The organism is Bacillus sp. S71 (genome assembly GCF_016625265.1).
Taxonomy (GTDB): domain Bacteria; phylum Bacillota; class Bacilli; order Bacillales; family Bacillaceae_G; genus Bacillus_A; species Bacillus_A cereus.
In genome coordinates this window covers 1-55,572 of the sequence record NZ_JACVUW010000018.1, presented here as the reverse complement: position 1 = coordinate 55,572, position 55,572 = coordinate 1, and the positions used below count along the sequence as shown (strand labels likewise).

The window sequence follows — 55,572 nt, the reverse complement described above, 5'->3', positions numbered from 1 at the left end:
TTGGGCGTGGAACAGAAGCTTCTCAAACTGTACATTATACACCTCGTGCTAAAAAGGTTATTGAATTATCTATGGATGAAGCGCGTAAGCTAGGCCATTCTTACGTTGGAACAGAACACATTTTACTCGGTTTAATCCGTGAAGGTGAAGGTGTAGCCGCACGTGTTTTAAATAATTTAGGTGTAAGTCTAAATAAAGCAAGACAACAAGTTTTACAACTTCTTGGAAGTAATGAAGCTAGTTCAGGTCATCAAGGTGGTTCAGCATCAAATGCAAATACACCGACACTTGACAGTTTAGCAAGGGACTTAACAGTTGTTGCGCGTGAAAATCGCTTAGACCCTGTTATTGGACGTGGTAAAGAAATTCAACGTGTAATTGAGGTATTAAGCCGTAGAACGAAAAACAACCCAGTATTAATTGGTGAGCCTGGTGTAGGTAAAACGGCAATTGCAGAAGGATTAGCACAGCAAATTGTAAATAATGAAGTTCCTGAAACTTTAAGAGATAAGCGTGTTATGACACTAGATATGGGTACAGTGGTAGCTGGAACGAAATATCGCGGTGAATTTGAAGATCGTTTAAAGAAAGTGATGGATGAAATTCGCCAAGCAGGCAATATTATTCTATTTATTGATGAGCTTCATACATTAATTGGTGCAGGTGGAGCAGAAGGTGCAATCGATGCATCGAATATTTTAAAACCATCTTTAGCACGAGGAGAGTTACAATGTATTGGGGCAACAACTTTAGATGAGTATCGTAAATATATTGAAAAAGACGCGGCTTTAGAAAGACGTTTTCAACCAATTCATGTTGATGAGCCAAGTTTAGAAGAATCGATTCAAATCTTGAAAGGTTTACGTGATCGTTATGAGGCGCATCACCGTGTATCTATTACAGATGACGCTATTGATGCAGCTGTAAAACTTTCAGATCGTTATATTACAGATCGCTTTTTACCAGATAAAGCAATTGATTTAATTGATGAAGCTGCTTCAAAAGTTCGCTTACGTTCTTATACAACACCACCAAACTTAAAAGAGCTTGAAGTGAAGCTTGAGGAGATTCGAAAAGAAAAAGATGCAGCTGTACAAAGTCAAGAATTTGAAAAGGCTGCATCCTTACGTGATATGGAGCAACGCTTACGTGAGAAGTTAGAAGATACAAAACGTCAATGGAAAGAGCAACAAGGAAAAGAAAATTCAGAGGTTACGGTAGAAGATATTGCAAATGTCGTTTCTACATGGACGCGTATCCCAGTTTCTAAACTTGCACAAACAGAGACTGATAAATTATTAAATTTAGAATCCATTCTCCATGATCGTTTGATTGGTCAAGATGAAGCAGTAGTAGCTGTAGCAAAAGCTGTTCGTCGTGCAAGAGCAGGATTAAAAGATCCGAAGCGCCCAATTGGTTCATTTATTTTCTTAGGGCCAACAGGTGTAGGTAAAACAGAACTTGCAAGAGCACTAGCAGAATCTATGTTCGGTGATGAAGATGCAATGATTCGCATCGATATGTCAGAATACATGGAGAAGCATTCTACTTCCCGTTTAGTTGGTTCTCCTCCAGGATATGTTGGATATGAAGAAGGTGGACAATTAACAGAGAAAGTTCGTCGCAAGCCATATTCAGTTGTCTTATTAGATGAGGTAGAGAAAGCTCATCCGGATGTGTTTAATATTTTACTACAAGTATTAGAAGATGGTCGTTTAACAGATTCTAAAGGACGTACAGTTGATTTCCGTAATACGATTGTTATTATGACGTCTAACGTTGGTGCCGAGGCGTTAAAACGTAACAAACATCTTGGATTTAATGTACAAGATGAAAGCCGTGATTATTCGGATATGAAAGGTAAAGTAATGGATGAGCTGAAAAAGGCATTTCGTCCAGAATTCTTAAACCGTATTGATGAAATTATCGTATTCCATATGCTTGAGAAAAAACATATTCAAGAGATTGTAACTCTTATGGTAAATCAGTTAGTTAATCGCTTAAAAGAACAAGAAATCGAATTGCACTTAACGGAAGGGGCAATTTCAGCTATTGCAGATAAAGGATTTGATCGTGAGTATGGCGCTCGTCCACTTCGCAGAGCAATTCAGAAACATGTAGAAGATAGACTATCAGAAGAACTTTTAAAAGGTGCTATTGAGAAAGGACAAAAAGTTATCTTTGATGTAGAAGGAGAATCATTTGTCATTCATAGTGCGGAAAAGGTAAAATAAGTATAGACAAACAAAGAGGGCTACGCGATAGCCCTCTTTCTTGTACGAGAAGGATAAACGTTTATAGACGAAAGTGAAGTGAACTATAAAAAGGTATGGCTAAAAAGAAAACGAAATTTATATGTCAAGAATGTGGTTATCAGTCACCAAAATATATGGGTAAATGTCCTGGATGTGGTCAATGGAATACACTTGTTGAAGAAATGGAGCCAGTTGTATCATCTAGGCGCCTTAATTACGCGAATGCAATTCAAACGGAAGTAACAAAACCAAGACGTCTTACCGAAGTAGAAACAAAGTCTGAGGCACGTATTGAAACGGAATTTCAAGAGTTTAATCGTGTGCTTGGTGGTGGAATTGTAGATGGGTCCTTAGTGCTTATTGGTGGAGACCCTGGGATTGGAAAATCAACATTACTATTACAGATTTCATCACAATTAGCAGATTCTTCATATGATGTATTATACATATCGGGTGAGGAGTCGGCAAAGCAGATTAAACTTCGTGCAGATCGTTTGCATGTAAAGGGTAGCAATCTATTTGTTGTAGCAGAGACAGACCTGCAGCGTATTGCAGCACATATTGAAGAGATGAATCCAGCTTTTGTTGTTATTGATTCTATTCAAACGATACATTTACCTGAAGTGACGTCAGCACCAGGAAGTGTGGCACAAGTACGTGAATGTACAGCGGAATTAATGAAACTTGCAAAAACAAAAGGAATCCCTATTTTCATTGTCGGGCATGTGACAAAAGAAGGAGCAATTGCAGGACCTCGTATGTTAGAACATATGGTCGATGCAGTTCTTTACTTTGAAGGAGATCGACACCATACGTATCGTATTTTACGGGCTGTGAAGAACCGTTTTGGTTCCACGAATGAAATGGGTATCTTTGAAATGAAAGAGCTTGGTCTTGCGGAAGTTTTAAATCCTTCTGAAATCTTCCTTGAGGAAAGGCCGGTTGGTGTTGCAGGATCAACAGTAGTTGCTTCAATGGAAGGAACAAGACCGGTTTTAGTAGAAATACAAGCATTAATCTCCCCTACTAGTTTTGGAAATCCTCGAAGAATGGCGACGGGAATTGATCATAACCGTGTTTCGCTTATTATGGCAGTATTAGAAAAAAGAACAGGTTTACTATTGCAAAATCAAGATGCATATTTAAAAGTAGCTGGTGGTTTGAAATTAGACGAACCGGCAATTGATTTAGCAGTGGCTTTAAGTATAGCCTCAAGTTTTAGGGATAAATCTACGGCACCAACTGATGCAGTAATAGGAGAAGTAGGATTAACTGGAGAAATAAGAAGAGTATCAAGAATCGAACAACGTGTACAAGAAGCGGCTAAATTAGGATTTCAACGTGTTATTATTCCTAGAAAAAACTTAGGAGGATGGACAATTCCGGATGGGATTGAGGTTGTAGGTGTTTCTAATTTAGGAGAAGCGCTTCGTTTGACATTAGGAGGCTAGGCTATGGAAGAAAATAAGCAACGTGTCAAAAGTATGATTAATATTTTACAGCTCGTGGCCCCAGGAACACCACTGCGTGAAGGGATAGATAATGTACTTCGCGCACAAACAGGGGGGCTAATTGTTCTTGGATATAATGAGCAGATTAAAAGTATTGTGGATGGTGGTTTTCACATTAATTGTGCATTCTCTCCTGCTAGTTTATATGAATTAGCAAAAATGGACGGGGCACTTATTTTAAATGAAACGGGAAGTAAAATTTTAATAGCGAATGCACAGTTAGTTCCAGAGGCATCTATTGATTCTATTGAAACCGGTATGCGTCACCGAACAGCAGAACGTGTAGCGAAGCAGACGGGCAGCCTTGTTGTGGCCATTTCACAAAGACGTAACGTAATTACGCTATATCAAGGGAACTTACGTTATACACTAAAAGATATAGGGGTTATTTTAACAAAGGCAAACCAAGCTATTCAAACGTTAGAAAAATATAAGGCTGTATGGAATGATGGTATTACGAATTTGGGCATTCTAGAATTTGAAGAGGTCGTTACAATGTCTGAGGTAGTTCACGTTTTACATAGTGTTGAAATGGTACTGCGTATTAAAAATGAAATATTGAGCTATATTCATGAGCTAGGAACAGAAGGTAGGTTAATTCGTTTACAGCTTACAGAATTACTAGCTGATTTAGAAGCAGAGGCAGCATTGTTAATTAAAGATTACCATCAGGAGAAAACACAAGACCATCATCAAATTTTGAAAAAGTTACAGGACCTTGCAAATACACAACTTTTAGAGGATAGTGATTTAGTTAAATTACTTGGTTACCCAGGGCAAACCAGTTTAGAAGAAAGTGTGACGCCAAGGGGATATCGAATTACAAGCAAAATCTCTCGTGTTCCGCCACTTATCATTGAAAATTTAATTAATCGATTCAAAACGTTGCAAGGAGTTTGTCGCGCGACTATTCATGAATTGGATGATGTGGAAGGAATTGGGGAAGTAAGGGCGAAGAAAATACGAGAAGGCCTAAAAAGAATTCAAGAGCATCTATATATGAGTAGACACAATTAAGAATATTACATTGATTCCATAATATAACGACACTAGAACATTTTTGGTATATGATATGATATATTGGTAAATAAAACTATTTATAAAAAAACACGTCCGCTTTTGCATTCGGCGTTTTGATTAGCGAAACAATGGTTAATAATGAGTAGGAGGTGGTTGGATGTTAAAACGGATCGTACAGCTCTTCTTTCTAGTGATCGGGGGAGCGTTAGGGATTTACTTAATCCCAAAAGTTATTAATGTATTAGACATCGGTGCTGTTCCTTTATTGGAAGGATCGTATGTTCGTGCGATTATTGGTGCAATTATTTTATTTTTAACAACATTTTGGCTTGTAGATTATATTGTTCAACTTATTAAGCATATTGAAGAGGCTCTTGTAAAGGCGCCTGTAGCAGATGTTTTATTTGGTACATTAGGATTGATCTCTGGTCTTATTGTTGCATATTTAATTTTAATACCGATTCGTGAATTTACAATTCCGGTTATTAGTACGGTATTGCAAGTGTTCTTCACTCTTTTACTTGGATATTTAGGATTCCAAGTAGGATTTAAAAAGAGGAATGAATTGCTAGGATTATTTACATTACCCCAACGCGGAGGTAAGAAGAAAAATAATAGCGAGAACGAAGAGGCAGAAGCAGAAAAATCTACGACTCATTGGAAAATTCTCGATACGAGTGTAATTATCGATGGACGTATTGCTGACATTTGCCAAACGAAGTTTTTGGAAGGAACAATTGTGATTCCACAATTCGTATTAGAAGAGCTTCAGCATATTGCCGATTCTTCCGATGCTTTAAAGCGTAATCGTGGTCGCAGAGGACTAGACATTTTAAATCGTATTCAAAAAGAGATGCCGATTCCGGTAGAAATTTATGAAGGCGATTTCGAGGATATCCAAGAGGTGGATAGCAAACTTGTAAAGTTAGCAAAAATCACCGGTGGAACTGTAGTAACGAATGATTTTAACTTAAATAAAGTTTCTGAATTACAAGGAGTAACAGTGTTAAACATTAATGATTTAGCTAATGCAATTAAACCAGTTGTACTCCCTGGCGAAGAATTAAATGTTTATGTTGTGAAAGATGGTAAAGAGCAAAACCAAGGTGTTGCGTACTTAGATGATGGTACGATGATTGTAGTAGAAGATGGTAGAGAGTATGTAGGTTCGCAACTTAATGTACTGGTTACTAGCGTATTACAAACATCAGCTGGTCGTATGATTTTCGCAAAACGTAAATTATTAGAAAAAGCATTATAGGTAGAGGATTATTAATATGTATACATTAATTATTCCGGCAGCCGGCCAAGGAAAGCGGATGGGTGCTGGCAAAAATAAGTTGTTCTTACTTATAAATGAAGTACCGATTATCGTTCATACATTACGTGCTTTTGAAAGAGATAAAGCGTGCAAAAGTATTGTTATGGCAATTAACGAAGAGGAACGCCCGTATTTTGAAGAATTAATGCAGAAGTATCCGATTGAAAAACAGGTACAATTTATTCAGGGTGGAGCCGAAAGACAAGATAGTGTATATAACGCGATTCAGCATGCGAGTGGTGTTGAATACGTTCTTGTACATGACGGAGCGCGCCCATTCGTAACGAATAAAGTGATTCAAGATGTATTAACAGCAGCAGAAAAATATGGAGCTTCCATTTGTGCAGTGCCAGTAAAGGATACAGTTAAGAAGGTAGAGCAAGGTGTTGTTGTCGAAACGGTAGAACGATCTCAGCTTAAGGCTGTACAAACACCGCAAGGGTTCTCTGTTTCTCTTTTGCTAGAAGCTCATAGAAGTGCAAAACAGAGCTGTTTTCTTGGTACAGATGATGCAAGTCTCGTGGAACGTATTGGAAAGCAAGTAGGTGTAGTAGAAGGGAGTTACTATAATATTAAAGTGACGACTCCAGAGGATTTACTAATTGCTGAAAGTTTCCTTCATGTTCTGAAAAAATAGCCGTGATGGTGTATAACAAAGGAAAGCTCGGCAATGGCCGGGCTTTTCTTTGTAAGGATATCGATATAATATAGAGTCATAAAGCTCAGTGGTTTAGCTCAAGGAGGATGTAAAGAATGTTTCGAATTGGACAAGGTTTTGACGTGCATGAATTTGCAGAAGGTAGACCGTTAATTATTGGCGGAATTACAATTCCACACGAGAAAGGATTAATCGGCCATTCAGATGCAGATGTATTGTTACATACGATTGCTGATGCATGTTTAGGTGCCATTGCAGCAGGAGATATCGGAAAGCATTTTCCTGATACAGACCCAGCTTTTAAAGATGCAGATTCAGCTGTATTGTTGCAAAAAGTTTGGGAATTTGTGCGTGAACAAGGTTACGAGTTAGGGAATTTAGATTGTACAATTATTGCTCAAAAGCCAAAAATGGCACCGCATATTGAAAGTATGCGTAAACGTATTGGTGAACTGTTAGAAACGTCTATAGATAACATTAATGTAAAGGCAACTACAACAGAAAAATTAGGATTTACAGGTAGGGAAGAAGGAATTGCTTCTCAAGCAGTGGTATTATTACAGAAAAAATAATGGTTTTTAATTCGTAAGATGGATAATCACATTTTTTTGTTGTACAATTATAGAATGTGTAGACATTAAGAATGGAAGGTGTACCAATTATGGAAAAGCAAGTGAGAGTGCGCTATGCGCCAAGTCCAACAGGACACTTACATATCGGAAATGCGCGTACGGCATTATTTAATTATTTATTTGCTCGTCATTTAGATGGCAAGTTTATTATTCGTATTGAAGATACTGATGTAAAACGTAACGTGGCTGGTGGAGAAGAAAGCCAATTAAAATACTTAAAATGGCTCGGTATGGACTGGGATGAAGGTGTTGATGTTGGCGGTGAATTTGGACCATATCGTCAAACAGAGCGTTTAGATATTTATAAAAAATTATATCTAGATTTATTAGAGCGTGGTTTAGCTTACAAATGTTATATGACAGAAGAAGAGCTAGAAGCAGAGCGTGAAGGACAAATTTCTCGTGGTGAAACACCTCGTTATGCAGGTAACCACCGTGATTTAACTGAAGAACAAATGAAAGAATTTGAAGCTGAGGGACGTATTCCGAGTATTCGTTTCCGTGTACCAGCTAATCGTGATTACACATTCAAAGACATCGTAAAAGACGAAGTTGCATTCCATTCAAATGATTTTGGTGATTTTGTTATCGTGAAAAAAGATGGAATCCCAACTTATAACTTTGCGGTAGCAGTAGATGATCACTTAATGGAAATTACACATGTACTTCGTGGTGATGATCATATTTCAAACACGCCAAAACAAATGATGATTTATGAAGCTTTCGGTTGGGATATCCCACAATTCGGTCATATGACTTTAATTGTAAATGAAAGTCGTAAAAAATTAAGCAAGCGTGATGAATCTATTATTCAATTTATTGAGCAATATAAAGAGCTTGGATATCTTCCAGAAGCAATCTTTAACTTTATTGCGCTATTAGGTTGGTCACCAGTAGGTGAAGAAGAAATCTTCTCTAAAGATGAGTTTATCAAAATGTTTGATGCAGCTCGTTTATCAAAATCACCTGCATTATTTGATTCTCAAAAACTAAAATGGATGAACAACCAGTATATGAAAAAGCAAGATTTAGATACGGTTGTAGAGTTAAGTTTACCGCATTTAGTGAAAGCTGGACGTGTGGGAGAAACTTTAAGTGAACAAGACCAAGATTGGATCCGTGGTGTAATTGCTTTATACCATGAACAAATGAGTTTTGGAGCTGAAATTGTAGAGCTTTCTGAAATGTTCTTCAAAGATCATGTTGATTATGAAGAAGAAGGACAAGAAGTATTAAAAGGTGAACAAGTACCAGAAGTACTTCGTGCATTTGCTGGTCAAGTAGAAGCACTAGAAGCGATGGAACCAGCAGCAATTAAGGCGGCTATTAAAGCAGTTCAAAAGGAAACAGGTCATAAAGGTAAAAACTTATTTATGCCAATCCGTGTTGCAACTACTGGTCAAACACATGGTCCAGAGCTTCCGAATGCTATTGCACTTCTTGGAAAAGAAAAAGTTTTAAATCGTCTTCAAAAAGTAATTGGTTAACATTTTCTAGGTTTAGAAATATAATAAGTATACTTAAAACCTAATAAGGAAAAGCGACGAGAAGGAGAAGTAGAAAATCAGGCTTTTTACAGAGAGAACCACCTTTAGGCTGGAAGTGGTTTATAAGCGGATTTTTGAAATGCCCCTTCGAGTCTTCTGCTGAACAGTAAATTGTTTTGCGAAACGTCTTAGGGCGTAAAGTAAGCAGAAGCGGTGTACACCGTTATCAGAGATGAGTTTGAGGCTTTTTTAGCCTAAACAGAGTGGAACCGCGCTTATAAGGCGTCTCTGTCAATATGACAGAGGCGTCTTTTTTTATACCGTAAAACTGGGTATGAGTATAAATTTTATCTACGTGTATAAAGATTTAGGGAGATAAGTAGGGAGTTAGTTCATTCGAAAAAGCAGCCCATAAAGGGGAGGGAACGTCGATGTTTAAGAGGCTTCGGGAAGATATTGAAGTCGTTTTTGAACAGGATCCAGCGGCAAGAAGTTATTTCGAAGTCATTTTGACTTACTCTGGATTACATGCAGTTTGGGCCCATCGAATTGCACATGCTTTTTATAAAAAAAATTTCTTCTTTATTGCACGTTGGATCTCACAAGTTAGTCGTTTCTTTACTGGCATTGAGATTCATCCAGGAGCAACAATTGGTCGTCGTTTTTTCATAGACCATGGAATGGGGGTTGTAATTGGAGAAACGTGCGAAATTGGTGATAATGTAACGATCTATCAAGGGGTTACATTAGGTGGTACGGGTAAAGAAAAGGGAAAGAGGCACCCTACAATTCAGGATAATGTATTAATTGCAACAGGTGCTAAAGTACTAGGTTCTATTACAGTTGGAGAGAATTCTAAAATTGGAGCAGGTTCTGTCGTATTAAAAGAAGTCCCTGCACATTCTACAGTTGTAGGTATACCTGGCCGAGTCGTTATTCAAAATGGAGTAAAAATCGGTCAAGAATTAAATCATTCTGACCTTCCAGACCCAATTTTTGATAAGTTAAAGGTCATGGAAGTAGAACTTGATAAATTGAAAAAACAACTTGAAGTAAAGGTAGAAAGGAAGGATAAAAATGACTATTCACATTTATAATACGTTAACACGTCAAAAGGAAGAGTTTACTCCATTAGAAGAAAATAAGGTAAAGATGTATGTGTGTGGACCTACAGTTTATAACTATATTCACATTGGGAATGCAAGACCACCTATGGTATTTGATACGGTACGCCGTTATTTAGAATATAAAGGGTATGATGTGCAGTATGTGTCCAACTTTACTGACGTAGATGATAAATTAATTAAAGCAGCAAATGAATTAGGTGAAGATGTGCCGACAATTGCTGACCGTTTCGTTGAAGCGTACTTTGAGGATGTAACGGCACTAGGTTGCAAACACGCAACAGTTCATCCGCGTGTAACGGAAAATATGGATATCATTATTGAATTTATTCAAGAACTTGTGAATAAAGGATATGCATATGAATCAGAAGGTGATGTGTACTTTAGAACGAAGGAATTCGAAGGATACGGTAAATTATCGCATCAACCAATCGCAGACTTACGTCACGGTGCGCGTATTGAAGTAGGAGAAAAGAAACAAGACCCTCTTGATTTTGCTTTATGGAAAGATGCTAAAGAAGGAGAAATCTTCTGGGAAAGCCCTTGGGGGAAAGGTCGTCCAGGCTGGCATATTGAATGCTCGGCAATGGCACGTAAATACTTAGGAGATACAATCGATATTCATGCTGGTGGTCAAGACTTAGCATTTCCTCATCATGAGAATGAAATTGCGCAGTCTGAGGCGTTAACTGGAAAAACATTTGCACGTTACTGGATGCACAATGGATATATTAATATTAATAATGAGAAGATGTCTAAGTCATTGGGGAACTTTATTTTAGTTCACGATATCATTCAGCAATATAATCCGCAGTTAATTAGATTCTTTATGCTATCGGTACATTACCGTCATCCAATTAATTTCAGTGAAGAGTTATTACAAAGCACAAATAACGGACTGGAAAGAATTAAGACGGCTTACGGTAACTTAAAACACCGTATGGAAAGTAGTACTGATTTAACAGACCATAATGAGAAATGGTTAGCGGAACTGGAAAAATTCCAGACTGCATTTGAAGAAGCGATGAATGATGACTTCAACACTGCTAATGCAATCACTGAGTTATATAATGTGGCAAATCATGCGAATCAATATTTACTGGAAGAACATACGTCTACAGTGGTAATTGAAGCATACGTAAAACAACTTGAAACATTATTTGATATTTTAGGGTTAGAATTAGCGCAAGAAGAGTTGCTTGATGAAGAAATTGAGGCACTTATTCAAAAACGCATTGAAGCTCGTAAAAATCGTGATTTTGCATTATCAGATCAAATTCGCGATGACTTAAAAGACCGTAATATTATTTTAGAAGATACCGCTCAAGGTACAAGATGGAAAAGAGGATAAGAATGATTGATGCAAAGCAATTAAACAGCTTAGCGTTAGCATACATGGGTGATGCGGTATATGAACAATATATCCGCTATCACCTACTTCAAAAAGGGAAAGTTCGCCCTAATCAATTACATCGATTAGGGACGAGCTTTGTTTCAGCAAAAGCACAGGCGAAAGTTGTTTATCATTTATTAGAGACGACGTTTTTGACAGAGGAAGAAGAGGCGGTATTAAGAAGAGGACGTAATGCAAATTCAGGTACAGTTCCAAAAAATACGGATGTACAAACATATCGCCATAGTACAGCCTTTGAAGCGCTAATTGGTTATCATCATTTATTAAATAACCGTGAAAGATTAGACGAAATTGTATATAAGGCAATTGCAGTTTTAGAAGAAAAGGAAGGGGGCACATCATCATGAGTAGTGAATATATTATCGGACGTAACCCTGTAATTGAGGCGTTACGATCAGGGAGAGATATAAATAAAATTTGGATCGCAGAAGGTGCTGCCAAAGGACAAGTACAGATTGTACTAGCGTTAGCGAAAGAAAATAAGGTTATTTTACAACATGCACCAAAGAAAAAGTTAGATCAATTAGTTGAGGGTAATCATCAAGGTGTAATTGCTCAAGTAGCTGCATATCAGTATGCGGAGTTAGAAGAGTTATTCAAAGTGGCAGAAAAACGTAATGAAGATCCATTCTTCTTAATTTTAGATGAGATTGAAGATCCGCATAACCTAGGTTCTATTATGCGTACTGCTGATGCGACAGGAGCTCATGGAATTATTATTCCAAAGAGAAGGGCTGTGGGGCTTACAGCGTCAGTTGCGAAAGCATCAACAGGAGCGATTGAATACATTCCTGTTGCGCGCGTAACGAACTTATCCCGTACAATTGATGAATTAAAAGAACGTGGACTTTGGATTGCTGGTACAGATGCCAAAGGGAAAACGGATTACCGTAATTTAGATGGTAAAATGCCAATTGGGTTAGTAATTGGTAGTGAAGGAAAAGGTATGAGTCGTATTATTGGTGAAAAGTGTGATTTCCTAATCACTCTACCGATGGTTGGTAAAGTTACATCCTTAAATGCTTCCGTAGCCGCAAGTTTGTTAATGTATGAGGTATATCGTAAACGTCACGAAATTGGTAAATAAAAGATGAACGATATTTTAATCGTTGACGGTTACAACATTATCGGAGCTTGGGGAGATTTGAAGAAACTGCGGGATGTAGATCTACAATCATCAAGAGATGCACTTATTGATAAGATGGCGGATTATCAAGGTTATACAGGTACAAAAGTGATGATAGTCTTTGATGCCTATACAGTACATGGTATTGAAAAAAAGATGAAACAATCTCGTGTGGAAGTAATATTCACACGAAAGAATCAAACTGCAGACGAAAAGATAGAGCAACTTGCGATAGAGCTTAGAAATATAAATACACGAATATATGTTGCGACTTCTGATTACACGGAACAATGGGTTATATTTGCGCAAGGTGCCCTTCGGAAATCTGCGCGTGAATTAGAGTTGGAAGTACAGGCAATGGAGCAACAAGTAAGAAGGCGTACAAAAGACACGAAAGAACAGCAACCCGCCATGCGAAAGATATTTAGTAAAGATATTACAGAAAAATTAGAAAAATTAAGAAGAGGAGAGCGTTGAAGCATTGACGCTCTTTGTCTTTTTACTGTATAATATTGCTAAATAAATAGCGGTCGGAGGGATCAAGGTGGAAGCAGGCTTCGTAAGTGTAGGCGACGTTACATTTCGTGATTTAGAGGATGAGGCAATCGTTGAGTTAGTTCGAAAAGGTAATACTGACGCTCTAGAATATTTAATTCACAAATATAAGAACTTTGTTCGCGCGAAATCAAGATCTTACTTTTTAGTGGGTGCCGATCGAGAAGATATTGTTCAAGAAGGTATGATAGGATTGTTTAAAGCAATTCGTGATTATAAAGAGGACAAGCTGTCTTCATTCAAAGCATTTGCTGAACTGTGTATCACTCGACAAATTATTACCGCTATTAAAACGGCAACAAGGCAAAAACATATTCCCTTAAATTCGTATGTGTCTTTAGATAAGCCGATTTACGATGAGGAATCTGATCGAACATTATTGGATGTTATTTCTGAAGCGAAGGTAACTGATCCTGAAGAGATGATTATTAGCCAAGAAGAATATACAGACATAGAATCAAAAATATCAGAATTATTAAGCGATTTAGAAAGAAAAGTACTTTCTTTATATCTAGATGGGCGTTCTTATCAAGAGATTTCAGAACAGTTAAACAGACATGTGAAATCTATTGATAACGCTTTACAGCGGGTGAAGAGGAAATTGGAACGATATATGGAAATGCGAGAAAGTACAACTTTAAATTCATAACAAATAACAAGTGCAACAGGTGTAAAATAAATCACCTGTTTTCTTTTGTAGACAGTACAAAATGCATGTCATTGACATTGTCTTTTATTGTATGATACATTTTTAGGGACATAATGTTACAAGGTTGGTGTAACTAATGAGGAAAAAAGTTGTACTCTCATGTGAAGAGTGTAAAAATCGAAACTACTCTACTATGAAAGATACGAGCTCAATAGAGCGACTTGAAATAAAAAAGTTTTGTAAAACATGCAATCAGCATACAGTTCACAAGGAAACAAAATAAATAATTGAAATAATACACTGGAGGTCCCGCAGATGCGTTTAACGAACTTTTTCGGCGATGTAGGTCGCGAAATGAAAAAAGTAAGTTGGCCTAAAAAAGATGAATTACTCCGCTCAACAGCGACTGTTGTTGCTACAGTTGTGTTCTTTGCGATTTTCTTCGCAGTAGTTGATATGGGCATTTCTTCTTTAATTCGGTTAATTCTTGGTTAATTCTTGAATAAGAAGCACTTATCCATGATATAATGTTATTTATAAGAACTGTGTAAAAGCCCGGTGAACGGGTTTTTTCATTTGCGCAAAAAAATGTACGTCAGGGAGGGAAGGACGCTCGTCCTAAATGAATGGAAAAAAGTTGGTATGTTGTCCATACTTATTCTGGATATGAAAATAAAGTAAAAGCAAACCTAGAGAAGCGTGTAGAATCAATGGGTATGCAAGATAAAATTTTCCGTGTTGTTGTCCCGGAAGAAGTAGAAGTAGAAATGAAAAACGGAAAAGAAAAATTAATGAAAAGAAAAGTGTTCCCAGGTTATGTATTAGTAGAATTAATCATGACTGATGATTCTTGGTATGTTGTACGTAACACGCCGGGTGTAACTGGGTTCGTTGGTTCTTCTGGTTCTGGATCTAAACCATCACCTCTATTAGAAGAGGAAGTTGTTACCATTATGAAACATATGGGAATGGACAACGAAGTGGTTGATTTCGACTTTGAACTTCATGAGACAGTACGTGTAAATGAGGGGCCATTCGCAGATTATACAGGTGCTATTGAAGAAATTGATGTGGAGAAGAAAAAGGTTAGCGTACTTGTGGACATGTTTGGTCGCGAGACTCCAGTTGAACTTGACTTCCATCAAATTGAAAAATTATAAAATGAAACTTGAAATGAATTGTAAAAAGTGATAATATCTTTTAAGTCAGTACGTCTTCGTTATCGGAGACGTTTTTTGAAAGATTTTATCCTTACAGATAAAATATGACGTGGGAGGGCAAATCACTGTCCAATTGACCACATCACGGACTTAAGGAGGTGTGTCTCGTGGCTAAAAAGGTAATTAAAATGGTAAAGCTTCAAATTCCTGCAGGTAAAGCTAACCCAGCTCCACCAGTTGGTCCAGCATTAGGACAAGCAGGTGTTAACATCATGGGCTTCTGTAAAGAGTTTAACGCTCGTACAGCAGATCAAGCTGGTCTTATCATCCCTGTTGAAATTACGGTATTTGAGGACCGTTCATTCACTTTCATTACTAAAACTCCTCCTGCTGCTGTTCTTCTTAAGAAAGTAGCTGGTATTGAGTCTGGTTCTGGTGAACCAAACCGTAATAAAGTGGCAACTGTTAAGCGTGATAAAGTACGCGAAATCGCTGAAACTAAAATGCCTGACCTAAACGCTGCTAGCGTAGAAGCTGCAATGCGTATGGTTGAAGGTACTGCACGCAGTATGGGCATCGTTATCGAAGACTAATTCGATTTGTTTTTAAAAAAGGTTGCGGGTCTGGAATTCCAATTCGCAACCTTTATTATCGTAAATGATTATTGTTTTTAAATAAATGGATGGCGCTCATCCTCAGGTTATACCTGAAAACAGGCGTAAACGTGGGAGGTTATTCCGCTAAAACCACATTCGAGGAGGAAATAAAAATGGCTAAAAGAGGTAAAAAGTACGTAGAAGCTGCAAAGCTTGTTGATCGTGCATCTGCTTACTCTGCAACAGAAGCAGTAGAATTAGTAAAGAAAACAAACACAGCTAAATTTGATGCAACTGTAGAAGCTGCATTCCGTTTAGGTGTTGACCCTAAGAAAGCTGACCAACAAATCCGTGGTGCAGTTGTTCTTCCACACGGTACTGGTAAAGTACAACGTGTATTAGTGTTCGCTAAAGGTGAAAAAGCTAAAGAAGCTGAAGCTGCTGGCGCTGACTTCGTAGGCGATACTGATTACATCGGTAAAATCCAACAAGGTTGGTTCGATTTCGATGTAGTAGTAGCAACTCCTGACATGATGGGTGAAGTTGGTAAACTTGGTCGCGTATTAGGACCTAAAGGTTTAATGCCAAACCCTAAAACTGGAACAGTTACTTTCGATGTAACTAAAGCTGTTAACGAAATCAAAGCTGGTAAAGTTGAATACCGCGTTGATAAAGCTGGTAACATCCACGTTCCAATCGGTAAAGTATCTTTCGAAGATGCTAAATTAGTAGAAAACTTCAAAACAATCGCTGACACTTTATTAAAAGTTAAGCCATCTGCTGCAAAAGGTACTTACATGAAGAACGTAACAGTTGCTTCTACAATGGGACCTGGCGTACGCGTAGACGTTTCTACATTAGCGTAAAAATTGGAAGTTGACTTCATAAAGAAGATTTAATATAATCATTTATGTTGTGAATTTAAATAGTGTACCGTAGACAGTAGGTGTCAATAGACTTAATTTCCTACCTAGGTGTTAATATACGAAACGGAATTTTTTTCTGTGACTATATGCCTCCATGTCTACAAGTTGGGCATGGAGGTTTTTAGTGCACTTTCGGTACATCTTCTATATAATCTACAGGAGGTGTAATAACATGAGCAAAGTAATCGAAACTAAACAACAAGTTGTAACTGAAATCGCGGACAAACTTCGTGCTAGTAAATCTACAATTGTTGTTGACTACCGTGGTTTAACAGTTTCTGAAGCAACAGAATTACGTAAGCAATTACGTGAAGCTGGCGTTGAGTTCAAAGTTTACAAAAACTCTCTAACTCGTCGTGCTGCAGAATCTGCTGAAATGGCTGAGTTAAACGAATTCTTAACAGGACCAAACGCAATCGCGTTCAGTAACGAGGATGTAGTTGCTCCTGCGAAAGTATTAAACGACTTCGCTACAAAACATGAAGCTTTAGAAATTAAAGCGGGCGTAATCGAAGGTAAACTTGTAACACTTGATGAGGTTAAAGCAATCGCTACTCTTCCATCACGTGAAGGCTTACTTTCTATGCTTCTTAGCGTTCTTCAAGCTCCAATCCGTAACCTTGCACTTGCTACTAAAGCAGTTGCAGAACAAAAGGAAGAGCAAGGCGCTTAATTTTTTAAAAGATAATTACTTGTTATCTATAAAACAATACAAACCTATTTAAGGGAGGATATTTACAATGACTAAAGAACAAATCATTGAAGCAGTTAAATCTATGACTGTATTAGAACTTAACGACTTAGTAAAAGCTATCGAGGAAGAATTCGGCGTAACTGCTGCTGCTCCTGTAGCTGTAGCTGGTGGCGCTGGTGAAGCTGCTGCTGAAAAAACTGAGTTTGACGTAGTACTTGCAAGTGCTGGCGCTCAAAAAATCAAAGTTATCAAAGCTGTACGTGAAATCACTGGTCTTGGCTTAAAAGAAGCTAAAGAATTAGTTGACAACACTCCAAAAGCAATCAAAGAAGGCGTTTCTAAAGAGGAAGCTGAAGAAATGAAAGCTAAACTTGAAGAAGTTGGCGCTGCTGTAGAAGTTAAGTAATTAACTTTTGATGCTTTAAAAAAAGCTCGCTCTCATGCGAGCTTTTTTTTTAACTGTAAAGAAAAGAGGTGGCCATATGGCAGACCATTATTTTTCTAACGACCCTTCTAGTAAAAGTGATCGTAAACGATGGGAATTTCCACTTCGTGGATCTCAATTTACTTTTTTATCTGACCATGGGGTGTTTTCGAAAAACGAGGTGGACTTTGGTTCTCGTCTTTTAATTGAAGCGTTTCAAATGCCGGATATTAAAGGTGATATATTAGACGTAGGTTGTGGATACGGTCCTATTGGTTTGTCGTTAGCGAAAGAGTTTCAAGGTTGTGAAGTTCACATGGTGGATGTGAATGAAAGGGCGCTTGGGCTTGCGAAAGAAAATGCCGCTAATAACAGAATCGAGAATATACGTATTTTTCAAAGTAGCGTCTATGAAAATGTAGATGGCGAGTATGCTGCTATTCTATCTAACCCTCCAATTCGTGCGGGTAAAGATATCGTACATGAGATTTTAGAAAAAGCTGTGGATTATTTAGTTCCAGGTGGAGAACTTTGGATTGTTATTCAAAAGAAGCAAGGTGCACCATCTGCGCTGAAAAAACTAGAAGAAGTATTTTCTGAAGTTGAGATTGTAGAAAAGAAAAAAGGATATTATATCATAAAATCAAAAAAACGTTGACGGTTATTTTTGGCTATGTTAACATTATACAATGCCAATATATGATTTTCTGCGTTGAGAAAGATGTATATTTTTGTTTCTCTTGGAAAAGATAGTAAAATCAGCAGATTATGAAACAGAATGATGGTTTTCTTATAGAAGCCATTTTTCTTTTTTGAGCAGGTAGAAAGACTCAACGTATTTATCTTTAAGAGAAAAAGACTACGCTAATAGCAGTAGTTGTATTTATTTGTGATTTTGCACAAATTTTTTTGTGCATTTATAATACTCATGATTTGAGGGGTGAAGCAGTTGACAGGTCAACTAGTTCAATACGGACGCCACCGCCAACGAAGAAGTTATGCCCGTATTAGTGAAGTATTAGAGTTACCAAATCTTATCGAAATTCAAACCTCTTCTTATCAGTGGTTTCTTGATGAGGGTTTGCGAGAAATGTTCCAAGACATTTCTCCGATTGAAGACTTTACGGGAAATCTATCGCTTGAATTTATCGACTACAGCTTAGGTGAACCTAAATACTCTGTAGACGAATGCAAAGAGCGTGATGTGACGTATGCAGCACCACTTCGTGTAAAAGTGCGTCTAATCAACAAGGAAACTGGTGAAGTAAAAGAACAAGATGTGTTCATGGGAGATTTCCCACTCATGACAGAGACTGGAACATTCGTAATTAACGGTGCAGAACGTGTTATCGTTTCCCAGTTAGTTCGCTCTCCAAGCGTATACTATAGTGGCAAAGTGGATAAAAACGGAAAACGTGGTTTTACTGCTACTGTAATTCCAAACCGCGGAGCTTGGTTAGAGTATGAGACAGATGCTAAGGATGTTGTATATGTGCGTATTGACCGTACGCGTAAACTTCCTGTAACTGTTTTGTTACGCGCATTAGGGTTTGGCTCTGATCAAGAAATCACCGAGCTTTTAGGTGATAACGAATACTTAAGCAACACATTAGAAAAAGACAACACAGATAGTACAGAAAAAGCATTGCTTGAAATTTATGAGCGTCTACGTCCTGGTGAACCACCAACAGTAGAAAATGCTAAGAGCTTACTTGTGTCTCGTTTCTTCGATCCAAAGCGCTACGATTTAGCAAATGTAGGTCGCTATAAGATCAACAAGAAGTTACACATTAAAAACAGATTGTTTAATCAACGTTTAGCTGAAACATTAGTGGATCCAGAAACTGGTGAAATTTTAGCGGCGGAAGGAACAATCTTAGATCGTCGTACACTTGATCGCATTTTACCTTACTTAGAGAAAAACATTGGATTCAAAACAGCGAAACCAATGGGTGGAGTGGTAGAAGGCGATGTTGAGCTGCAATCTATTAAGATTTATGCTCCTGAGTCGGAAGGCGAACGTGTAATTAATGTAATTGGCAATGCAAATATTACTCGTGATGTGAAACACATCACACCAGGTGATATCCTTGCTTCTATCAGTTACTTCTTCAACCTACTATACAAAGTAGGGGATACAGATGATATTGACCATTTAGGAAACCGTCGTCTGCGTTCTGTTGGAGAACTATTACAAAATCAATTCCGTATCGGTCTTTCTCGTATGGAACGTGTTGTTCGTGAGAGAATGTCGATCCAAGATACAAATGCAATTACACCACAGGCGCTAATTAATATTCGTCCTGTTATTGCATCTATTAAAGAGTTCTTCGGAAGTTCTCAGTTATCTCAGTTCATGGACCAAACAAATCCATTAGCAGAGTTAACTCACAAACGAAGACTATCTGCATTAGGACCTGGTGGTTTAACGCGTGAGCGCGCAGGCTTTGAAGTACGTGACGTTCATTACTCCCACTACGGTCGTATGTGTCCGATTGAAACACCAGAGGGACCAAACATCGGTTTGATTAACTCATTATCTTCGTTCGCGAAAGTAAATGAGTTTGGTTTCATTGAAACACCATATCGTCGTGTTGACCCAGAAACTGGTCTTGTAACAGGGCATGTTGATTATTTAACAGCAGATGAAGAAGATAACTATGTTGTAGCCCAAGCGAATATGAAATTATCTGATGAAGGTGAATTCCTAAGTGAAGATATCGTAGCTCGTTTCCGTGGTGAAAACATTGTCACAAATAGAGAACGCATCGACTACATGGATGTATCTCCAAAACAAGTAGTGTCGGCAGCGACAGCTTGTATTCCGTTCTTAGAAAACGATGACTCTAACCGCGCACTTATGGGAGCGAACATGCAACGTCAGGCGGTTCCGTTAATGAATCCGGAATCTCCGATTGTAGGTACAGGTATGGAGTACGTATCAGCAAAAGACTCAGGTGCTGCAGTAATCTGTAAACATCCTGGTGTTGTTGAGCGCGTAGAAGCACGTGAAGTTTGGGTACGTCGCTATGTAGAAGTTGACGGTCAAACAGTAAAAGGCGACTTAGATCGCTACAAAATGCAAAAATTCATTCGTTCTAACCAAGGAACTTGTTACAACCAACGTCCAATCGTAAGTGTTGGAAATGAAGTTGTAAAAGGTGAAATCCTTGCGGATGGTCCTTCTATGGAATTAGGTGAACTAGCACTTGGACGTAACGTGCTTGTTGGCTTCATGACTTGGGACGGTTATAACTACGAGGATGCGATCATCATGAGTGAGCGCCTTGTAAAAGATGATGTGTACACTTCTATTCATATTGAAGAATATGAATCAGAAGCTCGTGATACGAAGCTTGGACCAGAAGAAATTACACGTGACATTCCAAACGTTGGGGAAGACGCATTACGTAACCTTGACGAGCGCGGTATCATTCGCGTTGGTGCTGAAGTAAAAGATGGAGATTTACTTGTTGGTAAAGTAACACCTAAAGGTGTAACAGAATTAACAGCTGAAGAACGTCTATTACATGCTATCTTTGGAGAAAAAGCGCGTGAAGTACGTGATACATCACTACGTGTACCACACGGTGGTGGCGGTATTATCTTAGACGTAAAAGTATTCAACCGTGAAGATGGCGATGAATTGCCACCAGGCGTGAATCAACTTGTACGTGCATATATCGTTCAAAAACGTAAAATTTCTGAAGGTGACAAGATGGCCGGACGTCACGGTAACAAAGGTGTTATTTCTCGTATTTTACCAGAAGAAGATATGCCTTACTTACCAGACGGTACGCCAATCGATATCATGTTAAACCCATTAGGGGTACCATCTCGTATGAATATCGGTCAGGTATTAGAGCTTCATCTTGGTATGGCAGCAAGATACCTGGGCATTCACATTGCAACACCAGTATTCGATGGTGCTCGTGAGGAAGATGTTTGGGGCACAATTGAAGAAGCTGGTATGGCAAATGACGCGAAAACAATCCTGTATGACGGACGTACTGGTGAACCATTCGATAACCGCGTATCTGTTGGTGTCATGTATATGATCAAACTTGCGCACATGGTTGACGATAAACTTCATGCTCGTTCTACTGGACCATACTCACTTGTAACGCAGCAACCTCTTGGAGGTAAAGCTCAGTTCGGTGGACAGCGTTTCGGTGAGATGGAGGTTTGGGCACTTGAAGCTTACGGTGCTGCTTATACTCTTCAAGAAATCTTAACAGTGAAGTCTGATGATGTTGTTGGACGTGTTAAGACTTATGAAGCAATTGTTAAAGGCGAAAATGTTCCAGAACCAGGCGTTCCTGAATCATTCAAAGTATTGATTAAAGAGCTGCAAAGTTTAGGTATGGACGTTAAAATGATGTCTAGCGACGATACAGAAATTGAAATGCGTGATACAGAAGATGACGATGATCATCAATCAGCAGATAAATTGAATGTCGAAGTTGAGACAACTAAGGAATAATTGGGATAACCTGTAGACTAAAAGGGAGGTAGGCCCCTTGATAGATGTAAATAACTTTGAATATATGAAGATTGGACTTGCTTCACCTGACAAGATTCGTTCTTGGTCATACGGTGAAGTTAAGAAACCAGAAACTATTAACTATCGTACGTTAAAGCCTGAAAAAGATGGCTTGTTCTGTGAGCGTATTTTCGGACCACAAAAGGACTGGGAATGTCATTGCGGAAAATACAAACGTGTACGTTATAAAGGTGTAGTTTGTGATCGATGTGGCGTTGAAGTAACGCGTGCAAAAGTACGTCGTGAACGTATGGGTCATATTGAATTAGCTGCTCCTGTATCTCATATTTGGTATTTCAAAGGTATCCCGAGCCGCATGGGACTTGTCTTAGACATGTCCCCTCGCGCGCTTGAAGAAGTAATTTATTTCGCTTCTTATGTTGTAACAGAAAGTGGAGATACACCACTTGATAAGAAGCAATTACTTTCTGAAAAAGAATACCGTGCATATCGTGATCGATATGGTAGCACATTCCAAGCTGCTATGGGTGCAGAAGCGATTAAAAAACTACTACAAGACATTGATTTAGATAAAGAAGTAGACTTCTTAAAAGAAGAATTAAAAACAGCACAAGGACAACGCCGTACTCGTGCTATTAAACGTCTAGAAGTATTAGAAGCATTCCGTAACTCTGGAAATGAACCATCTTGGATGATCTTAGATGTTCTACCAGTTATCCCACCAGAACTACGCCCAATGGTACAGTTAGATGGTGGACGTTTTGCTACTTCTGACTTAAACGACTTATATCGTCGTGTAATTAACCGTAACAACCGTTTAAAACGTCTATTGGACCTAGGTGCTCCAAGCATCATCGTTCAAAACGAAAAACGTATGTTACAAGAAGCTGTAGATGCATTAATTGATAATGGTCGTCGTGGCCGTCCAGTAACTGGACCAGGTAACCGTCCATTAAAATCACTATCTCACATGCTTAAAGGTAAACAAGGACGTTTCCGTCAAAACTTATTAGGTAAACGTGTTGACTACTCTGGCCGTTCTGTAATCGTTGTAGGACCGAACTTAAAGATGTACCAATGTGGATTACCGAAAGAAATGGCGCTTGAACTGTTCAAACCTTTTGTTATGAAAGAGTTAGTTGGAAAAGGGTTAGCACACAACATTAAGAGTGCGAAACGTAAAATTGAGCGTGTACACCCTGAAGTTTGGGACGTTTTAGAATCTGTGATTAAAGAACATCCAGTACTTTTAAACCGCGCACCAACACTTCACCGTCTTGGTATCCAGGCGTTTGAACCTACATTAGTAGAAGGTCGCGCAATTCGTCTTCACCCACTTGTATGTACTGCATACAACGCGGACTTTGACGGTGACCAAATGGCGGTTCACGTTCCGTTATCATCAGAGGCACAAGCAGAAGCTCGTATTCTTATGTTAGCGGCACAAAACATCTTGAATCCAAAAGACGGAAAACCAGTTGTTACTCCATCTCAGGATATGGTATTAGGTAACTACTACTTAACACTTGAGCGTGAAGGCGCAATCGGTGAAGGTATGGTCTTCAAAGATGCAAACGAAGCAATACTTGCATATCAAAATGGATATGTACATCTGCACACACGTGTTGCAGTTGCTGCAAGTTCAGTAAATAACGTAACGTTTACTGAAGAGCAAAAAGGTAAGCTTCTATTAACAACAGTTGGTAAATTAATATTTAACGAAATCTTACCAGAGTCGTTCCCTTATATTAATGAACCGACAAACTCAAACCTTGAAAAAGAAACACCAGCGGAATATTTCGTTGAAAAAGGTGCGAACATTAAAGAAATTATTGCTAGTCGCGAAGAAGTGGCGCCATTTAGCAAGAAGATCCTTGGTAACATCATTGCGGAAGTGTTCAAACGTTTCCAAATTACAGAAACGTCTCGCATGCTTGACCGTATGAAAAACTTAGGGTTCAAGTACTCTACAAAAGCTGGTATTACAGTTGGGGTATCTGACATTCTTGTATTAGGCGAAAAAGATGAAATTCTCCACGAAGCACAAGCAAAAGTAGATAATGTAATTAAACAATTCCGTCGCGGTTTAATCACGGAAGAAGAACGTTACGATCGCGTTATCTCTATTTGGAGTAATGCAAAAGATGTTATCCAAGGAAAACTGATGAAATCCTTGAATAAACGCAATCCAATCTTCATGATGAGTGACTCAGGTGCCCGTGGTAACGCATCTAACTTTACTCAGCTTGCTGGTATGCGTGGTCTGATGGCCAATCCATCTGGTCGTATCATCGAACTTCCAATCAAATCGAGTTTCCGTGAAGGTTTAACAGTACTTGAGTACTTCATCTCTACGCATGGTGCGCGTAAAGGTCTTGCCGATACAGCACTTAAAACTGCCGATTCTGGTTACTTAACACGTCGTCTTGTAGACGTTGCACAAGATGTAATTGTCCGTGAAGATGATTGTGGAACAGATCGTGGTCTATTAATTGGTGCGATTAAAGAGGGTAATGAAGTAATTGAGTCATTATATGATCGTCTTGTTGGACGTTTTGCAAGAAAAACTGTAAAACATCCTGAAACAGGTGAAGTATTAGTTAGTGAAAACCAATTAATTACTGAAGATATCGCTCATATCGTTGAAAATTCGGGTGTTGAAACTGTAAATATTCGTTCAGCGTTTACGTGTAACACTCGCCATGGTGTATGTAAGAAGTGTTACGGTCGTAACTTAGCAACTGGTACAGACGTAGAAGTAGGAGAAGCGGTAGGTATTATCGCAGCTCAATCTATCGGTGAGCCAGGTACACAGTTAACGATGCGTACATTCCATACAGGTGGGGTTGCCGGAGATGATATCACTCAAGGTTTACCTCGTATCCAAGAGATCTTCGAAGCTCGTAATCCGAAAGGTCAGGCAGTTATCAGTGAAATCGACGGTGTTATCGCAGCGATCAACGATGTTAAAGATCGCCAAGAAGTAGTTGTACAGGGTGAAGTTGAAGCTCGTACGTATGCTATTCCTTACGGTGCTCGTCTGAAAGTAACTCCAGGACAGCCAATTAGCCACGGTAAAGAGTTAACAGAAGGTTCTATTGATCCGAAAGAATTACTAAAAGTAACGGACATTACAGCAGTTCAAGAATACTTATTACGTGAAGTTCAAAAAGTATACCGTATGCAAGGGGTAGAAATTGGTGACAAACACGTAGAGGTAATGGTACGTCAAATGCTACGTAAAGTTCGTGTAAGTGATGCAGGTGAAACAGACGTATTACCAGGAACATTACTAGATATCCATCAGTTTACTGATGCGAATGCGAAGGTGTTACTGAAAGGTAAACAACCAGCGACAGCTAGACCTGTTCTACTTGGTATTACAAAAGCTTCACTTGAAACTGATTCATTCTTATCTGCAGCATCATTCCAAGAAACAACTCGTGTCTTAACTGATGCAGCAATTAAAGGTAAACGTGATGAGCTTCTAGGATTGAAAGAGAACGTTATTATCGGTAAACTTGTTCCTGCTGGAACAGGTATGAATCGTTATCGCAAAGTGGATCTTGTAAAAACAACACAAGATAACATGAATGTAGAAAACGATGAGATTTATGTGGAACAGTAAAATTTTCCGTCGTAAATTTTGTATAAAAACATCTAATCCTAGTTGACATTGTATGAGTCAAAATGTTACTATAATCAAGGTTGCTCCTGAACGATGCTTTGGAGGATATTTATATGTCTTATCAAAAAGTGTCAAATGCTGAAAATGTAGTCGTTGGTCATAAACGCACATTGGAAGCAATCAAAAATGGTATAGTTAAAGAAGTTGTTATTGCAGAAGATGCTGATGTGCGGTTAACCCATGTTATCATTCGCACTGCTTTGCAACATAACATACCCATAACAAAGGTTGAATCAGTTCGTAAGCTTGGAAAAGTTTCGGGGATTCAAGTGGGAGCTTCAGCAATAGGAATAATAAGTTAAAACTGTTTTTGTGAGGAGAGAGCATTTGCTCTTCCTTGCAAAAACTTTGTTTTCAACTAATAATGAACCACCTGGATATGTGGTCATACAAACATGCGAAGGGAGGATAATCAAATGCCTACTATTAACCAATTAGTGAGAAATGGTCGTACTGATAAAGTATGGAAATCTAAATCACCTGCGTTAAACAAAGGATTTAACTCTTTAAAGAAAAAATCAACTGATATCTCTGCACCTCAAAAACGTGGTGTATGTACTCGTGTTGGTACAATGACTCCAAAGAAACCTAACTCAGCGTTACGTAAATACGCTCGTGTACGTTTAACAAACGGTATTGAAGTTACAGCTTACATCCCAGGTATCGGTCATAACTTACAAGAGCATAGCGTAGTATTAATTCGCGGTGGTCGAGTAAAGGATTTACCAGGGGTACGTTACCACATCGTTCGTGGAGCGCTTGATACAGCTGGTGTTGACAAACGTATGCAAGGACGTTCTAAATATGGTACTAAGCGACCAAAACCTGCTAAAAAATAATAAACTTATAATGAAAGGAGGAACTCAATATGCCTCGTAAAGGACCTGTTGCGAAACGTGACGTGTTACCAGATCCAATGTACAATTCTAAGCTAGTAACACGCCTTATCAACAAAATGATGGTTGACGGTAAAAAAGGTAAATCTCAAACAATTCTTTATAACGCTTTCGATATCGTTCGTGAACGTTCAGATAAAGAACCAATGGAAGTATTCGAGCAAGCTCTTAAGAACATCATGCCTGTTCTTGAAGTACGCGCTCGTCGTGTTGGTGGTGCTAACTACCAAGTTCCAGTTGAGGTTCGTCCAGAACGCCGTACAACTTTAGGTCTTCGCTGGTTAGTAAACTATGCTCGTCTTCGTGGTGAAAAAACTATGGAAGAGCGTCTAGCTTACGAAATCTTAGATGCAGCTAACAACGCTGGTGCATCTGTTAAGAAACGTGAAGACACTCATAAAATGGCAGAAGCTAACAAAGCATTTGCTCATTACCGTTGGTAGGATTCAACGTAAAATAAATGTATGCATAAACCGCTTTATTTGTCGCTTATGGAAGTGTGGAGAGGGAGAATGCCTCTCCCTTTCGTTGGGCGCTCGTTTTACATAATGAGGGTACTGGACACTGGCATATGTAACAATATAAAGTGGCTTTTTTGCTACTTAAAATAAAAAATCCAATCCATATATGGAAGGAGCAAGACACCAAATGACAAGAGAGTTCTCTTTAGAAAACACTCGTAATATTGGTATCATGGCTCACATCGATGCTGGTAAAACAACAGCAACTGAGCGTATTCTGTATTACACAGGACGTATTCATAAAATCGGTGAAACTCATGAAGGTGCATCTCAGATGGACTGGATGGAGCAAGAGCAAGAGCGTGGTATCACAATTACTTCTGCTGCAACTACAGCTCAATGGAAAGGTCACCGTGTAAACATCATTGATACTCCAGGACACGTAGACTTCACAGTAGAAGTAGAACGTTCTTTACGCGTACTTGATGGTGCGGTAGCAGTACTTGATGCACAATCTGGTGTAGAACCACAAACAGAAACTGTTTGGCGTCAGGCTACTACTTACGGTGTACCTCGTATCGTATTCGTTAACAAAATGGATAAGATCGGTGCAGATTTCTTATACTCTGTAGGAACAATCCACGATCGTTTACAAGCAAACGCACATCCAATTCAGTTACCAATCGGTGCTGAAGATGAGTTCAATGGTATCATTGACCTTGTTGAAGAGTGTGCTTACATGTACGGTAACGATTTAGGAACAGACATCGAGCGTGTCGAAATTCCTGAAGAGCACAAAGAACTAGCTGAAGAATACCGTGGAAAGCTTATTGAAGCGGTAGCTGAGCTTGATGAAGAAATGATGATGAAGTACCTAGAAGGTGAAGAAATCACTGTAGAAGAGCTTAAAGCTGGTATCCGTAAGGCTACAACTTCTGTAGAATTCTTCCCAGTAATCTGTGGTTCTGCATTCAAAAACAAAGGTGTTCAAATTCTGTTAGACGCAGTTATCGACTACCTACCATCTCCATTAGATGTACCTGCTATTAAAGGTACTCTTCCGGATACAGATGAAGAAGTAGAACGTAAGTCTAGCGATGAAGAACCATTCGCAGCTTTAGCATTCAAAATCATGACTGACCCTTATGTTGGTAAGTTAACGTTCTTCCGTGTGTACTCTGGTGTGTTAAACTCTGGATCATACGTGAAAAACTCAACTAAAGGTAAGCGTGAGCGTGTAGGACGTATCCTACAAATGCACGCTAACAGCCGTGAAGAGATTTCAACAGTTTACGCTGGGGATATCGCTGCTGCTGTAGGTTTAAAAGATACTACTACTGGTGATACTCTTTGTGACGAGAAGAGCCTTGTTATCCTTGAGTCTATGGAATTCCCAGAGCCAGTTATCTCTGTAGCTATCGAACCAAAATCTAAAGCTGACCAAGATAAAATGGGTACAGCATTATCTAAGCTTTCTGAAGAAGATCCAACATTCCGTGCTCACACTGACCAAGAAACTGGCCAAACTATCATCGCTGGTATGGGTGAACTTCACCTTGATATCATCGTTGACCGTATGCGCCGTGAATTCAAAGTCGAAGCAAACGTTGGTGCTCCTCAGGTAGCATACCGTGAAACTTTCCGCGCTGCTGCGAAAGTTGAAGGTAAGTTTGCTCGTCAATCTGGTGGACGTGGACAATTCGGTCACGTTTGGATTGAGTTTGCACCTAACGAAGAAGGTAAAGGATTTGAATTCGAAAACAAAATCGTCGGCGGTGTAGTTCCACGTGAATACATCCCAGCTGTTGGAGCGGGTCTTGAAGACTCACTTAAAAATGGTGTACTAGCTGGTTACCCACTAGTTGACATTAAAGCAGCATTAGTTGACGGTTCTTACCATGATGTCGATTCATCTGAGATGGCGTTCAAAATCGCTGCATCTATGGCACTTAAAGCTGCGGTTTCTAAATGTAACCCAGTAATTCTTGAGCCAATGATGAAAGTTGAAGTTGTAATTCCTGAAGAGTACATGGGAGACATCATGGGTGACGTAACATCTCGTCGTGGACGTGTAGAAGGTATGGAAGCTCGCGGTAACGCACAAGTTGTTCGCGCTATGGTTCCACTTTCTGAAATGTTCGGTTATGCGACAGCATTACGTTCTAACACTCAAGGACGCGGAACATTCTCAATGACATTTGATCATTATGAAGAAGTACCGAAGTCTGTTTCAGAAGAAATTATTAAAAAAAATAAAGGCGAATAATTGATTTTTATCAATTGTTCGAGTATAACTACTTATGTAAGCTTAGAAAGTGGGACGTAAGTTTCGCTTTCTAGTCTAAATATAAAATAACCTATATAAACTAAGGAGGAATTTAGAATGGCTAAAGCTAAATTCGAACGTTCTAAACCCCATGTTAACATCGGTACAATCGGCCACGTTGACCATGGTAAAACTACATTAACTGCTGCGATCACTACAGTTCTTGCAAAAGCTGGTGGTGCTGAAGCACGCGGATACGATCAAATCGACGCTGCTCCAGAAGAAAGAGAGCGCGGAATCACAATCTCAACTGCACACGTTGAGTACGAAACTGAAACTCGTCACTATGCACACGTTGACTGCCCAGGTCACGCTGACTATGTTAAAAACATGATCACTGGTGCTGCTCAAATGGACGGCGGTATCTTAGTAGTATCTGCTGCTGATGGCCCAATGCCTCAAACACGTGAGCACATCCTTCTTTCTCGTCAAGTAGGTGTTCCTTACATCGTTGTATTCTTAAACAAATGCGACATGGTAGACGACGAAGAATTATTAGAATTAGTAGAAATGGAAGTTCGTGACCTATTATCTGAATACGGATTCCCAGGCGACGACATTCCTGTAATCAAAGGTTCTGCTCTTAAAGCTCTTCAAGGAGAAGCTGATTGGGAAGCAAAAATCATTGAATTAATGACTGAAGTTGATGCTTACATCCCAACTCCAGAACGTGAAACTGACAAACCATTCTTAATGCCTATCGAGGATGTATTCTCTATCACAGGTCGTGGTACAGTTGCAACTGGTCGTGTAGAGCGCGGAATCGTTAAAGTTGGTGACGTAGTAGAAATCATCGGTCTTGCTGAAGAGAATGCTTCTACAACTGTAACTGGTGTAGAAATGTTCCGTAAACTTCTTGACCAAGCTCAAGCTGGAGACAACATCGGTGCTCTTCTTCGTGGGGTTGCTCGTGAAGACATCCAACGTGGACAAGTTCTTGCTAAAACTGGCTCTGTAAAAGCACACGCTAAATTCAAAGCTGAAGTTTTCGTATTATCTAAAGAAGAAGGTGGACGTCACACTCCATTCTTCGCTAACTACCGTCCTCAGTTCTACTTCCGTACAACTGACGTAACTGGTATCATCCAATTACCAGAAGGTACTGAAATGGTAATGCCTGGTGACAACATCGAAATGACTATCGAACTTATCGCTCCAATCGCTATCGAAGAGGGAACTAAATTCTCTATTCGTGAAGGTGGACGTACAGTAGGTTACGGTGTAGTTGCTACTATCGTTGAGTAATCTTAGCTGATATAAAAAAACCTAAGGGATTTTCCCTTAGGTTTTTTGTTTGCGTTTATATAAAGAAGAAGAGTGTGTTTTTTGTTTTGACGAGTTTCTTCTATAGTAATATAAAAACAATAAAAGATAATCCAGAAACTGTAAAACGAATTCTGTTAGATGAAAACTTGAAATTCTTTAAAGTGCCATGTATAATAGCAAAAGTAGAGAAAAGCAGATGCAAACAAAAAGATGCTTGCATCTAGACGAATAACATTGTATAATAGACAATGTTGGTCTTTGACTGCGATGAAGTGGAAGGTTGCTGACACACCCGGCCGCTTTGCCATGGCATGGTGTGGGGAAATTTCCATGGAGAAGGTCTATTTTAGAAATAGGCGAACGAAGGAGGGAAAATAATGGCAAAAGAAAAAATTCGTATCCGTTTAAAAGCTTATGATCACCGTATTCTTGATCAATCAGCTGAGAAAATTGTAGAAACAGCTAAGCGTTCTGGGGCAACAGTTTCTGGTCCGATCCCATTACCAACTGAGAAGACTATTTACACAATTCTTCGTGCTGTTCATAAGTACAAAGATTCTCGTGAGCAATTCGAAATGCGCACACACAAACGTTTAATCGATATCGTGAGTCCTACTCCACAAACAGTAGATTCATTAATGCGTTTAGACTTACCGTCTGGTGTAGATATCGAAATCAAACTATAAATTATATAACTTAAAAATGTAGGAGGTGTAACTCATGACCAAAGGAATCTTAGGAAGAAAGATCGGTATGACTCAAGTATTTGCTGAGAACGGTGAGTTAATCCCAGTAACAGTTATCGCTGCTAATCCAAACGTTGTTCTTCAAAAGAAAACAACTGAAACTGATGGCTACAATGCAATCCAGTTAGGATTTGAAGATAAACGTGAAAAGTTAACTAACAAACCTGAACAAGGCCACACTGCTAAAGCATCTACAACTCCTAAGCGCTTCATTCGCGAAATCCGCGATGCAGACGTGGACGGATTAGAGGTTGGTCAAGAGGTAAAAGTTGAAGTTTTCGCTGCAGGTGAAATCGTTGACGTAACAGGAATTTCTAAAGGTAAAGGTTTCCAAGGTGTTATCAAACGCCACGGACAATCTCGCGGACCTATGTCTCATGGTTCTCGCTATCACCGTCGTCCAGGTTCAATGGGCCCAGTTGCTCCGAACCGTGTATTCAAAGGCAAAAAACTTGCTGGACGTATGGGTGGAGACCAAGTTACTATCCAAAACTTAGAAATCGTTCAAGTTGACACTGAGCGCAACTTATTACTAGTAAAAGGTAACGTTCCAGGTGCTAAGAAATCTCTTGTAGTTGTTCAAGGCGCTGTGAAGGTTAGCAAATAATTCACAATAGGAAGGAGGAATTCCAATGCCAAAAGTTACTGTATATAACCAAACTGGTTCACAGGTTGGTGAAATCGAATTAGCTGAAGCTATTTTCGGTATCGAACCAAATGAAGCTGTACTTTTCGAAGCTGTAATGATGCAACGTGCATCTTTACGTCAAGGTACACACAAAGTAAAAACTCGCTCTGAAGTTCGCGGTGGTGGTCGTAAACCATGGCGTCAAAAAGGAACTGGACGTGCTCGTCAAGGGTCTATCCGCTCTCCTCAATGGCGTGGTGGTGGTACGGTATTCGGACCTACACCAAGAAGCTATGCGTACAAACTTCCTAAGAAAGTTCGTCGTTTAGCAATCAAATCTGCATTAGCTACTAAAGTAGTTGAGAACAACATTGTAGTTCTTGAAGACCTAGTGTTAAATGCACCAAAAACAAAAGACATGCTAGCAGTACTTAAAGGATTAACTGTTGAGAAGAAAGCTCTTATCGTAACTGCTGATGCAAACGAATCTGTAGAGTTATCTGCTCGCAATATCCCTGGAGTAACAGTAATCACTGCTGATGGCGTAAACGTTTTAGACGTGCTTCATCATGATAAGCTAATCATGACAAAAGCGGCAGTGGAAAAAGTAGAGGAGGTGCTTGCATAATGAGAGATCCTCGTGATATCATTAAGCGCCCAGTTATCACTGAACGTTCTATGGAAATGATGGCTGAAAAAAAATACACGTTCGATGTGGACGTTAAATCTAATAAAACAGAAGTTAAAGATGCTCTTGAAGCGATCTTTGGTGTTAAAGTAGAAAAAGTGAACATCATGAACTACAAGCCGAAAGCAAAACGCGTTGGTCGTCACGCTGGTTTTACTAGCCGTCGTCGTAAAGCAATCGTTAAGCTAACTGCTGACAGCAAAGAAATCGAAATCTTCCAAGGCGTTTAATTCTTACTAAAGAAGGAGGGAAATTGAGATGGGAATTAAAAAGTATAATCCAACTACTAACGGTCGTCGTAATATGACTACGAATGATTTCGCTGAAATCACGACTGACAGACCCGAAAAGTCATTACTTGCTCCTTTAAGCAAGAAGGCTGGTCGTAATAACCAAGGTAAAATTACTGTACGTCATCAAGGTGGCGGACATAAGCGTCAATACCGTATCATCGACTTTAAGCGTAACAAAGATGGAATTCCAGGACGCGTTGCTACGATCGAATACGATCCAAACCGCTCTGCGAATATCGCATTAATTAACTACGTTGACGGTGAAAAACGTTACATTCTTGCTCCTAAATCTTTAGAAGTAGGTATGGAAGTTATGTCTGGCCCAGAAGCTGACATCAAAATCGGTAACGCATTACCATTAATCAACATTCCAGTAGGTACTGTTGTTCATAACATCGAGCTTAAGCCTGGTCGTGGCGGACAATTAGTTCGTTCTGCTGGTACATCTGCTCAAGTACTTGGTAAAGAAGGTAAATACGTACTTGTACGTTTAACTTCTGGTGAAGTACGTCTTGTATTATCTGCTTGTCGCGCTTCAATCGGTCAAGTAGGTAACGAACAACACGAACTTATCAAAATCGGTAAAGCAGGTCGCTCTCGCTGGTTAGGTAAACGCCCAACAGTTCGTGGTTCTGTAATGAACCCGGTTGATCACCCACACGGTGGTGGTGAAGGACGTTCTCCAATCGGACGTAAGTCTCCAATGTCTCCATGGGGTAAACCAACTCTTGGATTCAAGACTCGTAAGAAAAACAAAGCGTCTGACAAATTCATCGTTCGTCGTCGTAAAAAATAATGGGATTGTAGTACGGTTCATTTCTAGAACCGTACGCCAATCACGAAGGGAGGCACCAAAATGGCTCGTAGCTTAAAAAAAGGACCATTTGTCGATGATCACTTAATGAGCAAAATGGAAAAATTAGTTGCATCTGAGCAAAAACAAGTTGTTAAAACTTGGTCTCGCCGTTCAACAATCTTCCCTCAGTTCATCGGACACACAATCGCTGTATATGATGGTCGTAAACACGTACCTGTGTACATCACTGAGGATATGGTTGGCCATAAGTTAGGTGAATTCGCACCAACTCGTACGTATAAAGGTCACCTTGCTGACGATAAGAAAACTAGAAGATAATGAGAGGAGGCACTTCAATGCAAGCTAAAGCAGTAGCGAGAACAGTTCGTATTGCTCCTCGTAAAGTTCGTTTAGTAGTAGACTTAATCCGAGGTAAGCAAGTGGGTGAAGCGATTGCTATCCTTAACCACACACCAAAAACTGCTTCTCCAGTTGTAGAAAAAGTTTTAAAATCTGCAATCGCAAATGCAGAGCACAATTATGAGATGGACATTAACAACCTAGTTGTTGAAAAAGTCTTCGTTGACGAAGGTCCAACGTTGAAACGTTTCCGTCCACGTGCAATGGGTCGTGCAAGCCAAATTAACAAACGCACAAGCCACATTACAGTTGTGGTATCAGAAAAGAAGGAGGGATAATCGATGGGTCAAAAGGTTAATCCAATTGGTCTTCGTGTCGGTGTTATCCGTGACTGGGAATCTCGTTGGTTCGCTGAGAAAGATTACGCTACATTATTACATGAAGACATCAAAATCCGTGAGTACATTAATGTACGCTTAAAAGATTCTGCTGTTGCTAAAGTAGAAATCGAACGTGCAGCAAATCGTGTAAATGTTACAATTCACACTGCAAAACCTGGTATGGTAATTGGTAAAGGTGGTACTGAAGTTGAAGCACTTCGTAAAGCTCTTAACCAATTAACAGGCAAGCGTGTACACATCAACATTTTAGAAGTTAAGAGAGCTGATCTTAACGCTAAATTAGTAGGCGAAAACATCGCTCGTCAATTAGAAAACCGTGTATCATTCCGTCGTGCACAAAAGCAAGTTATTCAACGTGCTATGCGTGCAGGTGCTAAAGGTATTAAAACACAGGTTTCTGGTCGTCTTGGCGGAGCTGATATCGCTCGTGCAGAATCTTACAGTGAAGGAACTGTTCCACTTCATACACTTCGCGCTGATATTGACTATGCAGCAGTTGAAGCTGATACAACATACGGTAAATTAGGCGTAAAAGTATGGATCTACCGTGGAGAAGTCCTTCCTACAAAAAAGAAAGCTTCTGAGGAAGGAGGAAAATAATATGTTAATGCCAAAACGCGTAAAATATCGTAGAGAGCATCGTGGTAAAATGCGTGGTCGTGCTAAAGGTGGAACTGAAGTTGCTTTCGGTGAATTCGGTTTACAAGCACAAGCTGCTTCATGGATTACAAACCGTCAAATCGAAGCTGCTCGTCGTGCAATGACTCGTTACATGAAACGTGGCGGTAAAGTATGGATTAAAATTTTCCCTTCTAAACCTTACACTGCAAAACCTCTAGAAGTACGTATGGGTTCCGGTAAAGGGGCACCAGAAGGCTGGGTAGCAGTAGTAAAACCTGGGAAAATTATGTTCGAAATCGCGGGTGTATCTGAAGAGGTAGCACGCGAAGCATTACGTCTTGCAGCTCACAAGTTACCTGTGAAATGTAAATTCGTAAAACGTGAAGAAAATGGTGGTGAATCTAATGAAAACTAATGATATTCGTGAATTAACCACTGCCGAAATCGAAACAAAAGTTAAAGCTTTAAAGGAAGAGTTGTTTAATCTTCGCTTCCAACTTGCTACAGGACAATTAGAGAATCCAACTCGCATTCGTGAAGTGCGTAAAGCAATTGCTCGTATGAAAACTGTAGTTCGTGAAAGAGAGATCGGAATTAATCGATAAATTGAGGGGAGGTTTGCATAGTGAGCGAACGTAACCAACGCAAAGTTTATACTGGTCGTGTAGTGTCTGACAAAATGGACAAAACGATTACAGTTTTAGTTGAAACTTACAAAACTCATTCCTTGTACGGAAAACGTGTTAAGTATTCTAAGAAGTACAAAGCCCATGATGAGCAAAACCAAGCGAAACTTGGCGATATCGTTAAAATCATGGAAACTCGCCCGCTTTCTGCTACTAAGCGTTTCCGTTTAGTTGAAATCGTTGAAGAAGCGGTTATTATCTAAATAGACGAATCGGAATTTTTAGTCCGAAGGGAGGTTTCATAACATGATCCAACAAGAATCTCGTTTGAAAGTTGCTGACAACTCTGGTGCACGTGAACTTTTAACAATTAAAGTATTAGGCGGCTCTGGTCGTAAATATGCTAACATTGGTGACATTATCGTTGCTACGGTAAAACAAGCAACACCAGGTGGCGTTGTTAAAAAAGGTGACGTTGTTAAAGCAGTAGTAGTACGTACGAAGAGCGGAGCTCGTCGTCCGGACGGTTCTTACATCAAATTTGATGAAAACGCAGCGGTTATCATTAAAGACGATAAGAGCCCACGTGGTACTCGTATCTTCGGACCAGTAGCTCGTGAATTACGTGATAGCAACTTCATGAAGATCGTTTCTTTAGCTCCAGAAGTTCTATAATTTAAGGTATTGCCTTGCTAAGGAGGTGCAGAATTAAGATGCATGTAAAAAAAGGTGATAAAGTACAGGTAATCACTGGTAAAGACAAAGGAAAACAAGGCGTTATCCTTGTGGCTTTCCCAAAGCAAAACCGTGTTATCGTTGAGGGTGTCAATATCGTTAAGAAGCACTCTAAGCCATCTCAATTAAATCCACAAGGTGGAATTATTACTAAAGAAGCACCTATTCACGTTTCTAACGTTATGATTTTAGATCCGAAAACAGGTGAACCTACTCGTGTAGGCTTCAAAGTAGAAGATGGTAAAAAAGTTCGTATTGCAAAAAAATCTGGTGAATTATTAGATAAATAATTTTCTTAAGAAAGGAGGTCACTTCATTGAATCGCCTTAAAGAGAAGTTCCAAAAGGAAATTACTCCTGCTCTAGTGAGCAAGTTTAACTATAAATCTGTGATGGAAGTACCGAAAATCGAAAAGATCGTAATCAACACTGGTGTTGGTGACGCGGTATCTAACTCAAAAGCTTTAGACAATGCAGTAGAAGAATTAACACAAATCGCAGGTCAAAAACCTGTTGTAACTCGTGCTAAAAAATCAATCGCTGGTTTCCGTCTTCGTGAAGGTATGCCAATCGGTGCGAAAGTAACTTTACGCGGCGAGCAAATGTATGAGTTCTTCGACAAATTAGTATCAGTTTCTTTACCACGTGTACGTGATTTCCGTGGTGTTTCTAAGAAATCATTCGATGGTCGTGGGAACTACACATTAGGTGTTAAAGAGCAACTTATCTTCCCTGAGATTGATTATGATAAAGTAAGCAAAGTCCGCGGTATGGACATCGTAATCGTTACTACAGCGAAAACTGATGAAGAAGCTCGTGAACTTTTAACACAATTCGGTATGCCATTCCAAAAATAATGGAAGCCAACGCTAAGTAGAGGAGGCGAAAACGTGGCTAAAAAATCTATGATAGCGAAACAAAAGCGTACTCCTAAGTTTAAAGTACAAGAGTATACACGTTGCGAACGCTGCGGTCGTCCGCATTCTGTATACCGCAAATTTAAACTTTGCCGTATTTGTTTCCGTGAACTTGCATATAAAGGTCAAATTCCTGGTGTTAAAAAAGCTAGTTGGTAAAACCCACAAATGGGAAGGAGGTAAAACACATGGTGATGACAGATCCAATTGCAGACATGCTTACTCGCATCCGTAATGCGAACATGGTACGTCATGAGAAATTAGAGGTTCCTGCTTCTAAAATCAAAAAAGAGATCGCTGAACTTTTAAAACGTGAAGGTTTCATTCGTGATGTAGAATACATCGAGGATAACAAACAAGGTATCCTTCGTATTTTCCTGAAATATGGTGCAAACAATGAACGTGTAATCACTGGATTAAAACGTATCAGTAAACCTGGCTTACGCGTTTACGCTAAAGCTGACGAAGTACCACGTGTACTTAACGGATTAGGTATCGCTCTTGTTTCTACATCTAAGGGAGTAATGACAGACAAAGACGCTCGTCAATTACAAACTGGTGGAGAAGTAGTAGCATACGTTTGGTAATATATATTTAAAACGAACGGAGGTGTGACCACATGTCTCGTATTGGTAAAAAGATTCTTGAAATCCCTGCAGGTGTTACTATTACAATTGCAGAAGACAATACTGTAACAGTAAAAGGCCCTAAAGGTGAATTAACTCGTAAATTCAATGCTGATATGTCTATCAAAATTGAAGAAAATACACTAACAGTTGAGCGTCCATCTGAACAGAAGGAACACCGTGCATTACACGGTACAACTCGTGCTTTAATCGGAAACATGGTTGAAGGTGTAACTGCAGGTTTCGCACGCGGACTTGAATTAGTCGGTGTTGGTTACCGTGCTCAAAAACAAGGAGATAAACTTGTTTTAAGCGTAGGTTATTCTCATCCAGTAGAAATGACTCCGGAAGCAGGTCTTGAAGTTGAAGTACCTGCACCAACTAAAATCGTAATTAAAGGTATCGACAAGCAACGTGTTGGCGAATTTGCTGCTAACATCCGTGCTGTACGTGCTCCTGAGCCTTACAAAGGTAAAGGTATTCGTTACGAAGGCGAAGTTGTTCGTCGTAAAGAAGGTAAAACTGCTAAGTAAACCCGTTAGGTGAGAGAAAGGAGTGACAAGAAAATGATCACTAAAGCTGATAAAAATGCGACTCGTAAGAAAAGACATGCACGTGTACGTGCTAAACTTACTGGTACTGCAGAGCGTCCACGTTTAAACGTGTTCCGTTCTAACCAACATATTTACGCTCAAGTTATTGATGATGTGAATGGTGTAACGTTAGTAAGTGCATCTACTCTTGATAAAGACCTTGCTCTTAACGGTACTAGCAATACTGAAGCTGCTACGAAAGTTGGAGAATCAGTTGCTAAGCGTGCTGTAGAGAAAGGCGTTAAAGAAGTAGTATTTGATCGCGGTGGTTACTTATACCATGGCCGTGTTAAAGCTCTAGCTGAAGCTGCTCGTGAGGCTGGATTACAATTTTAATGGTCAAAGGAGGGAAAATTGATGCATCGCATTGACCCAAGTAAATTAGAACTTGAAGAACGTGTAGTTACGATAAATCGTGTCGCGAAAGTTGTTAAGGGTGGTCGTCGTTTCCGCTTTGCTGCACTAGTTGTAGTTGGCGATAAAAACGGTCATGTTGGATTCGGTACTGGTAAAGCACAAGAGGTACCAGACGCAATCCGCAAAGCTATCGAAGACGCTAAGAAAAACTTAATCGCTGTACCATTAGTTGGTACAACAATTCCACACACAATCAACGGTCACTTTGGAGCTGGTGAAGTATTCTTAAAACCTGCTGCTGAAGGTACTGGTGTTATTGCTGGTGGACCTGTTCGTGCGGTACTTGAATTAGCTGGTGTACAAGATATTCTTTCGAAATCTCTTGGTTCTAACACACCAATCAACATGATTCGCGCTACTGTGAACGGATTAAGCGAACTTAAGCGCGCTGAAGATGTTGCAAAATTACGCGGTAAATCTGTAGAAGAGCTACTAGGTTAAGGAGGGAAAACAAATGGCGAAAAAGTTAGAAATTACCCTCACTCGTAGTGTAATTGGTCGTCCACAAGATCAACGTGCGACGGTAGAAGCTTTAGGTCTTAAAAAGTTGAATTCAACTGTAGTTAAGGAAGAAACTCCTGCTATTCTTGGTATGATCAACAAAGTTTCTCACCTTTTAACTGTAAAAGAAGCTTAAGGATAACTCATTAATATAAGGAGGTGCCTGGGAATGAAACTTCATGAATTAAAACCTGCAGAAGGTTCTCGTAAAGTACGTAACCGTGTCGGTCGTGGTATCGGTTCTGGTAACGGTAAAACTGCTGGTAAAGGTCATAAAGGACAAAACGCACGTTCTGGTGGCGGTGTTCGTCTTGGCTTCGAAGGTGGTCAAACTCCATTATTCCGTCGTTTACCAAAACGCGGCTTCACAAACATTAACCGTAAAGAGTTTACTATTGTAAACTTATCAACGTTAAATCGTTTTGAAGATGGTACAGAAGTAACACCTGAATTATTGCTGGAAACTGGCGTTATCAGCAAGTTAAACGACGGTGTTAAAATTCTTGCAAGCGGAGCAGTAGAGAAAAAACTAACTGTTAAAGCGCACAAGTTCTCTTCAAGTGCTAAAGAAGCAATTGAAGCAGCTGGCGGATCAGTTGAGGTGATCTAATGTTTCGTACAATCTCCAACTTTATGCGCGTTGCTGAGATAAGACGTAAAATATTATTCACTTTAGCGATGTTAATCGTATTCAGGATTGGCACGTTTATCCCAGTGCCATTTACAAATGGAGACGTACTGAAAGCACAAGACCAATTAAATGCTTTAGGTATTCTAAATACATTTGGCGGTGGCGCCTTGAAAAACTTCTCCATCTTTGCGATGGGAATCATGCCGTATATTACAGCATCCATCATCGTGCAATTATTGCAGATGGATGTTGTTCCTAAATTTTCGGAATGGTCGAAGCAAGGTGAAATGGGCCGTCGTAAACTAACGCAATTCACGCGTTACTTTACAATTGTTCTTGCGTTTATTCAGGGGTTTGGTATGTCAATCGGTTTTAACGGTATGGTAGGTGGGCAATTAATTTTGAATCCTGGTTGGAGCACTTATTTATACATTGCTACGGTACTGACTGCTGGTACTGCATTTTTAATGTGGTTAGGCGAACAGATTACAGCTAAAGGTGTGGGTAATGGTATTTCCATCCTTATCTTTGGCGGTATTGCTGCAGCGATCCCAAGTGTTATATCTCAAGTGTATCAACAACAGTTTCAAAATATCGGAGATCAATTGTTCATGAGTATCGTTAAAGTTGCATTGATTTTACTAGCTGTGCTAGCAGTTATTGTTGGTGTTATTTTCATTCAACAAGCTGTTAGAAAGATCCCAATTCAATACGCGAAGCGTGTAACAGGAGGGAATGGGAATCATGCTGGAGCACAAAACACACATTTACCGCTTAAGGTAAATAGTGCGGGTGTTATTCCAGTCATTTTTGCTGTTTCATTCTTAATTACGCCTCCAACTATTGCACAGTTCTTCCCGAAACATGATGTATCGCAGTGGATTATTGCAAACTTTAACTATTCTCACCCAGTGGGAATGATCATATATGTTGCGCTCATTGTAGCCTTCACATATTTCTATGCGTTTGTTCAGGTTAATCCAGAGCAAATGTCAGAGAATCTAAACAAGCAAGGTGGATATGTTCCAGGTATTCGTCCGGGTAAGAATACAGAACAATATCTAACAAAAATCTTGTATCGTTTGACCTTTGTAGGATCAATTTTCCTAGCAGCGATTGCAATCTTACCAGTTATCTTTACGAAATTGGGAAATCTTCCTCCATCTGCACAGATTGGTGGAACGAGTATGTTAATCGTTGTCGGCGTTGCTTTAGAAACAATGAAGCAGCTAGAAAGCCAACTGGTAAAACGCCATTACAAAGGGTTTATCAAGCAGTGAGTAAGTGGGAAGAACCATCTTCCCTACATGCTCATGTACTGAGGGGGAACAAGGATGAACTTAATTTTAATGGGGCTTCCTGGTGCTGGTAAAGGTACACAAGCCGAACAGATTGTAGCCAAGTATAACATCCCTCACATTTCAACAGGAGATATGTTCCGTGCAGCTATGAAGGCTGAAACTGAAATGGGTCTACAAGCAAAATCTTTTATTGATAAAGGTGCACTTGTTCCAGATGAAGTTACAATCGGAATTGTTCGTGAACGTTTAAGTCAAGAAGACTGCGTAAGAGGTTTCTTACTAGACGGTTTCCCACGAACTGTTGCACAAGCATCAGCTCTTGAAGAGATTATGAAAGATCTTGGCAAAAAAATCGACTATGTTTTAAACATTAATGTGGATTCAGGGTTGTTATTAAAACGCCTTACAGGCCGTCGCATTTGTAAAGAGTGCGGTGCGACTTACCACTTAGAATTCAATCCACCAGCAACAGCTGATGTGTGCGATAAATGTGGTGGCGAATTATACCAACGCTCTGATGACAATGAAGAAACTGTAGCAAATCGTTTAGATGTGAATATTAAGCAAACAAAACCTTTGCTTGATTTCTACGACGAGCTTGGTTACTTAAAAAGCATTAATGGTGAGCAAGATATCAATAAAGTATTTGCTGATATCGATGTTCTCATCGGAGGCTTAGCGTAATGATCATCTGCAAAACTCCTCGCGAGATAGAAATCATGCGAGAAGCTGGCAGAATCGTTGCTTTAACTCATCAAGAGTTGAAACAGCACATTACTCCAGGAATTACAACGAAAGAGCTCGATCAAATAGCGGAAAAGACGATTCAAAAATATGGTGCTACGCCATCTTTTAAAGGATACAACGGATTTCCGGGGAGCATATGTGCTTCTGTAAATGAAGAGCTTGTACACGGAATTCCAGGAAAGCGCAAGCTCAAAGAGGGCGATATCATCAGTATCGATATTGGTGCGAAATACAATGGGTACCATGGAGATTCTGCATGGACGTATCCAGTTGGAAACATTTCTGAATCTGTTCAAAAGCTACTTGATGTCACAGAAAAATCGTTGTATCTTGGTCTAGAACAAGTAAAACCAGGCGAGAGATTATCAAATATCTCACATGCGGTTCAAACCCATGCTGAAGAGAATGGATTCTCGATCGTTAGGGAGTATGTTGGTCACGGAATCGGGCAAGACTTACATGAGGACCCTCAAATCCCGCACTATGGTCCACCAAATAGAGGCCCTAGATTAAAGCCGGGAATGGTCATCTGTGTTGAGCCGATGGTGAATCAAGGAAGACGATATGTAAAAACACTATCTGATGACTGGACAGTGGTAACGGTAGATGGTAAATGGTGTGCCCATTTTGAGCACACGATTGCTCTTACAGAAGCAGGATACGAAATCCTTACCACTTTATAAGTAGCTGGCTCTCCGGGATTTCAGAGCAGTGTAAAATGTTACTGATTTGAAGAAGGGAGAACTATTGAATGGCTAAAGATGATGTAATTGAAGTCGAAGGTACCGTTCTTGAAACGTTGCCAAATGCTATGTTCAAAGTAGAATTAGAGAATGGGCATGTCGTATTGGCTCACGTTTCTGGTAAAATCCGTATGAACTTCATTCGTATTTTACCAGGAGACAAAGTTACGGTAGAATTATCTCCGTACGATTTAAATCGTGGTCGTATTACGTACCGTTTTAAATAATATAGCACTCCGTAATCTTTAAGGAGGTTCGAGACATGAAAGTAAGACCGTCAGTTAAACCAATCTGCGAAAAATGTAAAGTTATTCGTAGACGTGGAAAAGTAATGGTTATTTGTGAAAACCCTAAACATAAACAAAAACAAGGTTAATCAGAAGGAGGTGCATTCAGAATGGCACGTATCGCAGGTGTAGATATTCCTCGAGACAAACGCGTTGTTATTTCTTTAACTTACGTATTCGGCATTGGTCGCACAACTGCTGAAAAAATTCTTACTGAAGCTGGTATTTCTTCAGAAACACGAGTTCGTGATTTAACGGAAGACGAATTAGGACGTATCCGTGATGTTATCGATCGTATTAAAGTTGAGGGAGACCTTCGTCGTGAAGTATCTCTTAACATTAAACGTCTAATGGAGATCGGTTCTTACCGTGGTCTTCGTCACCGTCGTGGTTTACCAGTTCGTGGTCAAAATTCTAAAAACAATGCTCGTACACGTAAAGGTCCACGTCGTACAGTAGCAAATAAAAAGAAATAATAAGTAAAGGAGGTTGAACTAACAATGGCACGTAAAACAAACACTCGTAAAAAACGTGTGAAAAAGAATATCGAAGCTGGTATAGCTCATATTCGTTCTACTTTCAACAACACAATCGTAACACTTACAGATACTCACGGTAACGCGCTTTCTTGGTCTAGTGCTGGTGCACTTGGTTTCCGTGGATCTCGTAAATCTACTCCATTCGCTGCGCAAATGGCTGCTGAAGCTGCTGCTAAAGTTGCAATGGAGCACGGTTTAAAAACTTTAGAGGTTACTGTTAAAGGTCCTGGTGCTGGTCGTGAAGCTGCAATTCGTGCTCTTCAAGCTGCAGGTCTAGAAGTAACAGCAATTAGAGATGTTACTCCAGTTCCTCATAATGGATGTCGTCCGCCAAAACGTCGTCGTGTGTAATTTTTCTGTATAGAATTTTCCCTTTTGTCTATAATGGATATGATGCATTATCGAGAAATTTCGTACAGAAACATCGCTTGTTGTGCACAATCGGGAACTGCCTAAGGGGGACTTTCGGTTAGACAGGGGTTATACCTTTGTTTAACCGGGGTTTCGACGTTTTGAAGGAGGGTTTAGTTAATGATTGAAATCGAAAAGCCGAAAATCGAAACGGTTGAACTTAACGAAGATGCTAAATATGGTAAATTCGTAATTGAACCGCTTGAGCGTGGATATGGTACTACTTTGGGTAACTCCTTACGTCGTATTCTTTTATCCTCACTCCCTGGTGCCGCTGTTACTGCTATCCAAATCGATGGCGTATTACATGAATTTTCAACAGTTGAGGGCGTAGTAGAAGACGTTACGACGATCATCTTAAACTTGAAAAAGTTAGCTCTTAAAATCTACTCTGAAGAAGAGAAGACGTTGGAAATTGATGTGCAGGGCGAAGGTATTGTCACAGCTGCTGATATTACTCACGATAGTGATGTAGAAATCTTAAATCCAGATTTACACATTGCAACGTTAGCAAAAGATGCGCATTTCCGCGTGCGTTTAACTGCAAAGCGTGGCCGTGGGTATACGCCAGCTGATGCAAATAAAAGCGAAGATCAACCAATAGGAGTAATTCCTATTGATTCTATTTATACTCCAGTATCACGTGTGACTTACCAAGTGGAAAAGACACGTGTCGGACAAGTGGCTAATTATGATAAGCTTACGCTTGATGTATGGACGGATGGAAGCATCGGGCCAAAAGAAGCTATCTCTTTAGGTGCCAAAATCTTAACTGAGCATTTAAATATCTTTGTTGGTTTAACTGATGAAGCACAAAATGCTGAGATTATGGTCGAGAAGGAAGAAGATCAAAAAGAGAAAGTTCTTGAGATGACTATCGAAGAACTAGACCTTTCTGTTCGTTCTTATAATTGCCTAAAACGTGCAGGAATTAATACTGTACAAGAGCTTGCGAACAAAACAGAAGAAGATATGATGAAAGTTCGTAACTTAGGACGTAAATCCTTAGAAGAAGTTAAACATAAACTTGAGGAATTAGGTTTAGGTTTACGTAAAGACGACTGAGGATTTAAACCCATGAACAAAGGAGGGAACTACGAATGGCATACAGAAAATTAGGCCGTACAAGTGCGCAACGTAAAGCTATGTTACGTGACTTAGCTACTGATTTAATTATCAACGAGCGCATCCAAACGACAGAAACTCGTGCAAAAGAACTTCGTTCTGTAGTGGAAAAAATGATCACTTTAGGTAAACGCGGAGATCTTCATGCTCGTCGTCAAGCAGCAGCTTTCATTCGCAATGAAGTAGCTAACGCTGAGACTGGTCAAGATGCACTTCAAAAATTATTCGCTGATGTAGCTCCACGCTATGCTGAGCGCCAAGGCGGATACACTCGTATTGCAAAAATTGGTCCACGTCGCGGAGACGCAGCACCAATGGTAATTATCGAGTTAGTATAATGATAATTAAAAGGGCAGGACAGTTCTTTTCAAGAAACTGGTCATGGCCCTTTTTTTTAAATATAAAAATAGGCGAGCTTGGCGAAGGAAAGGGTGCCTTCTATTGAAAAAAGAGAAACTTCGGATAGGAAATATATCATTTCAATATCCTGGGGCAGCCACGTATGCATTAAAAGATGTTTCATTTTCCTTATATGAGGGAGAATGGGTATCTATTATTGGACAAAACGGTTCAGGAAAGTCTACACTTGCAAAATTATTGAATGGTTTGTTTTTGCCGGAAGCAGGGACTATTACAGTAAATGATTCAATGGTTTTATCAGAGGAAACGGTATGGGATGTTCGAAAACAAATTGGAATGGTATTTCAAAATCCAGATAATCAATTTGTTGGAACAACAGTGCAAGATGATGTTGTATTTGGCTTAGAGAATATCGGAATGCCCAGAGAACAAATGATTGAAAGATTAGAACAGGCCTTACGACTTGTCCGTATGGAAGATTTTCTTAATGATGAGCCTCATTCCTTATCTGGTGGGCAAAAGCAGCGAGTGGCAATAGCGGGCGTTTTAGCACTTCAGCCATCTATTTTAATATTAGATGAAGCAACGTCAATGTTAGATCCTCAAGGAAGACGTGAAGTAGTAGAAACGGTTAGACAACTTGTTAATCAAAAAGGTATTACTGTGTTATCAATTACGCACGATTTAGAAGAAGCGGCACAGTCAGATCGTGTCATTATTTTAAATAAGGGAGAAATATTAGAGGAAGGGACTCCAGAGAAAATTTTCAAGTCCTCTCATATGCTCCAAGAAATTGGCTTAGATGTACCGTTTTCGGTGAAAATAGCAGAATTATTAAAAAGAAATGAAATTATTTTGCAAAATACGCATCTTACAATGGAAAGCTTGGTGAACGAACTTTGGAGATTACATTCCAAAAAGTAGAACATCGTTATCAATATAAAACTCCATTTGAAAGACGCGCGCTTTATGATGTAGACGTGTCGTTTCCAAGTGGGGGCTATTATGCCATTATCGGTCATACTGGTTCAGGTAAGTCGACGATGATTCAACATTTAAATGGTTTATTGCAGCCGACAAATGGTACAGTTCAAATTGGTGAACATTTGATTTCGGCAGGAAAGAAAGAAAAAAAGCTAAAGCCACTACGTAAAAAAGTAGGGGTTGTCTTTCAATTCCCAGAACATCAGTTGTTTGAAGAGACTGTGGAGAAAGATATTTGTTTCGGCCCTACTAATTTTGGGGTATCTGTAGAAGAAGCGAAGCAAAAGGCAAGAGAGGCAATTGAACTTGTAGGGTTAGAGCCAGAACTGTTAACACGTTCACCGTTTGAGTTAAGTGGCGGGCAAATGAGGCGTGTTGCGATAGCGGGTGTATTGGCGATGGAACCTGAAGTGCTTGTATTAGATGAACCTACAGCAGGTCTAGATCCAAAAGGGCAGAACGAACTTATGCAGATGTTTTATAAGTTGCATAAGGAGAAGGGGCTTACAGTTATCCTTGTAACGCATAATATGGAGGATGCCGCTCAGTATGCGGAGCAGATTGTAGTTATGCATAAAGGAACGGTCTTTTTGCAAGGAAGTGCAGAGGAAGTATTTTCACATGCTGATGAACTAGAGAAAATTGGTGTGGATCTTCCTATGTCATTAAAGTATAAACGTGCAATTGAAGAGAAGTTTGGTATTTCAATTCCAAAGGCTACCTTATCTTTAGAGGATCTTACTCATGAAGTTGTGCAGGTGTTACGAAAAGGTGGTCATGAATCATGCAGCAGTTGATTATTGGGAGATATATCCCAGGGAATTCACTTATTCATCAACTTGATCCACGTACGAAGCTGCTGATTGTCTTTTTATATGTATTTGTTGTTTTCTTAGCAAATAATGCGATTTCATATGGATTTTTATTTTTATATGCACTCATTGCTTTATTTTTTGCAAAAGTGCCGATTCGTTATGTACTTTCGGGCTTAAAACCAATTTTATGGATTTTTCTTTTTACATTTTTCCTGCATATTTTTACAAATAAAGAGGGGGATGTACTACTCCAGCTTGGTTGGTTTTCGATACATGAAAAAGGATTAGAGCAAGGGATATACATTTCTGTACGATTCTTCGTTATTATTTTAATGACGACATTATTAACGTTAACGACGACACCTATTGAAATTACAGATGGTTTGGAGACGTTATTAAAGCCGTTGAAGCGTATAAAGGTTCCTGTTCATGAAATCGCATTAATGATGTCAATTTCTCTTCGTTTTATTCCGACATTAATGGATGAAACGAGTAAAATAATGAAAGCACAAGCATCACGTGGTATTGATTTCGCTGGGGGACCGATAAAAGATAGAATGAAAGCTATTATCTCACTGCTTGTTCCTCTGTTTATCAGTGCTTTTAAGCGTGCAGAGGACTTAGCTATTGCGATGGAAGCTCGTGGATATCAAAGTGGTGAAGGACGTACTAAATTTAGGCAACTACGCTGGAAAACAAGCGATACAGTAACGATTGTAAGCTTATTTTGTTTAGCTTGTATTTTGGCATGGGTGCGATCGTAATGGAGAATAGAGAAATGGATAGAATAAAATGTACGGTTGCATATGATGGCATGCATTTTTGTGGTTATCAAATTCAGCCGAAGCATCGTACTGTTCAACAGGAGATAGAAAAAGCATTACAGAAATTGCATAAGGGAGAACTTGTTCGTGTTCAGGCATCTGGTAGAACAGATTCTACGGTTCATGCAAAAGGACAAGTCATACACTTTGATACTCCTTTGTCTCTTGAAGAGTGGCAATGGAGTAACGCTTTAAATACAATGTTGCCAGATGATATTGTTATTAGGCAAGTAGAGAAAAAAACAGAAGAATTTCATGCACGTTACGGTGTTGAGAAAAAAGAATATCGTTATCGTGTATTATTATCAAAGAATGCGGATGTATTCCGTAGAAATTACGTATATCAATATCCATATCCGCTCGAAATCAAAAAAATAAGAAAAGCAATTCCGTATTTTATTGGAACGCATGATTTCACTTCTTTTTGTTCGGCAAAAACTGACAAAAAAGATAAAGTGCGAACAATTTATGAAATCGAGTTAATTGAGCAAGACGATGAATTAATTTTTCGTTTTGTAGGTAATGGATTTTTATATAATATGGTCAGAATTATTGTTGGTACGTTACTTAACGTAGGGCAAGGAAAGCTTGATCCTGATAGCATTCCAGAGATTTTAGCGAAACAAAATCGTCAGTTTGCTGGAAAGATGGCTCCAGGTCATGGGCTTTACCTATGGGAGGTAAACTATAACAACTAATCCTGGTGTAACATTTGCTTGACATTAGAAACTCAAAAGTATATCATAACATATGGTATTGTTTCTAAAACCACGATTAGCCCCGGAAGGAAATCGTGTTTAAGATAAACAATAGATTTTTTCTATGGAAAAGATAACGAGGAGGGAAACACATGCGTACGACTTTTATGGCAAAAGCTAACGAAGTTGAGCGTAAATGGTATGTGGTTGATGCTGAAGGTCAAACTTTAGGTCGCCTATCTACTGAAGTAGCATCCATTTTACGTGGTAAAAACAAACCTACATTTACACCACACGTTGACACGGGTGATCATGTAATTATTATTAACGCTGAGAAAATTCATTTAACAGGTAATAAATTAAACGATAAAATTTACTACCGTCACACTAACCACCCAGGTGGACTTAAGCAAAGAACAGCTCTTGAAATGCGTACAAACTACCCTGTACAAATGTTAGAGCTTGCAATTAAAGGCATGCTTCCAAAAGGACGCTTAGGCCGTCAAGTTTCTAAGAAACTTAACGTGTATGCTGGAGCAGAGCATCCACACCAAGCACAAAAACCAGAAGTTTACGAACTTCGCGGATAATTAATTAAAGGAGGGCTTACTTTGGCACAGGTTCAATACTATGGCACTGGACGTCGTAAGAGTTCAGTAGCGCGCGTACGCCTAGTTCCAGGCGAAGGACGCGTTATCATTAACGGTCGTGATTTTGAAAACTATATCCCATTTGCTGCATTACGTGAAGTAGTGAAACAACCTCTAGTTGCAACAGAAACTTTAGGTAACTACGATGTACTTGTAAACGTAAATGGTGGTGGATACACTGGTCAAGCTGGTGCTATTCGTCACGGTATTTCTCGCGCTTTATTAAAAGCTGATCCAGAATACCGTCTAACACTAAAACGTGCAGGTCTATTAACTCGTGACGCACGTATGAAAGAGCGTAAAAAATACGGTCTTAAAGGCGCACGTCGTGCACCTCAGTTCTCAAAACGTTAATTTTTGCGAACTACAAACCCCAACCATTTTGGTTGGGGTTTTTTTATGTTTCATTCCTCTTTTGTAATTTTTATAGCTTGGAATATTTTAGTGCTACCGCCGCGCGTATGCTTCTTCTTTAGAAGTTTAGACTAATACGTATTAGGGAGGTTTATAAGTACTATGAATGTCATTGTCAGCTTACAAGAAAAACAAAAAGAAAAGCAGTTAAAATACGAGCGGAAGATGTTGCGGGAATTATCATTAAAAACATTACGTTCAAATATTCGTGATGCCTTTCAAATGCAAGAGCTTCATCGTCAGTATGAAGATTACTGTATTGAATTAGGGATAGAATCTTATTTATTAGGAGCGAGATATAGTAAATTTGGTTATTATGGTGAATCGTTTTTTGATGTGAAATATAGAGCTTTAGAAGAAGAACAACAATTAACTGAAACGCTATTTCAATTTTTAACGAGTATGACTATGCGAGAAATAAAGTTGAAAGATGAGGAATTACTTTTTGAATCTTGTCAGCAGTTTATAGGATTGTGGTGGCAAGAAGGGTATGAAAAAGGTGAAAGAAGATATCGATTAAAGCTTCATTAAGACAAGCATAAACTTTCCTCTTGTCCCATATAAGTAATTAGAGGGACTAGCTGGAGGAGGAAAGGTATGAAGAGAATTCGAATTATCTCTTTTGCACTCGCTGCGGTTGTATTGTTTTTTTTAGTCAAACAAGAATTTCAAATTACAAAATCGTGGCGAGCTTGGAATTTACCCTTATCAGGGAAAGTAATTGTATTAGATGCTGGGCATGGTGGACCAGATGGAGGGGCTGTTGGAGGAAAGGATATTATAGAAAAGGATATTACGCTTGAAATTACAAAAAAGGTACAAGACTATTTACAAGAACAAGGTGCACTAGTTATTTTAACGCGTGAGGGAGATTATGATTTAGCTAACAAAGATACAAAGTCATATAGTAGACGTAAAGCAGAGGATTTAAAAAAACGTGTAGAAATCATCAATAAACCTGATGTAGACTTTTTTGCAAGTATTCATTTAAATGCTTTAACTAGTAGTGGATCGAAGGGCGCGCAAACGTTCTATTACCGCTCTTCAATTGAAAATGAACGTGCTGCAAAATTTATACAGGCTGAATTGAGAACAAGTTTAGAGAACACGAATCGTTCTGCTAAGACAATTTCGCATGTGTATTTATTAAAGTATTCTAAAACACCAGGTGCTTTAATTGAAGCCGGCTTTTTATCGAATGTGAACGAAAGGTATATGTTAAATTCGGAGAAATATCAGCAAAAGGTAGCAGCTGCAATATACCGAGGTATATTACGCTATTTCACGGAAAAAGGAAATCCTCCAGAATAAGGAGGATTTTTTTGAGTTTCTCTCGTTAACGAAGTTTTCGGAAAATATGTTATACTGGAAATGTAAACGCATTTATTTCAAGAATAAGCAGAGATAAATTCAATTAACATTACGTTATTTTTCATACAGGGGGCTGGGCTAATTATGGTAACGAAAGAACAAGTGGTTGAAGCGTTAGAAGGGATGGTAGATCCGTTTTTACATAAAACATTAAAAGAAACAAGTGCAATTAAAGAGGTAACAGTCAAGCCTGAGAAGGAACATGTGAGTGTCAAAATTGCAATCGTAAAAACTGGTACAGCGGAACAAATGCAGTTGCAGTCTGGAATTGTAAAGTTATTAAAAGAGCTTGGAGCGGCAACAGTTGGACTTCGTTTTGCAGAATTTACAGAAGAGGAATTAGCTCAGTTTGCACCAGAACAAGAAGCAGAGCAAAGTGAATCTTTATTGTCACCAAATTCAAAAACGACATTCTTAGCAGTAGCGAGTGGAAAAGGTGGCGTGGGAAAATCAACCGTTTCCGTTAACCTTGCAGTTGCTTTAGCTCGTTTAGGAAAAAAAGTTGGTATTATTGATGCGGACATTTACGGTTTTAGTGTGCCAGACATGATGGGGATAGAAAAACGTCCCATCGTAAGAGGTGATAAGATAATTCCGGTAGAACGTTTAGGTGTAAAGGTAATCTCAATGGGCTTCTTTGTAGAGGATAATGCACCAGTTATTTGGAGAGGACCTATGCTTGGGAAAATGTTAAACCACTTCTTCACAGAAGTAGAATGGGGCGATTTAGATTATTTAGTATTAGATTTGCCACCAGGCACAGGTGATATTGCGTTAGATGTGCACTCAATGTTGCCATCTTGCAAAGAGATTATTGTAACGACACCGCATCCAACAGCTGCGTTTGTAGCAGCGCGTGCTGGAGCGATGGCATTACGCACTGAACATAGTATTCTCGGTGTTGTTGAGAACATGGCATATTTTGAAAGTAAGGTAACTGGTGAGAAAGAATATGTATTTGGAAGAGGCGGGGGAGATAAGTTAGCTACCGAACTACAAACAAATGTTCTTGGTCGTATTCCACTGCAACAACCCGATTGGAATAAAGAAGACTTTGCTCCTTCAGTATATGAGGATACACATACAACCGGCATTATTTATAGTAAAATAGCTGAAACAGTAATTGATAAAACAGCTGTTACACAAAAATAAAGCGAAACTTTAATCAGTGGGGTTCATCTGTTACTGGAAACAACTAGTAAACCTTTCGCTTAACTAGAGGGCCATTTTGTCTGTTAATAGCAAGATAAAGTAATAACGAGTGGACAATTTATACATTGTCCACTCGTTATTATAGTTATTATTTTCACTGTTCTTCCTTCTTCTCGCCTTGAGAACCGCCATCACCGCCTGCTTCTTTCTTATCAGATCCACCTTTTTCAGCCTTTTGTACACCTTTACTAATGATATCAATCATCTTGGCTTGGAAGAGTGGACTTTCAGCAGTTTCTGTTAGTACTTGTTGTAGATATTGACGGTATTCTTTACTCTTCATTGTTTGTAACATCATTTTTTCTACTTCAGGATTTTTCATAATTTCTATAACGCCTGCTTGGTATTCAGGGTCTTTTAATAAGGTTTTCATTAATTGGGTTTGTTCTTTCCCCATACTTTTAGCAAACTTTGATGAGAACTCAGGATCTTTAAAGAGCTTTTCCCAGAATTGTTGCCCTTTATCGGATACCATGGCATCTTCAATCGTTTTCTTTACTACTGTTTCATCTAGTATGAGTGCTTGTTTCATTTTTTCATCAGTTAATACATCTTGAATAGCTTTCTTACCTTGATCTGTTTTTAAAATATCAACAATCATTTTCTTTGTTTGATCGTAATCTAGTTCGGATTTCGTTTCTTTTCCTTGTGCGCATGCTACAAGTGCGATAAGTAGAAAAGAAGAAACGAAAATGAATAGTATCCGTTTCATAAGTTGGAACTCCTTTCAGCACAGTTCTCTCTTTTTAATATAAATATCTTTAAGGAATTTATACATGAACATGGCTAGCTTTTTGAAATTGTCATTGATACAATTTAATTAGAAATATAAGGATAATGGGGGATGTGTTGTGAATAGCCGCAAGTGGGTACGACTATTTTTAACGACGTTGTTTCTTGGTGGGATTAGCACAGTTATTGTTGGTTTTGTTTTGGAGTGGGACAGGTATGATAAATTTTTTCAAAATTTCGACGTTAAGGAGATTTTAGCGGTATCTTTCTGGTTGATGGGTGTAGGATTTATTTTTAGCGTTATAAGTCAAATGGGATTCTTTGCATATTTAACAATCCATCGTTTTGGACTAGGGATGTTTCGCTCATCGTCTTTATGGAATGCAGTCCAGCTCTTCTTTATTGCATTCGTATTATTTGATTTTGTGTATTTAAGATCTGTACTTATTGCAAATGGGGAAATCTCATTGGGGAATAACATACTTGTTGCTGGAATTTTATTTGTGTTTGGAGCAATTGTTGCTTATGTAAAAAGTAAAGAAACAAATAAAAAAGCATTTGTGCCAGCTCTGTTCTTTATGGTTGTTGTAACGATTCTTGAATGGGTACCGGCGCTTCGGATTAATGATACAGATTGGTTATATTTAATGGTTATACCGCTATTGTTATGTAATGCATATCAATTACTTGTATTACATCGTTTAATCGGAAAAACGAGTAAATCTGCATAATAGAGAGAGGTTTTATATATCAGCAGTTATATTATTGGAAATGGTGTGATTAAAAAAGCTCTACCACCTTTTTGAAAGGTAGTAGAGCTTTTTATACGTGAAGAGTAGTAGGGACGAAGCTATTTCACATCTTCACTTTTCGTACTTGTGTTGGAAATAAGTTGTGATACGGATATTTGCTCATATCCATCACTTTTTAATTTTTGCAGAAGCAGCGGTAAAGCTCTATTTGTTTGAAGGGCAGAATCGGATGCGTGTAATAAGACAATATCTCCACCTTTCAAATTATTAGAGACGGTGGAAACGATGTGATTTACACCTGGGTTTTTCCAATCGTTGGAATTATTACTCCAATGCACGACGGTGTATCCAAGTGATTCTGCAATTTTAAGGGTTGCCTTGTTAAATTCACCACTAGGTGGACGTAACAGCTTGACTTGTTTTACCCCAAGTTTTGTAAAAACATCTTGTGCTCGTAAAAGGTCTCGTCTTATTTCATTCGTCTCTAGAGAAGTATAGGATGTGTAATTGTAACCCATACTACCGATTTCGTGTCCATCTTTCATGATGCGCTCTACAATATCGGGGTGTCTTTCGGCCCATGCAGCAGAAAGGAAGAAGGTTGCATTCTTAATTTGTCTTTCTTTAAGAGTATCAAGGATTGGAATTGCTTTTTTGTCTCCCCAACTAATATCAAACGTAAATGCAACTTGCTTTTTAGCGGTATCTCCTTTGTAAATTACTTTAGGACCTGTAGCAGTTGAAAAAGCAGATTCATGTGAATATGTTTTTAAAAAGAGTAGCCATGCTGTAAATAAGGAAAGTATCACTATTAAGCTAATGTGTTTAAAAGTTCTCTTACTCGTAATAAAAAAGAAAAACATAATATTACGCCCCTTTGTCCAATCCTTTTCAGTTACATATATGCTGTAAATATAAAAAAGAGAACAAAGGATTAATATCGTAAGTAATGGATATAATGAATGATAGGATTGTAATAAGTGAAAATGAGCGAAACGTTTATTGTTACGTAAGGAATTATTGAGGTGATCATTTGCTTGGGCTGATGTTGACAAAAGAAGAGAGAAAAGAGATGGAATACATATTAAAGAGAGAGTTAGAGGAACTTTTATTTGATTTTGAAGATGAGCGTATTCATGAAGTTGTAAAAAAGGCGATGGAAGAAAGATATAAAATCATTTTTTGTTTATTTCGGAGAGTTGCTAACGCAGAGGAATGTATTCGTTATGTAAGAAAAAGAACTTTTTATTAAAAAGTGTTGACGTTAATAGTTTGTATATGGTAAATTAATAAACGTCGCTGATGCGGAAACGCAGAAAACGACAAAAAAGAAATT

71 protein-coding genes and 2 other annotated features (1 of these 73 only partly in view) are annotated in these 55,572 nt (G+C 39.0%); of the genes, 69 read left to right on the top strand and 2 right to left on the bottom strand.

The genetic code is table 11. The features are described 5' to 3' along the window. From clpC to IBT51_RS24435, 67 genes are all read left to right on the top strand, one after another. Positions 1-2,234, top strand: the 3' portion of a protein-coding gene (gene clpC / locus IBT51_RS24765; RefSeq protein WP_000971170.1) for an ATP-dependent protease ATP-binding subunit ClpC. It extends 202 nt beyond the left edge of the window; the window shows 2,234 of its 2,436 coding nt (coding positions 203-2,436); its start codon lies beyond the left edge, outside the window; its stop codon occupies positions 2,232-2,234. A 95-nt stretch (positions 2,235-2,329) separates the two neighbouring features. Then, positions 2,330-3,706, top strand: a complete 1,377-nt coding sequence (gene radA, locus IBT51_RS24760) for a DNA repair protein RadA (RefSeq protein WP_001085199.1) — start codon at positions 2,330-2,332, stop codon at positions 3,704-3,706. Between the two features lie 3 nt (positions 3,707-3,709). Further along, positions 3,710-4,783 (top strand): DNA integrity scanning diadenylate cyclase DisA, encoded by a 1,074-nt coding sequence (disA, locus tag IBT51_RS24755; protein WP_000392164.1) that lies wholly within the window; start codon positions 3,710-3,712, stop codon positions 4,781-4,783. A gap of 160 nt (positions 4,784-4,943) precedes the next feature. After that, complete coding sequence (locus IBT51_RS24750) at positions 4,944-6,047, top strand: PIN/TRAM domain-containing protein (protein WP_053565451.1); 1,104 nt, start codon at positions 4,944-4,946, stop codon at positions 6,045-6,047. A 16-nt stretch (positions 6,048-6,063) separates the two neighbouring features. Beyond that, complete coding sequence (gene ispD, locus IBT51_RS24745) at positions 6,064-6,744, top strand: 2-C-methyl-D-erythritol 4-phosphate cytidylyltransferase (RefSeq protein ID WP_053565450.1); 681 nt, start codon at positions 6,064-6,066, stop codon at positions 6,742-6,744. A gap of 116 nt (positions 6,745-6,860) precedes the next feature. Then, complete coding sequence (ispF, locus tag IBT51_RS24740) at positions 6,861-7,337, top strand: 2-C-methyl-D-erythritol 2,4-cyclodiphosphate synthase (RefSeq protein WP_200458800.1); 477 nt, start codon at positions 6,861-6,863, stop codon at positions 7,335-7,337. 89 nt (positions 7,338-7,426) lie between these two features. Next, positions 7,427-8,884 carry a glutamate--tRNA ligase gene (gltX, locus tag IBT51_RS24735; protein ID WP_000415150.1) on the top strand — a complete coding sequence of 486 codons (1,458 nt, stop codon included), beginning with the start codon at positions 7,427-7,429 and terminating at the stop codon, positions 8,882-8,884. A 47-nt stretch (positions 8,885-8,931) separates the two neighbouring features. Then, positions 8,932-9,177 (top strand) — a binding site (T-box leader). A gap of 138 nt (positions 9,178-9,315) precedes the next feature. After that, complete coding sequence (gene cysE, locus IBT51_RS24730; protein ID WP_000476500.1) at positions 9,316-9,981, top strand: serine O-acetyltransferase; 666 nt, start codon at positions 9,316-9,318, stop codon at positions 9,979-9,981. Further along, positions 9,962-11,359 carry a cysteine--tRNA ligase gene (cysS, locus tag IBT51_RS24725; protein ID WP_200458801.1) on the top strand — a complete coding sequence of 466 codons (1,398 nt, stop codon included), beginning with the start codon at positions 9,962-9,964 and terminating at the stop codon, positions 11,357-11,359. Before cysE ends, cysS begins: the two co-directional genes overlap by 20 nt. Positions 11,360-11,361: 2 nt before the next feature. Continuing rightward, positions 11,362-11,769: a Mini-ribonuclease 3 gene (locus IBT51_RS24720; protein WP_064531901.1), complete on the top strand. Its 408-nt coding sequence runs from the start codon at positions 11,362-11,364 to the stop codon at positions 11,767-11,769. After that, a complete protein-coding gene (rlmB, locus tag IBT51_RS24715) occupies positions 11,766-12,509 on the top strand; it encodes a 23S rRNA (guanosine(2251)-2'-O)-methyltransferase RlmB (protein ID WP_000093765.1) in 744 nt (247 codons plus the stop codon). Before IBT51_RS24720 ends, rlmB begins: the two co-directional genes overlap by 4 nt. Before the next feature lie 3 nt (positions 12,510-12,512). Next, positions 12,513-13,025 (top strand): NYN domain-containing protein, encoded by a 513-nt coding sequence (locus IBT51_RS24710; RefSeq protein WP_000997887.1) that lies wholly within the window; start codon positions 12,513-12,515, stop codon positions 13,023-13,025. A 67-nt stretch (positions 13,026-13,092) separates the two neighbouring features. Further along, complete coding sequence (locus IBT51_RS24705; protein ID WP_000387198.1) at positions 13,093-13,752, top strand: RNA polymerase factor sigma-70; 660 nt, start codon at positions 13,093-13,095, stop codon at positions 13,750-13,752. A 136-nt stretch (positions 13,753-13,888) separates the two neighbouring features. Next, positions 13,889-14,035 (top strand): 50S ribosomal protein L33, encoded by a 147-nt coding sequence (gene rpmG, locus IBT51_RS24700; protein ID WP_014481927.1) that lies wholly within the window; start codon positions 13,889-13,891, stop codon positions 14,033-14,035. 32 nt (positions 14,036-14,067) lie between these two features. After that, a complete protein-coding gene (secE, locus tag IBT51_RS24695) occupies positions 14,068-14,247 on the top strand; it encodes a preprotein translocase subunit SecE (RefSeq protein WP_001241323.1) in 180 nt (59 codons plus the stop codon). 131 nt (positions 14,248-14,378) lie between these two features. Next, positions 14,379-14,912: a transcription termination/antitermination protein NusG gene (gene nusG / locus IBT51_RS24690; RefSeq protein ID WP_000415794.1), complete on the top strand. Its 534-nt coding sequence runs from the start codon at positions 14,379-14,381 to the stop codon at positions 14,910-14,912. Positions 14,913-15,079: 167 nt separating this feature from the next. Then, the gene (gene rplK / locus IBT51_RS24685; RefSeq protein ID WP_001085872.1) at positions 15,080-15,505 is read left to right on the top strand and encodes a 50S ribosomal protein L11; all 426 of its coding nucleotides are present in this window, start codon (positions 15,080-15,082) and stop codon (positions 15,503-15,505) included. A 176-nt stretch (positions 15,506-15,681) separates the two neighbouring features. Further along, positions 15,682-16,374, top strand: a complete 693-nt coding sequence (gene rplA / locus IBT51_RS24680) for a 50S ribosomal protein L1 (RefSeq protein ID WP_002094239.1) — start codon at positions 15,682-15,684, stop codon at positions 16,372-16,374. Between the two features lie 49 nt (positions 16,375-16,423). Beyond that, positions 16,424-16,567: a sequence feature (ribosomal protein L10 leader region), on the top strand. Between the two features lie 39 nt (positions 16,568-16,606). Continuing rightward, on the top strand, positions 16,607-17,107 hold the full coding sequence (gene rplJ / locus IBT51_RS24675; RefSeq protein ID WP_000048718.1) for a 50S ribosomal protein L10: 501 nt from the start codon (positions 16,607-16,609) through the stop codon (positions 17,105-17,107). A gap of 67 nt (positions 17,108-17,174) precedes the next feature. Next, positions 17,175-17,534, top strand: a complete 360-nt coding sequence (gene rplL, locus IBT51_RS24670) for a 50S ribosomal protein L7/L12 (RefSeq protein WP_000159737.1) — start codon at positions 17,175-17,177, stop codon at positions 17,532-17,534. 76 nt (positions 17,535-17,610) lie between these two features. After that, positions 17,611-18,210, top strand: a complete 600-nt coding sequence (locus IBT51_RS24665; protein ID WP_064531899.1) for a class I SAM-dependent methyltransferase — start codon at positions 17,611-17,613, stop codon at positions 18,208-18,210. A gap of 291 nt (positions 18,211-18,501) precedes the next feature. Continuing rightward, positions 18,502-22,035: a DNA-directed RNA polymerase subunit beta gene (gene rpoB / locus IBT51_RS24660; protein WP_000147553.1), complete on the top strand. Its 3,534-nt coding sequence runs from the start codon at positions 18,502-18,504 to the stop codon at positions 22,033-22,035. 37 nt (positions 22,036-22,072) lie between these two features. Beyond that, on the top strand, positions 22,073-25,684 hold the full coding sequence (gene rpoC / locus IBT51_RS24655; RefSeq protein WP_000567943.1) for a DNA-directed RNA polymerase subunit beta': 3,612 nt from the start codon (positions 22,073-22,075) through the stop codon (positions 25,682-25,684). 113 nt (positions 25,685-25,797) lie between these two features. Beyond that, a complete protein-coding gene (locus tag IBT51_RS24650) occupies positions 25,798-26,046 on the top strand; it encodes a 50S ribosomal protein L7ae-like protein (protein ID WP_000121833.1) in 249 nt (82 codons plus the stop codon). Positions 26,047-26,160: 114 nt separating this feature from the next. Next, positions 26,161-26,583, top strand: a complete 423-nt coding sequence (gene rpsL, locus IBT51_RS24645; protein ID WP_001142341.1) for a 30S ribosomal protein S12 — start codon at positions 26,161-26,163, stop codon at positions 26,581-26,583. 29 nt (positions 26,584-26,612) lie between these two features. Beyond that, positions 26,613-27,083 carry a 30S ribosomal protein S7 gene (rpsG, locus tag IBT51_RS24640; RefSeq protein ID WP_001137492.1) on the top strand — a complete coding sequence of 157 codons (471 nt, stop codon included), beginning with the start codon at positions 26,613-26,615 and terminating at the stop codon, positions 27,081-27,083. A 205-nt stretch (positions 27,084-27,288) separates the two neighbouring features. Then, the gene (gene fusA / locus IBT51_RS24635) at positions 27,289-29,367 is read left to right on the top strand and encodes an elongation factor G (RefSeq protein ID WP_000196384.1); all 2,079 of its coding nucleotides are present in this window, start codon (positions 27,289-27,291) and stop codon (positions 29,365-29,367) included. A 117-nt stretch (positions 29,368-29,484) separates the two neighbouring features. Continuing rightward, positions 29,485-30,672: an elongation factor Tu gene (tuf, locus tag IBT51_RS24630; RefSeq protein WP_001029617.1), complete on the top strand. Its 1,188-nt coding sequence runs from the start codon at positions 29,485-29,487 to the stop codon at positions 30,670-30,672. A 398-nt stretch (positions 30,673-31,070) separates the two neighbouring features. Beyond that, a complete protein-coding gene (rpsJ, locus tag IBT51_RS24625; protein ID WP_001040595.1) occupies positions 31,071-31,379 on the top strand; it encodes a 30S ribosomal protein S10 in 309 nt (102 codons plus the stop codon). A gap of 34 nt (positions 31,380-31,413) precedes the next feature. Then, positions 31,414-32,046 carry a 50S ribosomal protein L3 gene (rplC, locus tag IBT51_RS24620; protein WP_000160209.1) on the top strand — a complete coding sequence of 211 codons (633 nt, stop codon included), beginning with the start codon at positions 31,414-31,416 and terminating at the stop codon, positions 32,044-32,046. Between the two features lie 25 nt (positions 32,047-32,071). Then, a complete protein-coding gene (gene rplD, locus IBT51_RS24615; RefSeq protein WP_001127258.1) occupies positions 32,072-32,695 on the top strand; it encodes a 50S ribosomal protein L4 in 624 nt (207 codons plus the stop codon). Next, positions 32,695-32,985, top strand: coding sequence for a 50S ribosomal protein L23 (gene rplW / locus IBT51_RS24610; RefSeq protein ID WP_001205558.1), 291 nt, complete (start codon positions 32,695-32,697; stop codon positions 32,983-32,985). Before rplD ends, rplW begins: the two co-directional genes overlap by 1 nt. Before the next feature lie 28 nt (positions 32,986-33,013). Next, on the top strand, positions 33,014-33,844 hold the full coding sequence (gene rplB / locus IBT51_RS24605) for a 50S ribosomal protein L2 (protein ID WP_000511583.1): 831 nt from the start codon (positions 33,014-33,016) through the stop codon (positions 33,842-33,844). Between the two features lie 60 nt (positions 33,845-33,904). Continuing rightward, positions 33,905-34,183 (top strand): 30S ribosomal protein S19, encoded by a 279-nt coding sequence (gene rpsS / locus IBT51_RS24600; protein ID WP_000124454.1) that lies wholly within the window; start codon positions 33,905-33,907, stop codon positions 34,181-34,183. Positions 34,184-34,200: 17 nt separating this feature from the next. Further along, entirely contained in the window at positions 34,201-34,542 is a 342-nt protein-coding gene (rplV, locus tag IBT51_RS24595) for a 50S ribosomal protein L22 (protein ID WP_001148024.1), read from the top strand. A 3-nt stretch (positions 34,543-34,545) separates the two neighbouring features. Beyond that, positions 34,546-35,205 (top strand): 30S ribosomal protein S3, encoded by a 660-nt coding sequence (gene rpsC, locus IBT51_RS24590; RefSeq protein ID WP_000529956.1) that lies wholly within the window; start codon positions 34,546-34,548, stop codon positions 35,203-35,205. Between the two features lies 1 nt (position 35,206). Beyond that, a complete protein-coding gene (rplP, locus tag IBT51_RS24585) occupies positions 35,207-35,641 on the top strand; it encodes a 50S ribosomal protein L16 (protein ID WP_000928971.1) in 435 nt (144 codons plus the stop codon). After that, positions 35,631-35,831 carry a 50S ribosomal protein L29 gene (gene rpmC, locus IBT51_RS24580; protein WP_000855718.1) on the top strand — a complete coding sequence of 67 codons (201 nt, stop codon included), beginning with the start codon at positions 35,631-35,633 and terminating at the stop codon, positions 35,829-35,831. Before rplP ends, rpmC begins: the two co-directional genes overlap by 11 nt. Positions 35,832-35,851: 20 nt before the next feature. After that, complete coding sequence (rpsQ, locus tag IBT51_RS24575; protein ID WP_000004106.1) at positions 35,852-36,115, top strand: 30S ribosomal protein S17; 264 nt, start codon at positions 35,852-35,854, stop codon at positions 36,113-36,115. 43 nt (positions 36,116-36,158) lie between these two features. Further along, on the top strand, positions 36,159-36,527 hold the full coding sequence (rplN, locus tag IBT51_RS24570) for a 50S ribosomal protein L14 (protein WP_000615912.1): 369 nt from the start codon (positions 36,159-36,161) through the stop codon (positions 36,525-36,527). A 38-nt stretch (positions 36,528-36,565) separates the two neighbouring features. Continuing rightward, the gene (gene rplX, locus IBT51_RS24565) at positions 36,566-36,877 is read left to right on the top strand and encodes a 50S ribosomal protein L24 (protein ID WP_000558200.1); all 312 of its coding nucleotides are present in this window, start codon (positions 36,566-36,568) and stop codon (positions 36,875-36,877) included. Positions 36,878-36,903: 26 nt separating this feature from the next. Continuing rightward, the gene (gene rplE / locus IBT51_RS24560; RefSeq protein WP_001080829.1) at positions 36,904-37,443 is read left to right on the top strand and encodes a 50S ribosomal protein L5; all 540 of its coding nucleotides are present in this window, start codon (positions 36,904-36,906) and stop codon (positions 37,441-37,443) included. Between the two features lie 33 nt (positions 37,444-37,476). Continuing rightward, positions 37,477-37,662 (top strand): 30S ribosomal protein S14, encoded by a 186-nt coding sequence (gene rpsN / locus IBT51_RS24555; RefSeq protein WP_001085700.1) that lies wholly within the window; start codon positions 37,477-37,479, stop codon positions 37,660-37,662. A gap of 29 nt (positions 37,663-37,691) precedes the next feature. Next, a complete protein-coding gene (rpsH, locus tag IBT51_RS24550) occupies positions 37,692-38,090 on the top strand; it encodes a 30S ribosomal protein S8 (RefSeq protein WP_000245511.1) in 399 nt (132 codons plus the stop codon). Between the two features lie 32 nt (positions 38,091-38,122). After that, a complete protein-coding gene (gene rplF / locus IBT51_RS24545; protein WP_000086551.1) occupies positions 38,123-38,662 on the top strand; it encodes a 50S ribosomal protein L6 in 540 nt (179 codons plus the stop codon). Positions 38,663-38,695: 33 nt separating this feature from the next. Further along, complete coding sequence (gene rplR / locus IBT51_RS24540) at positions 38,696-39,058, top strand: 50S ribosomal protein L18 (RefSeq protein ID WP_000628818.1); 363 nt, start codon at positions 38,696-38,698, stop codon at positions 39,056-39,058. A 21-nt stretch (positions 39,059-39,079) separates the two neighbouring features. Beyond that, on the top strand, positions 39,080-39,580 hold the full coding sequence (gene rpsE, locus IBT51_RS24535) for a 30S ribosomal protein S5 (RefSeq protein WP_000554646.1): 501 nt from the start codon (positions 39,080-39,082) through the stop codon (positions 39,578-39,580). A 13-nt stretch (positions 39,581-39,593) separates the two neighbouring features. After that, a complete protein-coding gene (gene rpmD, locus IBT51_RS24530; RefSeq protein WP_001085233.1) occupies positions 39,594-39,776 on the top strand; it encodes a 50S ribosomal protein L30 in 183 nt (60 codons plus the stop codon). A 33-nt stretch (positions 39,777-39,809) separates the two neighbouring features. After that, the gene (gene rplO, locus IBT51_RS24525) at positions 39,810-40,250 is read left to right on the top strand and encodes a 50S ribosomal protein L15 (protein WP_000766083.1); all 441 of its coding nucleotides are present in this window, start codon (positions 39,810-39,812) and stop codon (positions 40,248-40,250) included. After that, positions 40,250-41,551 (top strand): preprotein translocase subunit SecY, encoded by a 1,302-nt coding sequence (gene secY, locus IBT51_RS24520; protein WP_000490118.1) that lies wholly within the window; start codon positions 40,250-40,252, stop codon positions 41,549-41,551. Before rplO ends, secY begins: the two co-directional genes overlap by 1 nt. 54 nt (positions 41,552-41,605) lie before the next feature. Next, entirely contained in the window at positions 41,606-42,256 is a 651-nt protein-coding gene (locus IBT51_RS24515; RefSeq protein WP_001048997.1) for an adenylate kinase, read from the top strand. After that, complete coding sequence (map, locus tag IBT51_RS24510) at positions 42,256-43,002, top strand: type I methionyl aminopeptidase (RefSeq protein ID WP_000582539.1); 747 nt, start codon at positions 42,256-42,258, stop codon at positions 43,000-43,002. The genes IBT51_RS24515 and map overlap by 1 nt, the downstream gene beginning before the upstream one ends. 68 nt (positions 43,003-43,070) lie before the next feature. After that, positions 43,071-43,289 carry a translation initiation factor IF-1 gene (gene infA / locus IBT51_RS24505; RefSeq protein WP_001029884.1) on the top strand — a complete coding sequence of 73 codons (219 nt, stop codon included), beginning with the start codon at positions 43,071-43,073 and terminating at the stop codon, positions 43,287-43,289. Positions 43,290-43,324: 35 nt separating this feature from the next. Further along, on the top strand, positions 43,325-43,438 hold the full coding sequence (gene rpmJ, locus IBT51_RS24500) for a 50S ribosomal protein L36 (RefSeq protein ID WP_000868344.1): 114 nt from the start codon (positions 43,325-43,327) through the stop codon (positions 43,436-43,438). 21 nt (positions 43,439-43,459) lie between these two features. Next, positions 43,460-43,825 carry a 30S ribosomal protein S13 gene (gene rpsM, locus IBT51_RS24495; protein ID WP_000090792.1) on the top strand — a complete coding sequence of 122 codons (366 nt, stop codon included), beginning with the start codon at positions 43,460-43,462 and terminating at the stop codon, positions 43,823-43,825. Positions 43,826-43,849: 24 nt separating this feature from the next. Beyond that, a complete protein-coding gene (gene rpsK, locus IBT51_RS24490; protein ID WP_000101797.1) occupies positions 43,850-44,239 on the top strand; it encodes a 30S ribosomal protein S11 in 390 nt (129 codons plus the stop codon). Between the two features lie 180 nt (positions 44,240-44,419). Beyond that, positions 44,420-45,364: a DNA-directed RNA polymerase subunit alpha gene (locus IBT51_RS24485; protein ID WP_000569643.1), complete on the top strand. Its 945-nt coding sequence runs from the start codon at positions 44,420-44,422 to the stop codon at positions 45,362-45,364. Between the two features lie 35 nt (positions 45,365-45,399). After that, on the top strand, positions 45,400-45,762 hold the full coding sequence (rplQ, locus tag IBT51_RS24480; protein WP_000331490.1) for a 50S ribosomal protein L17: 363 nt from the start codon (positions 45,400-45,402) through the stop codon (positions 45,760-45,762). 103 nt (positions 45,763-45,865) lie between these two features. Beyond that, positions 45,866-46,708 carry an energy-coupling factor ABC transporter ATP-binding protein gene (locus IBT51_RS24475; RefSeq protein ID WP_000711762.1) on the top strand — a complete coding sequence of 281 codons (843 nt, stop codon included), beginning with the start codon at positions 45,866-45,868 and terminating at the stop codon, positions 46,706-46,708. Further along, on the top strand, positions 46,684-47,565 hold the full coding sequence (locus IBT51_RS24470) for an energy-coupling factor ABC transporter ATP-binding protein (RefSeq protein WP_000406539.1): 882 nt from the start codon (positions 46,684-46,686) through the stop codon (positions 47,563-47,565). The genes IBT51_RS24475 and IBT51_RS24470 overlap by 25 nt, the downstream gene beginning before the upstream one ends. Beyond that, a complete protein-coding gene (locus tag IBT51_RS24465; RefSeq protein ID WP_001186530.1) occupies positions 47,553-48,347 on the top strand; it encodes an energy-coupling factor transporter transmembrane component T family protein in 795 nt (264 codons plus the stop codon). Before IBT51_RS24470 ends, IBT51_RS24465 begins: the two co-directional genes overlap by 13 nt. Positions 48,348-48,361: 14 nt before the next feature. Next, on the top strand, positions 48,362-49,105 hold the full coding sequence (gene truA, locus IBT51_RS24460; RefSeq protein ID WP_088023744.1) for a tRNA pseudouridine(38-40) synthase TruA: 744 nt from the start codon (positions 48,362-48,364) through the stop codon (positions 49,103-49,105). 152 nt (positions 49,106-49,257) lie between these two features. Then, entirely contained in the window at positions 49,258-49,695 is a 438-nt protein-coding gene (rplM, locus tag IBT51_RS24455; protein ID WP_001260795.1) for a 50S ribosomal protein L13, read from the top strand. A gap of 21 nt (positions 49,696-49,716) precedes the next feature. Further along, the gene (gene rpsI / locus IBT51_RS24450) at positions 49,717-50,109 is read left to right on the top strand and encodes a 30S ribosomal protein S9 (protein WP_000079986.1); all 393 of its coding nucleotides are present in this window, start codon (positions 49,717-49,719) and stop codon (positions 50,107-50,109) included. A 162-nt stretch (positions 50,110-50,271) separates the two neighbouring features. Further along, positions 50,272-50,700, top strand: coding sequence for a DUF2521 family protein (locus IBT51_RS24445; protein ID WP_001101005.1), 429 nt, complete (start codon positions 50,272-50,274; stop codon positions 50,698-50,700). Positions 50,701-50,766: 66 nt separating this feature from the next. After that, positions 50,767-51,480, top strand: a complete 714-nt coding sequence (gene cwlD / locus IBT51_RS24440; protein WP_000822439.1) for an N-acetylmuramoyl-L-alanine amidase CwlD — start codon at positions 50,767-50,769, stop codon at positions 51,478-51,480. A gap of 144 nt (positions 51,481-51,624) precedes the next feature. Continuing rightward, on the top strand, positions 51,625-52,692 hold the full coding sequence (locus tag IBT51_RS24435) for an Mrp/NBP35 family ATP-binding protein (RefSeq protein WP_089170265.1): 1,068 nt from the start codon (positions 51,625-51,627) through the stop codon (positions 52,690-52,692). A 154-nt stretch (positions 52,693-52,846) separates the two neighbouring features. Here the strand turns inward: IBT51_RS24435 and gerD are convergent, their stop codons facing one another. After that, on the bottom strand, positions 52,847-53,464 hold the full coding sequence (gene gerD, locus IBT51_RS24430) for a spore germination lipoprotein GerD (protein WP_050842394.1): 618 nt from the start codon (positions 53,462-53,464) through the stop codon (positions 52,847-52,849). A 139-nt stretch (positions 53,465-53,603) separates the two neighbouring features. Between gerD and kbaA the strand changes: the two genes are divergently transcribed. Beyond that, the gene (gene kbaA / locus IBT51_RS24425) at positions 53,604-54,215 is read left to right on the top strand and encodes a KinB signaling pathway activation protein KbaA (protein ID WP_200458802.1); all 612 of its coding nucleotides are present in this window, start codon (positions 53,604-53,606) and stop codon (positions 54,213-54,215) included. A 119-nt stretch (positions 54,216-54,334) separates the two neighbouring features. Here kbaA and pdaB read toward each other — a convergent pair whose 3' ends face one another. Beyond that, on the bottom strand, positions 54,335-55,099 hold the full coding sequence (gene pdaB, locus IBT51_RS24420) for a polysaccharide deacetylase family sporulation protein PdaB (protein WP_000464717.1): 765 nt from the start codon (positions 55,097-55,099) through the stop codon (positions 54,335-54,337). Positions 55,100-55,269: 170 nt separating this feature from the next. Here pdaB and IBT51_RS24415 point away from each other — a divergent pair, with 170 nt between their 5' ends. Further along, positions 55,270-55,488 carry a hypothetical protein gene (locus IBT51_RS24415; protein WP_000901145.1) on the top strand — a complete coding sequence of 73 codons (219 nt, stop codon included), beginning with the start codon at positions 55,270-55,272 and terminating at the stop codon, positions 55,486-55,488. Positions 55,489-55,572: the final 84 nt, after the last annotated feature.

What these genes read in the sequence shown, in the direction of transcription:
- rplM (WP_001260795.1), top strand. Translation starts at nt 49,258, where the DNA reads ATGCGTACGACTTTTATGGCAAAAGCTAACGAAGTTGAGCGTAAATGG.
- rlmB (WP_000093765.1), top strand. Translation starts at nt 11,766, where the DNA reads ATGAGTAGTGAATATATTATCGGACGTAACCCTGTAATTGAGGCGTTA.
- IBT51_RS24710 (WP_000997887.1), top strand. Translation starts at nt 12,513, where the DNA reads ATGAACGATATTTTAATCGTTGACGGTTACAACATTATCGGAGCTTGG.
- IBT51_RS24720 (WP_064531901.1), top strand. Translation starts at nt 11,362, where the DNA reads ATGATTGATGCAAAGCAATTAAACAGCTTAGCGTTAGCATACATGGGT.
- rplX (WP_000558200.1), top strand. Translation starts at nt 36,566, where the DNA reads ATGCATGTAAAAAAAGGTGATAAAGTACAGGTAATCACTGGTAAAGAC.
- rplR (WP_000628818.1), top strand. Translation starts at nt 38,696, where the DNA reads ATGATCACTAAAGCTGATAAAAATGCGACTCGTAAGAAAAGACATGCA.
- nusG (WP_000415794.1), top strand. Translation starts at nt 14,379, where the DNA reads ATGGAAAAAAGTTGGTATGTTGTCCATACTTATTCTGGATATGAAAAT.
- rpsL (WP_001142341.1), top strand. Translation starts at nt 26,161, where the DNA reads ATGCCTACTATTAACCAATTAGTGAGAAATGGTCGTACTGATAAAGTA.
- tuf (WP_001029617.1), top strand. Translation starts at nt 29,485, where the DNA reads ATGGCTAAAGCTAAATTCGAACGTTCTAAACCCCATGTTAACATCGGT.
- rplP (WP_000928971.1), top strand. Translation starts at nt 35,207, where the DNA reads ATGTTAATGCCAAAACGCGTAAAATATCGTAGAGAGCATCGTGGTAAA.
- rplF (WP_000086551.1), top strand. Translation starts at nt 38,123, where the DNA reads ATGTCTCGTATTGGTAAAAAGATTCTTGAAATCCCTGCAGGTGTTACT.
- rpmG (WP_014481927.1), top strand. Translation starts at nt 13,889, where the DNA reads ATGAGGAAAAAAGTTGTACTCTCATGTGAAGAGTGTAAAAATCGAAAC.
- fusA (WP_000196384.1), top strand. Translation starts at nt 27,289, where the DNA reads ATGACAAGAGAGTTCTCTTTAGAAAACACTCGTAATATTGGTATCATG.
- rpsM (WP_000090792.1), top strand. Translation starts at nt 43,460, where the DNA reads ATGGCACGTATCGCAGGTGTAGATATTCCTCGAGACAAACGCGTTGTT.
- secY (WP_000490118.1), top strand. Translation starts at nt 40,250, where the DNA reads ATGTTTCGTACAATCTCCAACTTTATGCGCGTTGCTGAGATAAGACGT.
- rplL (WP_000159737.1), top strand. Translation starts at nt 17,175, where the DNA reads ATGACTAAAGAACAAATCATTGAAGCAGTTAAATCTATGACTGTATTA.
- gltX (WP_000415150.1), top strand. Translation starts at nt 7,427, where the DNA reads ATGGAAAAGCAAGTGAGAGTGCGCTATGCGCCAAGTCCAACAGGACAC.
- rplC (WP_000160209.1), top strand. Translation starts at nt 31,414, where the DNA reads ATGACCAAAGGAATCTTAGGAAGAAAGATCGGTATGACTCAAGTATTT.
- cysS (WP_200458801.1), top strand. Translation starts at nt 9,962, where the DNA reads ATGACTATTCACATTTATAATACGTTAACACGTCAAAAGGAAGAGTTT.
- rpmJ (WP_000868344.1), top strand. Translation starts at nt 43,325, where the DNA reads ATGAAAGTAAGACCGTCAGTTAAACCAATCTGCGAAAAATGTAAAGTT.
- rplO (WP_000766083.1), top strand. Translation starts at nt 39,810, where the DNA reads ATGAAACTTCATGAATTAAAACCTGCAGAAGGTTCTCGTAAAGTACGT.
- rplA (WP_002094239.1), top strand. Translation starts at nt 15,682, where the DNA reads ATGGCTAAAAGAGGTAAAAAGTACGTAGAAGCTGCAAAGCTTGTTGAT.
- cwlD (WP_000822439.1), top strand. Translation starts at nt 50,767, where the DNA reads ATGAAGAGAATTCGAATTATCTCTTTTGCACTCGCTGCGGTTGTATTG.
- rplQ (WP_000331490.1), top strand. Translation starts at nt 45,400, where the DNA reads ATGGCATACAGAAAATTAGGCCGTACAAGTGCGCAACGTAAAGCTATG.
- truA (WP_088023744.1), top strand. Translation starts at nt 48,362, where the DNA reads ATGGATAGAATAAAATGTACGGTTGCATATGATGGCATGCATTTTTGT.
- rplB (WP_000511583.1), top strand. Translation starts at nt 33,014, where the DNA reads ATGGGAATTAAAAAGTATAATCCAACTACTAACGGTCGTCGTAATATG.
- IBT51_RS24435 (WP_089170265.1), top strand. Translation starts at nt 51,625, where the DNA reads ATGGTAACGAAAGAACAAGTGGTTGAAGCGTTAGAAGGGATGGTAGAT.
- IBT51_RS24665 (WP_064531899.1), top strand. Translation starts at nt 17,611, where the DNA reads ATGGCAGACCATTATTTTTCTAACGACCCTTCTAGTAAAAGTGATCGT.
- IBT51_RS24515 (WP_001048997.1), top strand. Translation starts at nt 41,606, where the DNA reads ATGAACTTAATTTTAATGGGGCTTCCTGGTGCTGGTAAAGGTACACAA.
- gerD (WP_050842394.1), bottom strand. Translation starts at nt 53,464, where the DNA reads ATGAAACGGATACTATTCATTTTCGTTTCTTCTTTTCTACTTATCGCA.
- rplW (WP_001205558.1), top strand. Translation starts at nt 32,695, where the DNA reads ATGAGAGATCCTCGTGATATCATTAAGCGCCCAGTTATCACTGAACGT.
- radA (WP_001085199.1), top strand. Translation starts at nt 2,330, where the DNA reads ATGGCTAAAAAGAAAACGAAATTTATATGTCAAGAATGTGGTTATCAG.
- rpsJ (WP_001040595.1), top strand. Translation starts at nt 31,071, where the DNA reads ATGGCAAAAGAAAAAATTCGTATCCGTTTAAAAGCTTATGATCACCGT.
- ispD (WP_053565450.1), top strand. Translation starts at nt 6,064, where the DNA reads ATGTATACATTAATTATTCCGGCAGCCGGCCAAGGAAAGCGGATGGGT.
- rpsH (WP_000245511.1), top strand. Translation starts at nt 37,692, where the DNA reads ATGGTGATGACAGATCCAATTGCAGACATGCTTACTCGCATCCGTAAT.
- IBT51_RS24650 (WP_000121833.1), top strand. Translation starts at nt 25,798, where the DNA reads ATGTCTTATCAAAAAGTGTCAAATGCTGAAAATGTAGTCGTTGGTCAT.
- rplD (WP_001127258.1), top strand. Translation starts at nt 32,072, where the DNA reads ATGCCAAAAGTTACTGTATATAACCAAACTGGTTCACAGGTTGGTGAA.
- rplN (WP_000615912.1), top strand. Translation starts at nt 36,159, where the DNA reads ATGATCCAACAAGAATCTCGTTTGAAAGTTGCTGACAACTCTGGTGCA.
- rpmD (WP_001085233.1), top strand. Translation starts at nt 39,594, where the DNA reads ATGGCGAAAAAGTTAGAAATTACCCTCACTCGTAGTGTAATTGGTCGT.
- map (WP_000582539.1), top strand. Translation starts at nt 42,256, where the DNA reads ATGATCATCTGCAAAACTCCTCGCGAGATAGAAATCATGCGAGAAGCT.
- rpmC (WP_000855718.1), top strand. Translation starts at nt 35,631, where the DNA reads ATGAAAACTAATGATATTCGTGAATTAACCACTGCCGAAATCGAAACA.
- infA (WP_001029884.1), top strand. Translation starts at nt 43,071, where the DNA reads ATGGCTAAAGATGATGTAATTGAAGTCGAAGGTACCGTTCTTGAAACG.
- rplV (WP_001148024.1), top strand. Translation starts at nt 34,201, where the DNA reads ATGCAAGCTAAAGCAGTAGCGAGAACAGTTCGTATTGCTCCTCGTAAA.
- cysE (WP_000476500.1), top strand. Translation starts at nt 9,316, where the DNA reads ATGTTTAAGAGGCTTCGGGAAGATATTGAAGTCGTTTTTGAACAGGAT.
- rpsC (WP_000529956.1), top strand. Translation starts at nt 34,546, where the DNA reads ATGGGTCAAAAGGTTAATCCAATTGGTCTTCGTGTCGGTGTTATCCGT.
- rpsK (WP_000101797.1), top strand. Translation starts at nt 43,850, where the DNA reads ATGGCACGTAAAACAAACACTCGTAAAAAACGTGTGAAAAAGAATATC.
- rpsS (WP_000124454.1), top strand. Translation starts at nt 33,905, where the DNA reads ATGGCTCGTAGCTTAAAAAAAGGACCATTTGTCGATGATCACTTAATG.
- pdaB (WP_000464717.1), bottom strand. Translation starts at nt 55,099, where the DNA reads ATGTTTTTCTTTTTTATTACGAGTAAGAGAACTTTTAAACACATTAGC.
- IBT51_RS24465 (WP_001186530.1), top strand. Translation starts at nt 47,553, where the DNA reads ATGCAGCAGTTGATTATTGGGAGATATATCCCAGGGAATTCACTTATT.
- disA (WP_000392164.1), top strand. Translation starts at nt 3,710, where the DNA reads ATGGAAGAAAATAAGCAACGTGTCAAAAGTATGATTAATATTTTACAG.
- rpsG (WP_001137492.1), top strand. Translation starts at nt 26,613, where the DNA reads ATGCCTCGTAAAGGACCTGTTGCGAAACGTGACGTGTTACCAGATCCA.
- rplJ (WP_000048718.1), top strand. Translation starts at nt 16,607, where the DNA reads ATGAGCAAAGTAATCGAAACTAAACAACAAGTTGTAACTGAAATCGCG.
- ispF (WP_200458800.1), top strand. Translation starts at nt 6,861, where the DNA reads ATGTTTCGAATTGGACAAGGTTTTGACGTGCATGAATTTGCAGAAGGT.
- secE (WP_001241323.1), top strand. Translation starts at nt 14,068, where the DNA reads ATGCGTTTAACGAACTTTTTCGGCGATGTAGGTCGCGAAATGAAAAAA.
- IBT51_RS24750 (WP_053565451.1), top strand. Translation starts at nt 4,944, where the DNA reads ATGTTAAAACGGATCGTACAGCTCTTCTTTCTAGTGATCGGGGGAGCG.
- rpsE (WP_000554646.1), top strand. Translation starts at nt 39,080, where the DNA reads ATGCATCGCATTGACCCAAGTAAATTAGAACTTGAAGAACGTGTAGTT.
- IBT51_RS24445 (WP_001101005.1), top strand. Translation starts at nt 50,272, where the DNA reads ATGAATGTCATTGTCAGCTTACAAGAAAAACAAAAAGAAAAGCAGTTA.
- IBT51_RS24485 (WP_000569643.1), top strand. Translation starts at nt 44,420, where the DNA reads ATGATTGAAATCGAAAAGCCGAAAATCGAAACGGTTGAACTTAACGAA.